Source organism: Pandoraea morbifera, assembly GCF_902459575.1.
Lineage (GTDB): Bacteria > Pseudomonadota > Gammaproteobacteria > Burkholderiales > Burkholderiaceae > Pandoraea > Pandoraea morbifera.
On the sequence record NZ_CABPSD010000020.1, the window covers coordinates 1 to 57,671 of the forward strand.

Sequence of the window (57,671 nt, forward strand, 5' to 3'; positions counted from 1 at the left end):
CGAGAGACGAGATATTAGTGAAAACCCCGAACCCTGGCAAGCCCTTTGTGAAAATATTTTGAAAAGCCATGAAAAAGGGCCCCTCGCGAGCCGGACAAACGCCACGGGACAAGACACACACGGGGGAGGTGCGATCTCTCTGTCCCGGCGTCCCCCAGCGACGCAGCCGGCGAAATCGCATATGCTTCCTGACAGCTTGCCCCTATGGAAAGGCGATATCGACGTCGGCACCGCGCCGCCACGAATCCCCCTCCCCCACTGTCCCTATATATATAGAGCGTCCGAGATGTTTCTTTCGCGCGTCTTCCGCTCGCTCCCGCCGGCTTGCACGAGGCGACTGGCGCCACTGCTGCCGCTCGTGCTCCTCACCGCCGCCTGCAGTACCGTGCGTCCGCCACCTGAGCCCTCTCAGTGGGCGACGCATACCACCGCCGCGACACCTGGCGCGCTCGCCAGCGCATTGGCGCCTGCCGTACGGGCCCATCCTGGCCAGTCTGGCTTCCAATTGCTCGCGACGGGCTCGGCCGCCTTCACCACGCGCCTGGCGCTGGTGCAAGCCGCGCAACACAGTCTCGACGTTCAGTATTACAGCGCCGGGGAAGACATCACCGGCCGGCTATTGCTCCAATCGTTGCTCACCGCGGCCGATCGAGGCGTGCGCGTTCGCATGCTGGTGGATGACATCAATCGCCGCCACACGGACCCTGCCTTCGCCGTCCTGGACCAGCACCGCAACATCGAGATCCGGGTCTTCAATCCGTTCGGCACACGCGACACAACGCTCCTCGAGCGCGCAGGCAACCTGCTGACGCGGTTCGACCAGTTGAATCGCCGCATGCACAACAAGGCGCTGGTGGCAGACAACCAAGTCGCCATCGTCGGCGGACGCAACCTCGGCGACGAATATTTCGACGCCAATCCCGACCTCTCCTTTCGCGACTTCGACCTGCTTTGCGCCGGTCCTGTCGTCGATGCCGTCTCGCGCAGCTTCGACCATTTCTGGACGAGCGCGCAGTCCTACCCGCTAAAGCAGGTACAGTCGAAGATCGATCAGGAGACGCTCGACGCCACACGCGAGGCTCTGGCGCGTCACTGGCACAACGCAGACGCCGTGCCCGCCGGACACCAGGCGCTCCACCAGCCCGCGCTCGCCGATGGCCTGCGCAGTGGCCGCGTGCCACTGTTCTGGGCAAATGCCGAGCTCGCGGCGGACACGCCCGACAAGCTCGACACCCCCGCCGCCGAAACGAAGAGCGCGCCGGGGGCAAGACTCCGCCAGCTCGCAGCCAACGCCCAGCGCGAGGTGCTGATCATCTCCCCGTACTTCGTGCCGATGGACGGCGGCGTCCGTTTTCTGTCGACGCTGTCCGGCCGGGGCGTGAAAGTCCGGGTGCTGACGAACTCGCTCGCGGCGACGGACGTCGTCCCGGTCCATGCCGGATATGCACGCTACCGCCCGGCGCTGCTGCAGGCGGGCATCGAACTGTATGAGTTCAAACCGATCCGCGGAGACGGCGTCGGCGAGCATGCGCCCCGACGCGTGACCTTCGGTGGCTCATCGCGCGCAAGTCTTCATGGCAAGGCCTACGTGATCGACCGGCGCGACGTCGTTCTCGGCTCGTTCAACCTGGACCCGCGCTCGGTCCGCCTGAACACCGAGTTGGCGATCGTGATCCACAGTCCGGAGTTCGCCGAGCGAATGGCAGGCATCTTCGATCAGGCGACGTCGCCGAGCACGAGTTTTCGCGTCGAACTGGCGCCGCCCGACACGACGCCAAAAACGCCCACGCCACCCACCATGCCGGCGCTGCGCTGGGTGGGCGAGGAGAATGGCCGCGCCCGCACGTTCGACGTAGAGCCCTACGCGCCTTTCTGGCGCAATGCGGTGGCCGGCGCCTTCACTCTGCTGCCGAGCGACGATCTGCTCTGACCCTCGCATCGCCGAGCCGATGTCCCCGTGCCCGTCAGAATTCGAAAGCGGCCGAGAGCGTGGCCGAGCGCGCGTCGCCGACCGCAACGAAGTATTGGCTGGCGCTCGACGGGTAATACGTCTTGTTGAACACGTTCTTGACGTTCAACTGATAGTGGACCGGGTGACGCCCGATCTTCGTGTCGTAGGTGGCGAACACGTCGGCCACGAAATACGCGGGCAACGTGAAGCTGTTGGCCGAATCGCCCGGACGCGATCCGACGTAGCGTCCCACGGCACCGAGCCTGAGGTTGCCGCCGCCCTGGCCGAGCACGGCGCCCCAGTCGTACACCGCGGCAAGCGACGCCGTATGACGCGCCGCGTTTGCCAGCGTGTTGCCGGTGTAGAGCGGATCGTCAGTCGTCTTCGCGTCGATGAACGCGTAGCTGGCGATCACGTTCCAGCGCTGCCCGATGCGTCCGGACACATCGAGCTCGACACCGCGCGAGCGCGCCGCCCCCGACGTACGCCAGTCGATACCCTTGGTCGCATCGTTGAACTGCGACACCAGCACGTTGCGCTTGTCGATGTTGAACACGGCCAGCGTGCCGCTCAGCCCGTTGGGGATATCGAGCTTCACCCCGAGTTCGAACGACTTCGCGTGCTCCGGCGCGACGCTCGAGTCGATGACCACGCCCGACGACAACGGCGCGATGGTCGACGTGGGCTTGAGCGACTCCGAATAGCTGCCGTACAACGACACGTCATCGGTCGCCTTGTAGACGACGCCGGCACGCGGCAGCCAGCGGGTATCGGCGATATCCGTGTTCACCCGGAACGGGCGTCCCTTGCCGGCGAGTTGGCTGTAGGTGAGCAGACGCACCCCGCCCACGACGATCCACCGGTCGGTGATGTGGATGGCATCCTGAAAGAACAGCGAGGCGTCGTGCAGTGTGTCGGTCTGGTCGCTGTCGCTGGCCGACACGGTCGTTGGTATGACCTCGCAGCCGTACACCGGATTCAGATACGAGAACGTACACCTGGCCGTCTGACGGATCAGGTCGCGGCGATAGATGCGTCGATACTCCCAATCGCCGCCGAGTTGCAGGTCGTGACGCATGCCGGCCAACCGCACCTTGCCGTCGAGATAGGCAATACCGAAGCTGTCGGTGCTGACCGAGCCGCGTGTGGCGTCGTTGCTGCGGGACACCACCCCGGTGGCCGTATTGATACCGTTCACGCGCAATTGCCCGGCGTCATAGGTTTCCTGGTTGTAGCTGTAGCCGAAGTGGGCTTTCCACTCGGCGTCGAACTGGTGGTCGACGGTGATCTGGGCGAGGTGCGACTGACCGGTCATCTCGTTGTGGACGTCATCCAGCCGTTCGCGTGCGGAGACGGCGAGCGGCTTGTTGGTGGTCGGATCGATGACCGTGCCGCGATCGAAGGGAGTGAGGAAGTTGCGGTACTCGTACGAAAGCACGACCTGCGTGTCGCGCCCGTAGTAGGCGAGCGTCGGCGCGACCAGCGTCTCGCGCTGGGTGCCGAAGGCGCGCCAGTACGACTGGTTGTTCTGCTCGACGACCAGCCGATACGCCAGCCCCGTATCGCCGATGGGACCCGTGGTGTCGAGCGTCTCCTGCGCGCCGAGCCTGCCGTGGCCGAACGTCGTACCCGCCAGGCTCACCGCCGTGAAGGGCTTGAGCAGCGGACGCTTGCTCACCACGTTGATCACGCCGCCCGGGTCCATGATGCCGTAGAGCAGCGACGTGGGCCCCTTGAGCACCTCCACTGAATCGGCGTTGGCATTGAGCCCTCGCCCCTGCACCAGCGGCATGCCGTTGTGCATGATCGAGCCATCCCGGTTGCCTCCGAACCCACGCTTGAGCAACGTGTCCTGCGTGCCGGCCAGCGTATTGCCCTGCACGATGCCGCTCACGTTGACGAGCGCGTCGTCGAGGGTACGCGCACGCTGATCGGCCAGCACTTGCTGCGGCACGACATTGATGGCTTGCGCAATGTCGAGGATGGGGGCGTCGGAGCGCGAGACATTCGCGTCGACGGGCATGCGATACGCGTCCGCCCAGGCCTGCGCCTGCACATGCGTCGCCGGAAGCGCCACGTCCGCCGAGCTGCCGCCCGCGACGATCGCCGCCACAACGGGGGCACCTTGCGGCGTCAGCGCATAGCCCGCACCGTGCGGCGATGCGGTGAGCCCCGTGCCCGCCAGCAGCTGGCCGAACGCACCGGGCACGTCGAAGCGGCCTTGCACGCCGGGACTGTGCCGTCCGGAAGTGAGCGCGGGAGCATACGTGAGGAGAATGCCCGCCTCCCGGCCGAACCGCGCGAGCACGCCGTCGAGGGGGCCGGCCGGGATGGCGTAAGTCCGCGTCTGCGCCGAGGGTGTCGACGCGGCGGCGGGCGCTTGCCCGACCGTCTGTGCGTGCGCGACACCGCTGGCGAGCGTCGTTGCGAAAGTCGCAGCAACGCTTGCGCAACTCACGCGGAGCCGCCATTGCGGGACGCTGACGTCCACGGCAGCTGCGCAACCGCGCGCACCTAGCCGAGAGAGTGCCCGCGTCGCACGTTGGAACCCCGACGGGAACCGGAAGCGCCTAAGGTGGGGGATTTCGGGAGAAGCGACGGCCATGATGAAAAGTCTCGTAGAGGTCTGGTTCAGGCAACGGAGAGAGGGGGTTCACTCCTCTTGTCACGCGAGACCTGCGAAACAGCTCAAACATGTGCCCATTCAGGGAAGAAAAATGCCGAGCGCGCGCGGCGGCATTTCAGCGGCGCGGCCCGACGCTGACCCAATAGCGCGTTACCGACGCCACTGACACGGGTAACGCGTGAGGCAAGACCGCGAGCACGGCGTCGGTATCGCCCAGCGGATAGGTCCCGGACACTCGCAGCGCCGCCACGGCCGGATCGCAGCGCAAGTAGCCACGGCGATAGCGCGACAGTTCGGCGAGGAAGGCATCGAGGCGCATGTCCACGGCGACGAGCATGCCCTCCGTCCACGCACCGTCGCCTGATGTCAGCGGCGTGGCGGGTCTCACGCCGTCGGCGGTGAAGCTCGCCTGTTCGCCCGCACGTACGATGCGTGCGGCGGCGGCACCCGGCGCCCCCGATGGCGCCGACGCTTCCTTGGCCGCCACGCGCACCGCGCCTTCGAACACCTGCACGGTCACGCCGTCGGCCAGCGGCGCTTGTCGCACTGAGAACCGCGTGCCCATCGGCGATAGCGTGCCCAGCGCCGTCGCGACGATGAGCGGGCGCGGCGACACATGAGCGGCGTCCTTGCCGGTGCTCACCATGATTTCACCGTCGACGAGCGTGATGCGCCGCACGCCCCCGGCCATCGTCAGCCGCACGGCGCTGCGGGTATTGAGCACGAGCGTGGTGCCGTCGGCCAGTTGCAGGGTGCGACGCTCGCCCGCTCCGGTACGGACGTCGGCGCGCCACCACTGCACGGCCGGTGGATCGCCGGCGACCCAGGCGCCGGTGCCCACGAACAGCACGCCCACGAGTGCCTTCACCGCCAGGCGGCGACCGCGCGAGCGGGGTGCATTCAACGCTGCCTGCGCCACGGACGCACCGAGCGTGCCGGACATCTGACGCATGCGGCGTTCGGCGTTCTCGATGTGCTGCCAGGCGCGTGCGTGTTCCGGGTGCGCCTCACGCCAGCGCAAGCAGGCCGCGCGAAGCGCGTCGGTGGCGTCGTCGGCATGCAGCGTCACCCACCATTCAACGGCCTGTCGCGCAACCCCGGCATCGAATCCGCCCGCGCGCACCGGCGTCATGAAGCCTCCATCGCAAAGAAGCACTGTGTGCCGGCGCGCACCAGATGACGTTTCACCGTCGCCAGCGAGATGCCGAGTTTGTCGGCGATTTCCCCCTGGGTGAGGCCGTCGAGTTGGGCGAGCAGGAAGGCGCGTTTGACGAGCGGCGGCAGGCCGTCGAGGCACCGATCGATCTCGAGGAGTGTCTCGAGCACCACGGCGCGCTCCTCGGGCGAGGACACGAGCGACTCGGGCTGCTGTGCCAGTGCGTCCAGATACGCGCGCTCGATCTGCTCGCGACGCCAGAAGTTGTAAAGCACCCGCTGGGCTACGGTCGTGATGAATGCGCGCGGCGACGCCAGCCGTCGCGGCGGATCGCGCTCCAGCATGCGCACGAACGTGTCGTGCGCAAGGTCGGCCGCGCGGTGCGAGCAGCCGGTCTTTCGCTGAAGCCAGCCATGCAGCCAGCCGTGATGATCGTTGTAGAGGCCGCGAAGCGTGGTAAGCGTGGTAAGCGTGGTATCGGGCGGCAGCGTGTCGTCGGCGGGCATGCGCCCCTCCTGTCCCGGGCCAGGTGCAGCCGAAAAGGCTCAGGCGGCACAGGCATCGTTTATGCAAATGAGAATCGTTCGCAGTATAGCAAACGACGCTGAGCGAGGCCTGTCGTCTCGCTACCACAGCGATTCGCGTGGCGTAAGCGCGACATAAGGAAGGGCGCCCGCGCGCCGTCCCGCTGGCGACAAGTGCGCAACCATCACCGGATAGAAAGCGCCGGCCGCAACTCGGATGATCGCGCGCGCCATATCATGGAAAACATTTATTGACCGACCGGCCGGTCGGTTTATAATGCGTTCCATATCCCCACATGTCGCGGAGGCCTTCCTTTATGTATACGCAAGCCATCGACCTGGCCGGCAACAGCCCCAAGGGCGTGCGCGCCCTGAGCGAGGCGGAGCAGCAGCAACAAGCCCGCTTCGATGCGCGCATCGCCGCCGATCAGAAGATCGAGCCGCAGGACTACATGCCGGCCGAGTACCGCAAGACGCTCGTGCGCCAGATTTCGCAGCACGCCCATTCGGAAGTCGTCGGCATGCTGCCGGAAGGCAACTGGATCTCGCGCGCGCCGAGCCTGAAGCGCAAGGCCATTCTGCTCGCCAAGGTGCAGGATGAAGCCGGTCACGGTCTGTACCTGTATTCGGCCGCCGAAACGCTCGGCTCGTCGCGCGACGAAATGATCGATGCGCTTCACTCGGGCAAGGCCAAGTACTCCAGCATCTTCAATTACCCGACCCTCACGTGGGCCGATGTCGGCGTGATCGGCTGGCTGGTCGACGGCGCGGCCATCATGAACCAGGTGCCGCTGTGCCGTTGCTCGTACGGCCCCTACGCACGCGCCATGATCCGCGTGTGCAAGGAGGAATCGTTCCACCAGCGCCAGGGCTTCGACGCCCTCCTCGCCATGATGAACGGCACGCAGGCCCAGCGCGACATGGTGCAGGAGGCCGTGAACCGCTGGTGGTGGCCGGTGCTGATGATGTTCGGCCCGAGCGACAAGGACTCGATCCACAGCGCCCAGACCATGAAGTGGGGCATCAAGCGCATCTCGAACGACGATCTGCGCCAGAAATTCGTCGACGCCGCCGTCGAACAGGCCCGTGTGCTCGGCGTGACCTTCCCCGACCCCGATCTGAAGTGGAACGAGGCGCGCAAGGCGCACGACTACGGCGAGATCGACTGGGCCGAATTCTGGCGCGTGGTCGGCGGCGACGGCCCGTGCAACAAGGAACGTGTCGGCACCCGCGTGGCCGCCCACGAAAAAGGCGCCTGGGTACGCGAAGCCGCCCTGGCACACGCCGCAAAGCAGCGCCGCCGCGCCGAGAAGCAGGCCGCGTGAGCGGCTCGCACCCAAGCCACGCAGCCCTCACAAGACATCAGGAACGATCATGACGCAAGCAAGCAACAAGGAATGGCCCCTCTGGGAAGTGTTCGTGCGCAGCAAGATGGGCCTCGAGCACAAGCACAGCGGCAGCCTGCACGCCGCCGACGCCGAGATGGCGCTGCGCATGGCGCGCGACGTCTACACCCGCCGCCAGGAAGGCGTGAGCATCTGGGTCGTGCCGTCGGCCGCCATCACCGCGTCCGCGCCGGAAGACAAGGGCGAGCTGTTCGACCCGGCCGCCGACAAAATCTACCGCCATCCGACCTTCTACCAGCTGCCGGAAGAAGTGAACCACATGTAAGCGGCGGCGCGCCCGCGCGCCCCATGCGAGACCCCAGAACATGAAACCGACGCAGGAACACCTGTCCTACTTGCTGCGCCTCGCCGACAACGCGCTGATCCTCGGTCAGCGCAATGCGGAATGGTGCGGTCACGGCCCCGTGCTGGAAGAAGACATCGCGCTCACCAACCTGAGCCTCGATCTCATCGGTCAGGCACGCATGCTGTATCAGCACGCCGCCAAGATCGAAGCGGAACTCACCGGCATTGCCAAGCAGGAAGACGACTACGCCTTCTGGCGCGACGAGTTCGCCTTCCGCAACTGGACGCTCGTCGAGCTGCCCCATTACGGCCCGACCGCCGGCACCACCGCCGCCGAGCGCGACTACGCCGTGACCATCGTGCGCAACTTCCTCTACTCGGCCCTCATGGTCGAGGTATGGCAGGCGCTGGCCAGCTCGAACGACGCCGAACTCGCCGCCATCGCCGCGAAGTCGGTCAAGGAAGCGCACTACCACCTGCACCACGCGCGCGACTGGCTCGTGCGCTTCGGCGACGGCACAGAGGAATCGCATCGCCGCGCCCAGGCCGCGCTCGATTACCTCGTGCCGTACATGAACGAGATCTTCAAGCGCGACCCGCTCGAGGAAGCCGTGTCCGCCGCCGGTACCGGCGTGGCGATGGCCGAGCTCAAGGACGCCTGGCAAACCACGGTGAACGACGCACTCGCCGAAGCCACGCTCACCGCCCCGGTCGACGGTGCGTTCGAGAGCACGGGCAAGTTCGGCCGTCACTCCGAGCACATGAGCTATCTGCTCGGCGAGATGCAGGGACTGGCACGCCAGCACCCCGGCGCGAACTGGTGAGCCACGCGCGCACATCATGCTGACGGATACGACCATGACCCTGCCACTTACGCCCCCCGTTGCGCCCGACGTGCTGACGCCGGCTTCGGAAGCGTCGCTGGCGCTCGCATGGCAAACGCTCGAATCGGTGCCCGACCCGGAGATCCCGGTCGTCTCGATTCGGGAACTCGGCATTCTGCGCGATGTGCGCGTCGTGACGAACGACACCGGCGACACGGCCTTCGAGATCGTGATCACGCCAACGTACTCGGGCTGCCCGGCGATGCAACAGATCGCCGAGGACATCGAGGCGGCCATGACGCGCGCGGGTCTCGGCCCGTGGCGCATCACGACCGTGCTCGCCCCCGCATGGACGACGGACTGGATCAGCCCCGAAGCGCGCGAAAAACTGCGCGGCTATGGCATCGCCCCCCCCACCGGGGCGCATGCGGTGGCCGCAGACGCCCCGCGCAAGATCACGTTCTACGGCCGTCCGAAAGACGGTGTGCCGTGCCCCCACTGCGGGTCGCACGACACGGAAGTGGTCTCGGCCTTCGGCTCGACCGCCTGCAAGGCACATTACCGTTGTCGCGCTTGCCGAGAGCCGTTCGACTACTTCAAGCCCTACTGATTGACCCGATTGATCCGATTGACCCGACTGATCCCGCTTCGCGCGTAACGATGCCGACACTTCGATTGTCGCCACCCGCACCCGGACGGTAAGGAAGCCCACGATGACGACACCGCAATTCCATTCGCTGACCATTCGCGAAATCCGTCCCGAGACCGCCGACGCCATCTCCATCGCCTTCACGGTGCCCGAGGCGCTGCGCGACGCCTATCGCTTCACGCAAGGCCAATTCCTCACGCTCAAGACCGAGATCGACGGCGAAGAAGCTCGTCGCTCCTACTCTATCTGCGTTGGTGTGCCCGACTATGAGGCCACGGGCGAACTGCGGGTGGGCATCAAACGCGTGCCGGGCGGCAAGTTTTCGAACTTCGCCAACGATCAACTCAAGCCGGGACAGCAAATCGACGTGATGACGCCGGACGGCCGCTTCTTCACGCGTTTGTCCGCCGAGCAGGCCAAGCATTACGTGGGCTTCGCCGGTGGCTCGGGCATCACGCCCATGCTCGCGCTCATCAAGACCACGCTGGCCACCGAGCCGAACAGCCAGTTCACGCTGGTCTACGGCAACCGCTCAGTGCCCGCCATCATGTTCGCCGAAGCCCTCGAGGACCTGAAGAACACGTATCTCGGACGTCTGCGCCTGTATCACGTGCTCTCTGACGAAGCACAGGAGGTCGAGTTGTTCAACGGTCTGCTCGATCAGGAAAAGTGCGCCGCTTTCCTCGAGACACTCATTGCACCGTCGAGCATCGATGAAGCCTTCATCTGCGGTCCCGGCCCGATGATGGATGCGGCCGAGGCCGCGCTGGCCGCCGCGGGCGTTGCCAAGGAAAAGATCCACGTCGAACGCTTCGGCGTGCCCTCGCCCCAAGCCGGCGTGAAGCCGGTCGTGATCACCGACGATACGCCGATGGCCGAGCTGGTCGTGGTGATGGACGGCAAGGAGCGTCGTCTGCGTCAGCCGTACGAGGGTCAGAGCATCCTCGACACCGGCCTGGCCGCCGGCCTGTCGCTGCCGTACGCCTGCAAGGGCGGTGTGTGCTGCACGTGCCGGGCCAAGGTGCTCGAAGGCGAAGTCGCCATGGACAAGAACTACACGCTGGAAGACTACGAAGTTGAGCAAGGCTTCGTGCTGACGTGCCAGGCTCGTCCGCTCACTGAGCGCGTCGTGGTCAGCTACGACGAGCGCTGATCGACGAGGGCGCGGATCGCGGGTGGCCGCGTCCGCGATGCCGCTGTTCCGCGTGACGTGGATTTCCGCGTCGCGCGAACGCGGGGACCCTGCCGGGGCAAGACCTCGGCGACGTCGCAGCTACCGGCGCGAAGTCCGGCCAATGCTCCGGCTCAGCGCGGCGATTGTCTGTTATCGCCTGTCATTGCCTGTTAATGCCGTCATGACGGGCGCGTCAACCCGAGGTTGCGGGAATACCGTAAACTACCGGGCATGAATACCATCCATGTCGTCTGTGGCGATATTGCCGCGCAGCAGTTGCGCGCGGCAATGGCGCTGGCGCACCGCGCCGACCCCGTGCTTGTCCTGCGAGACGACCTGGCCGTCGGTCCGTTGCGCGAGATCGACGAGAACGAGCGTCAGCGCGCGGCGTTTTGGCAGCGGGTGATGCCGACGGCGAACCGGGATTACGCCGGCGAGTTGCGCGAGGAACTGGCGTCGCTGCAGCGCCTGGCCGAAGGCGGCCCCACGGAGAGTGCCGTGGTGTGCTGGCATGGCGACAGTGCGTCGGATCAGCTTGCGCTTCGCCGCGTATCGTTCATGCTGCGAAACACGCCCGCCCGACTCAACGAAATCGTGCTGCGCAGTGCCGATCTGAGCGGCCCGGGCGCGGCGCAAGGCCCTGAGCGGCGCACCAGCGTAGGCATGTACGCCCCGGAAGTGCTCGCCGAACGGTTCGCGCGCATCGCCCCGATCTCGCTGTTGCGCATCGGCCGCCTTTCGCTCGAATGGCGCGCGCTCAAACAAGTGAATACGCAAGTGCGCCGCTGGGTGCACAACACCTTCGAAGGCGCAACGTTCGCGGAGATCGACGACCAGCTCCTTGCCCTGGCGCCCGTTGCCTGGACACCGATGGCGGCCTTTCTCGGCGAGACCATGCCCCGCGTCGAAGGTTTTTTTGCGACCGACAGTTTTCTGCTGTGGCGCTGCCGCGAACTCGGTGCGGCAGGCCGGCTCGCACTGCGCGGCGACACGACAGCCGCCGCCGCGTGCGATCTACGACTGGAGTAACCCCCGTTTATGGCACGTACCAAAGCGCCCGATCACGAATCGCAGCGCGAACAGATTCTCGATGTCGCGGCCGAGGCGTTCGCCCGCGCGAGCTATCCGAGCACCTCGATGTCCGAGCTGGCCGCTGCGTGCGGCACGTCGAAGGCCCGCCTCTATCACTACTACGCGAGCAAGGACGCCATTCTGTTCGATCTGCTCGAGCGCTACACCAAGCGGCTGATGCTGATCGTCACCGAGGTTGAGGCGCTTGGCCAGCGCCGCGGTCTCTCCGAGCGCGACACGTTCCATGAGCTGATTCGCGCCTTCCTCGATGAGTACGAAACGTCGCAGACGCGGCACATCGCGCTGCTCAACGACGTGAAGTTCCTCAACGACGAGCAACGGGAGATCGTGCTGAACCGGCAACGCGATGTGGTGGCCGCCTTCGCGCGTCAGCTCGCGCGCGCCTTCCCCGATCGGGTCGCCAAACACAACCAGACGGCGCTCACGATGATGCTGTTCGGCATGATCAACTGGACGTTCACATGGCTCAAACCGGGTGGACGCATGCGCTACCGCGATTTCGCCAACGAAGTAATCGCCGTGCTCGAACACGGCCTCGCCGCCCCCCTGCCGGATGGCATCGAGGCTGCCATCCCCGCTGCCGTACTGCCCGCGAAAACGTGACGCCGAGGACACACCCGAAATACACCCACACTTAATGTGAGCGCACACTTACAAAAAGGGCGAAAGTTTCGCCCTTTTTTGTTGCCTCGCAACAACCTCTCCTAGGCGAGAGCCACCGCGCAAACCCAGAAAAGACGCCATTCTTCAGCGACTTAGGCATTTCCCTCCAACGGCACCGCACGATTCCTAGGGTTTTTACCTAGCCATTCGGGTATAATTCTTTTGCGTCGCACAATCCAGTCGACGCACGAAAGAATACTCAAGGAATACGCCATGACTGCCCCGAACCACACGCCCGACGTCGCACGCGCGACGGTTGCCGCCAACGAGCGGTCGAGCGTGCTGATTCGTGAGTTGACGTCCGGCGATATCCACCGTCTCCAGCGCCATTTCCTGGCGCTCGGCGAAGAAGACCGCCTGCTGCGCTTCGGCCAGGCCGTCTCCGACGACATCATCACGCGCTACGTTGCCAGCCTCGACTTTGCTCGCGACAGCGTCTTCGGCGTCTACGACGACAATCTGGCGCTCGTCGCCGTCGCCCACGTTGCCCAGTTGCCCGAAGGCAAGAACGGCCGCGTCGCGGAATTCGGTGTCTCGGTACTCGAATCGGCACGCGGACGCGGCATCGGCTCGCGACTTTTCGAGCGGGCGGCCATCCACTGCCGCAACAAGCGCGTCGACACCCTCTACATGCACTGCCTGTCGCGAAACGCCCGCATGATGCGTATCGCAAAGAAGGCTGGCATGCAGATCAATTTCGCGTACGGCGAAGCGGACGGCTATCTGAGCCTGCCTCCGGCCGATACGCAATCGATGCTCTCGGAGATGATGCAGGAACAAGTCGCCGCCTTCGATTACGCGATCAAGCGCCAGCTTCGTAATGCGCGTCGCCTGTTCGGCGCCCTGCTACCGAATCAGCGCGCCGCCTGAACCGCTTATCGCCCGAGTCGACGGCATAAAAAAGAAAACCCGGCCTTATGGCCGGGTTTTTTTGATCGCGTGACAATGACGGGACACGTTTGGTCACGGTAGCGGCAGTGCCGTCGTTTCCTTGAGCTGGTCGAGCACGAAGCTCGTCTTCACATCGACCACGCTCGGGTGCACGAGCAGGTTCGTCTGCATGAAGCGGGAGAAGTGCGCCATGTCCCGCACGTGCACGCGCAGCAGATAATCCATGTCGCCCGCCATCGCGTAACACCCGACGACTTCGGTCCAGGACTCGACCACGTTGCGGAAGTGCTCGATCACCGATCCGCCCTGGCCGTCGCCGGGATGCCGCTTGTCCAGGCGCACGTTCACATACGCGAGTAGCCCGAGGCCGAGACGCGTGGGCTCGAGCAGCGCGACGTACCCGCGAATGACACCGGCTTCCTCGAGCCGGCGGATGCGCCGCAGACACGGGCTCGGCGACAGGCGTACCTGTTCGGCGATCTCGAGATTGGATAGCCGGCCATTGCCTTGCAGCAAGGCCAGAATTCGGCGATCGATCTTGTCGAGTTCCAGTTTTGACACTTCCCCCCCACTATTTTTGTCATATGCGCAATATTATTGCGTAGATTATGAATATTTTGGCAATACCAACCCCCTCACTCCCATTACAAGAGATTACAGAGAAGACGCCGACGCCGGTATCGGGAAAAAAAGAGGAAAAAGAAAGGGCGCCGACCTTGCGAGGCGACGCCCTGATGGGACAGAACGGGCCGCCATGGGCGGCGCGTTCAACGTTGTTCAGGCCGCATCAGCGGCGCTGGAATTCGCGCGGATCGATCGTGCGCTGGTCGAGCGGGCCTTCGTAACGCTGCGGCGTAACGGGGGAACTCACGGTGGAACTCACCGGGGTCGGTTCGGCCGTCTTGTCGCGTGCCAGTTCATCGGCACGGGCGACGCTCACTTCCAGGGTCAGGAACGAAGCGGAAACCAGCAGGAATTTGGCGATGTTTCGTTGATTCACAGTGACTCCTTCTTACGTATCGCTTTATTGCATGCGCACTCGCTGTGCGCGGTGGAACGTACCTGACGGGCTTCGGGACATCGGCAGTGCCGGGATCGAGCGAATCGACAGCGCGTCAGGTAAGGCATTAGGTGGCATTCTGCCTGCTCCGTTCCCCTTCGCCCCGAACCGTTACACGTTGTTACCCATGTGTCGGAAGTCGCTGACAAACGCACGGTTGCCGACATATTCGCGACACATTGGCATCATTTTGAGTGAAATTCCCAAAATCACGAAGCGGTGCAATGCCGCACCTGCCGGTTGTGTGAGGGGGGGCGACGGTCTCGGCCGGCGAGGGTTTACGCCAACCGTATTACGTTTACGTAAACGTCATAATGCGCGTGGTACTGCCCCAAGCGGCAACGTATGCGACGTCACCTTCACCGTCAGGCAATGCCATGACGCCGGTGCTACCATAAGTCCGACTGGCATCAGCATCACGAAAAAAGGCCCCGCCCACCGGGTGGCATCACATGGGTGAGCACTCGGGAAAGCAAAAATACAGAGGCCGGCAATCACCGCTGCCGTCCTGCTTCACGAGAGCGGGGGGGCAAAGAAGTTTTGGCGATCCCAAAATCAGTGAGAGTGAGGAGCACACCCCATGAACGCCCCCGTCAATCCGAGCTTGCTGGCCGCACTGGAATCGGTCACGCTCGACGACAAGTACACGCTCGAGCGCGGTCGCGCTTACATGAGCGGCATTCAGGCCCTGGTTCGACTACCGATGCTGCAGCAGGCGCGCGACGCCGCTGCCGGGCTCAATACCGCAGGTTTCATCTCGGGCTATCGCGGCTCGCCACTGGGCGGTCTGGACCTGTCGCTGTGGAAGGCGAAGCAGCATCTCGCCGGTCATAACATCGTTTTCCAGCCTGGCCTGAACGAAGATCTCGCCGCCACGTCGGTCTGGGGTTCGCAGCAGGTCAATCTGTATCCCGCCAAGTTCGATGGCGTGTTCTCCATGTGGTACGGCAAGGGCCCGGGCGTCGACCGCTCGATGGACGTGTTCAAGCACGGCAACTCGGCCGGCTCGTCCAGGCACGGCGGTGTGCTGGTGCTCGCGGGCGACGACCATGCCGCCAAATCCTCCACCCTCGCCCACCAGTCGGAGCACGTTTTCAAGGCCGCCGGCATCCCCGTGCTGTATCCGTCGAATGTGCAGGAGTATCTCGACTACGGCCTGCACGGCTGGGCGATGAGCCGTTACTCCGGCCTGTGGGTTGCCATGAAATGCGTGACGGACGTGGTCGAATCGTCGGCATCGGTGATGATCGATCCGCACAACGTCGACGTGCGACTGCCTGAAGATTTCATCATGCCGCCCGACGGGCTGAACATCCGCTGGCCCGATCCGCCGCTGGTGCAGGAAGCGCGCATGATCGACTACAAGTGGTACGCCGGCCTGGCCTATGTGCGTGCCAACAAGCTCGACCGCGTGATGATCGACTCGCCCAATGCGCGCTTCGGCATCATGACCGGGGGCAAGGCATACCTCGACGTGTGCCAGGCGCTTGCCGACCTCGGGCTCGACGAAGCCACGTGTCAGCGCATCGGCATTCGTCTTTACAAGGTGGGCTGCGTTTGGCCGCTGGAAGCCCAGGGTGCGCGCGCATTCTCCCAGGGGCTGCAGGAAATCCTGGTGGTCGAGGAGAAGCGTCAGATCCTCGAATACCAGATCAAGGAAGAGTTGTACAACTGGCGCGACGACGTGCGCCCGCGCGTGTACGGCAAGTTCGACGAGAAGGACGGTGCCGGCGGCGAATGGTCGGTGCCGATGGCCAACTGGCTGCTGCCCGCGCACTACGAACTCTCGCCCGCGCTGATCGCCAAGGCCATCGCCACGCGTCTGGAGAAGTTCGAACTGCCGAGCGACGTGCGCGAGCGCATCGCCGCGCGTCTGCGCGTGATCGAAGCCAAGGAACAGGCGCTGGCCAAGCCGCGCGTGGCCGTCGAGCGCAAGCCGTGGTTCTGCTCGGGGTGCCCGCACAACACGTCGACCAACGTGCCCGAGGGTTCGCGTGCGATCGCCGGCATCGGCTGTCATTACATGACCGTGTGGATGGACCGCAAGACCGACACCTTCTCGCAGATGGGTGGCGAGGGCGTGCCCTGGATCGGCCAGGCGCCGTTCTCCTGCGACGAGCACATCTTCGCGAACCTGGGTGACGGCACGTACTTCCACTCCGGCCTGCTGGCAATTCGCGCGGCGATCTCGTCGAAGGTCAACATCACCTACAAGATCCTGTATAACGACGCCGTCGCGATGACTGGCGGGCAGCCGGTCGATGGCACGCTCTCCGTGCCGCAGATCGTGGCACAGGTCGATGCCGAGGGCGCCGCGAAGATCGTGATCGTCACCGACGAGCCCGAGAAGTACGAGGGTGTGAAGCTCGTGGGCGACGTGCCGGTCTATCACCGCAGCGAACTCGACCGCGTGCAGCGCGAGCTGCGCCTGGTCAAGGGCACATCCATCCTGATCTACGATCAGACTTGCGCCACCGAGAAGCGCCGCCGTCGCAAGCGCGGCACGTACCCCGATCCGGCCAAGCGCGTGGTCATCAACGAGGCGGTCTGCGAAGGTTGCGGCGACTGCTCGGTGAAGTCGAACTGCCTGTCGGTCGAACCGCTCGAGACCGAGTTCGGCACCAAACGCCAGATCAACCAGTCGACGTGCAACAAGGACTACTCTTGCGTGAACGGCTTCTGCCCGAGCTTCGTGACGGTCGAGGGCGGTCAGTTGCGCAAGCCCAGGACCGCGCAGGTCGACAGCAGCGGCCTGCCGCCGTTGCCGGAACCGGTGCTGCCGACCATTTCGCGCCCGTACGGCATTCTCGTCACGGGCGTGGGCGGCACGGGCGTGGTCACGATCGGCGGGCTGCTCGGCATGGCCGCGCATCTGGAGAACAAGGGCGTCACCACGCTCGATGTGACCGGTCTCGCGCAAAAGGGCGGCGCCGTGACGAGCCACGTGCAGATCGCGCTGCAACCGGAGGACATTCACGCGACGCGCATTGCCATGGGGGACGCGCGCGTGGTGATCGGGTGCGACGCCATCACCACGGCCAGCGACGACACACTCTCGCGCGTGCAGTACGGCGTGACGAACGTCGTCGTGAACAGCGCGCACACCCCGACCGCGGACTTCATCCGCAACCCCAACTGGCGCTTCCCCGGCTCGAGCACCGAGCACGACATTCGCGCCGCGGCCGGCGACGGCGTGGACTTCGTCGACGCCAATCACCTTGCATTGCGACTGCTCGGCGACACGATCTACACAAACCCGTTCGTACTCGGCTACGCGTGGCAGAAGGGCTGGGTACCGCTGTCCTATGCGGCACTCACGCGCGCCATCGAACTGAACGGCGTGGCCATCGAGAAGAACAAGCAGGCGTTCGAGTGGGGCCGTCGCGCCGCGCATGATCTCGCCGCGGTGCGCAAGCTCGCGCAGCAAGGCGAAACGCCGGAATCGTCGGCAGCCGGCGGCAAGCTGATCACGCTGCACACGCCGCGCGCACTCGACATGCTGATCCAGCGTCGCTACGACCAGCTCGTGGCGTATCAGGATCGCGCCTACGCCGAGCGTTTCAAGCAGATGGTGGACCGTGTTCGCGCGGCGGAGACGCCGCTCACACAGGAGGGCGCGCAGATGCCGCTGACCGAAGCCGTGGCGCGCGGGCTCTACAAGCTCATGGCGTACAAGGACGAGTACGAAGTCGCGCGCCTGTACACCGATCCGGCGTTCATGAAGAAGATCAACGAGCAGTTCGAAGGCGACTTCACGTTGCGCTTCCATCTCGCGCCACCGTCGCTCGCGAAGCACGACGACAAGGGGCACCTCATCAAGCAGACGTATGGCGCCTGGATGATGAAGGCGTTCGGCGTGCTCGCCAAGTTCAAGGGCCTGCGCGGCGGCGCATTCGACATCTTCGGCCGCACCGAGGAACGTCGCATGGAGCGTGCATTGATCGGCGAGTACGAAGCGCTGGTCAATGAACTGGTGTCGCGACTGAACGAGCAGAACCTGACGCTGGCCGTGCAGCTCGCCGAGTTGCCGCAGGAGATTCGCGGGTATGGGCACGTCAAGGCGCAAAACCTTGCCGCCACGCGCATCAAGTGGACGAAGTTGCTCGCGCAGTTCCGCGATGGCGATTCGCATCGCGTGGCCGCATGATGACCGGATTGCGCGACCAGATGTCCTGAGAGGCGCCGGACGCGAATCCGGCAGCCCAATGAAAATCCCGCCGGCGCGCGAGCGTCCGGCGGGATTTTTTTCTGGCGACCGGACGGGGCACCGACACCGGCACTCCGCCCGTCACCCGGCGCAACGCACTCAGCGCGTGACGTTCGCCGCGGCCACGGCCGTCATGTTGATGATGCGACGCACCGTGGCGGCGGGCGTCAGGATGTGAACCGGCTTGGCACAGCCGAGCAGGAACGGACCGACCGTCACGCCTTCACCGCCCGTCATCTTGAGCAGGTTGTACGTGATGTTCGCGGCTTCCACGTTCGGCATGACGAGCAGGTTCGCCTCGCCCGCCAGTCGCGACGCCGGGTAGGCGGCGCGACGCACCGCTTCCGACAGCGCGGCGTCGCCGTGCATTTCGCCATCCACTTCCAGTTGCGGGGCGCGCTCGGCGAGCAGCTCGCAGGCGCGCGCCATGCGCTGTGCCGACGCCGACTTCACACTGCCGAAGTTCGAGTTCGAGAGCAGCGCCACCTTCGGCGCGATGCCGAAGCGCTCGATTTCCTTGGCCGCGAGCACGGTCATCTCGGCAAGCTGTTCCGAGGTCGGCACTTCGTTCACGTACGTATCGCTGATGAACAGGTTGCGCTTCTCGAGCATCAAAAGGTTCATGGCGGCGTAGTTCTCCACGCCGGCCGCGCGGCCGAGCACCTGATCGACCACGTCGAGATGACGGTGGTACGTATCGATCATGCCGCAGATCATGCCGTCGGCTTCGCCCAGACGCACGAGGATCGCGCCGATGAGCGTGTTGTCCTTGCGCATGGCGGCCTTGGCGACCTCTGGCGTCACGCCGTGACGCGCGCCAAGGTTGTGATACTCCTGCCAGCAACGCTGATAGCGCGCATCGTCTTCAGGATTCACGATCTCGAAGTCGATGCCCGGCTTGAGCTTCGAGCCGATCTTCTGCAGCCGCATTTCGACCACGGCCGGGCGACCGATGATGATCGGCCGGGCGATGCGTTCGGTCAGCACGAACTGGGCGGCGCGCAGCACGCGCTCGTCCTCGCCCTCGGCGAACACGATACGCGCGGCGTCGTTGCCGAAGCGTGCGCGCGCGGCGGCGAACACCGGACGCATGATGAAGCCGGTGCGGTACACGGTCGTGCCGAGTTGCTCGCGGTAGGCGTCCATGTCCTCGATCGGACGCGTGGCCACGCCCGAGTCCATGGCGGCTTGCGCGACAGCGGGCGCGATCTTGATGATCAGGCGCGGATCGAACGGCTTCGGAATGATGTATTCCGGGCCGAATTCGAGCGACTGGCCTTCATAGGCGCGCGCCACTTCTTCGCTCTGCTCTTCTTCCTGCGCCAGCTCGGCGATGGCCCGCACCGTGGCGAGCTTCATCTCCTCCGTGATGGTGGTCGCGCCGACGTCGAGCGCGCCGCGGAAGATGAACGGGAAGCACAGCACGTTGTTGACCTGGTTCGGGTAGTCCGAACGGCCGGTCGCCACGATGCAGTCCGGACGCGCCGCCTTGGCGATTTCCGGGCGGATTTCCGGTTCGGGGTTCGCGAGCGCGAGAATCAACGGCTTCGGCCCCATGGTCTTGACCATGTCGGCGGTAAGCACACCGGCCGTCGAGCAACCGAGGAAGACGTCGGCGCCATTGCTGGCGTCGGCAAGCGTGCGGGCGTCGGTCGCCACGGCGTAGCGCGCCTTGCTCTCGTCGAGCTTGTCGCGGCCGGTATGAATCACGCCCTTGGAGTCGAGCACCAGGATGTTCTCTTTCTTCAGACCGAGGTTCACCAGCAGGTCCAGACAGGCGATGGCGGCGGCGCCGGCGCCCGAGCAGACCAGCTTCACCTTGCCGATGTCCTTGCCCACGACCTTCAGGCCATTGAGGATGGCGGCCGAGGCGATGATGGCGGTGCCATGCTGGTCGTCGTGGAAGACGGGGATCTTCATGCGCTCGCGCAGCTTCTTCTCGATGTAGAAGCACTCGGGCGCCTTGATGTCTTCGAGGTTGATGCCGCCGAGCGTGGGCTCGAGCATGGCGATGGCCTCGACGAGCTTGTCCGGGTCGTGCTCCGCGAGTTCGATGTCGAACACATCGATGCCGGCGAACTTCTTGAACAGGCAGCCCTTGCCTTCCATCACCGGCTTGGCCGCGAGCGGACCGATGTTGCCCAGGCCGAGCACGGCCGTGCCGTTGGTGATCACGCCCACGAGGTTGCTGCGCGAGGTGTAGCGGTTCGCGGCCAGGGGGTCTTCCGCGATCGCTTCGCACGCGTAGGCCACGCCCGGAGAATAGGCCAGCGACAGGTCGATCTGGTTCGACAGGGGCTTGGTCGGCGTCACCGAGATCTTGCCCGGACGCGGATTCTCGTGGTACGCCAGGGCGCTTTGTTTCAGTTGTTCATCCATATCTCGATACCTAAAGACTTGCGACGGCCGGGCCTGCGCCGCGCATGGGCAGCGTGCGGACACAGCCGTCTTTTGACGGATCACGGCGGGGGAAGAGCCAACCGGAGGGATTCGGCGATTGTGTCGTCGACGGGGTTCTTCACGGCGCGGTGGCGTGATGACCACCACTTCCCCGATCCGGGATGGCGCGCTCGCGCGCGCATCGGACCGTGGGACTTGCGATGCGCCGGACGCATCGCAGGACGCAAAGTGTACACCTTGCGCCTGAAGCTCGATGCTGCACGCGCAGCATGGCGCGCGTGCGGCATTGCCGCCGCCGCGGGCTTACTGCAGGGCTTCGCCGCGACGTTCGGGAATCAGGAACAGCGTGGCGACGATGTCGAGAACGTAGATGGCGGCCAGGAACACGAGCGCGATCTTGAACGAATAAGCTGCCGCCAGGGCGCCCACGGTGAGCGGGCCGAACCCACCGACCGCGCGGCCGATGTTGAACAGCACGTTTTGCGCGGTGGCGCGCGCAGCCGTCGGATACAGCTCCGAGATCAGCGCGCCGTAGCCGCCGATCATGCCATTCACGAACAGGCCCATCACCGCCCCACCGATCAGCAGTGCGAACTGAGACTGCAACTGCGCGTAGACGAATACCATCACCACGGCGCCGATCTGGTAGCCGATGAACGTCGGCCGGCGCCCCACGCGGTCGGCCAGGCGGCCGAACAACCAGATGCCGAACGCCATGCCGAGCACCGTCACGGCGGTCCACATGGCCGACTTGGTCAGCGAATAGCCGAAGGTCTTCGAGAGGTACGACGGCATCCAGATCATCAGGCCGTAGTAGCCGAAGTTCTGCACCGAGCACAGGATCGCCACGCCGAGGCTGGCGCGGGTCGTGGCACCGTCCTTGACCAGCAGCTTGAGCGGTGCGTGCTCACGCGGCTTTTGCTGCTGCGCGAGGAACATCTCCGGCTCGCCGAGCGTGCGACGCATGATGAACGACACGACCGCCGGCAGCAGGCCGACGGCGAACATGCCGCGCCACCCGATGACAGGCAGCAGTATCGGCGTGAGCAGCGCGGCCGCGAGCACGCCCGCCTGCCAGCCCAGCCCCACGAACGAGGACGCCCTGGCGCGGCGCGCCGGCGGGCATGCTTCCGCCGCGAGCGCCATGCCGATGCCGAACTCCCCGCCCAGGCCGATGCCGGCAATCGTGCGATACGCGAGCAGATCCCAGTACCCCTGCGCGAGAGAGCACAGGCCGGTGAACAACGCGAACAGCAGAATCGTCCACGACAACACGCGCACACGGCCATACCGATCGGAGAGCATGCCGAAGACGATGCCGCCGAAGACCGCACCGACCAGCGTCCAAGTGACGAGCGAGCCCGACTGCGCCGTGGAAAGCGCCAGATCGGCGGCAATCGCCGGCAGGATGAAGCCGAGGATCAGCAAGTCGAAACCGTCCATGGCGTAGCCGATGGCGGAGGCCCAGAGGGCGCGGTTGGCGTAAGAGGCGTCTTGCGGCGCGGCGGGCGCGGCAAGCGAGGGCGAGGAATCGTTGGGCATAGTCACGTCCGGTCTGAATTTTCGGCGTGAGTGTATGCCTGTCATAAAGGCTCGGCAACTGTCTCTTTTTTTGGACTCATCTGTCGGGCATCCATTTTCATATGCGCCGTGCGGGCACACTGCGCGTAGACCACCGATGGAAAATATACGCTCAGTGCATAATTGCCCATGCATTTGCTGAAACTTGTGGCATAATTCGCGTTTAAGCGCCGGTCGTTCGCCGCAAGGCCCGACGACCCGCCGCCTCAGACGGCGTCCTGACGCAGCGCCCCGCGCACTGCGTCACCCTGCTGACCCCTCCACGACTCCTGGCTGCACGCCGCACGGCGGGCAGCCACGCTAAGGAACCGCATCATGATTGGCATCGACCGCCAGGCGATTTCCGACATCACCGCCAAGATCCTGCTCGAAGTGGGCGCGGTGCATTTCAACGCCGAGAAGCCGTATATCTTCACCTCGGGCTGGGCCAGCCCGGTCTACACCGACTGCCGCAAGCTGATCTCGTACCCGCGCGTGCGCCGCACGCTGATGGACTTCGCCGAGGCCGTGATCATTCAGGACGTGGGCTGCGAGCAGTTCGACACGGTCGCCGGCGGCGAAACCGCCGGCATTCCGTTTGCCGCCTGGATCGCCGACAAGCTGATGCTGCCGATGCAGTACGTGCGCAAGAAGCCGAAGGGTTTCGGCCGCAATGCGCAGATCGAGGGCGACCTGCCGGAAGGTTCGCGCGTGCTGCTCGTGGAAGACCTCACGACCGACGGCCGCAGCAAGATCAACTTCTGCAAGGCGCTGCGCGAAGCCGGTGCGAAGGTCAATCACGTGTTCGTGATCTTCCACTACGACATCTTCCCGGAGAGCCGTCAGGTGCTCAAGGACATCGATGTGCAACTGCACTCGCTCGCCACCTGGTGGGACGTGCTGCGTGTGGCCAAGCAACAGAATCACTTCGACACGAAGACGCTCGACGAGGTCGAGAAATTCCTGCACGCGCCGGCCGAGTGGTCGGGCGCGCACGGTGGCGCCACGGCGTTCCCGAAGGACTAAGTCGTTCGCGAAGTCGTCCGGTACGTGTAGTATTCGCTTGAGAGGCGAGAGCGGCCGGCCTGAAAAGGCCGGCCGTTTTGTTATCCGCGCGATCCGTCCGCGCGAATTCCGCACGGGGAGTCACCCATGTTTGCTTCGGTCGTCGCCGTGAGCGTCGGCGCAGCCCTCGGCGCACTACTGCGCTGGACGCTGAGCGCACATCTGAACTACCTCCTGCCCACCCTGCCCCTGGGCACCCTCACTGCCAACCTGGGCGGCGGCTATCTCATCGGCGTGGCGGTCGCCTTCTTCAGCCACGTTCCGTCAGTGCCGGTCGAATGGCGCCTGTTCGTCGTGACCGGGTTTCTCGGCGGCCTGACCACCTTCTCCACCTTTTCCGCCGAAGTCACCACGCTATTGCGCGAAGGCGAGATGGGCTGGGCGTCGATGATCGTGCTCGTTCACGTGGGCGGCTCGCTCATCATGACGCTGCTCGGCATGGCCACCGCCACCCTGCTCGTGCAGTGGTTGCGCTCGGGCACCTAAGCCGGTGCGGCATGGCACTCAGGGCAGCAGCATCACCAGCTTGACGTCGTCATGCCCCGATAGCCGGAACGTCACCTGCGCGAAATCGATGTCGCCTCGCAGCGGGTGATGGAAACCGCGCCGGCCGCCCTCGCGCTCGACGACGTCCTGCTGCGACCAGAGCGCGGCGAATCGCGGGCTCTCTCGCTGCAGGGCATCGGTGAGCGCACGCACGGGCGTGTCGTCGAGATAGGCGCTGCACTCGGCGCGAAACTCCGCCACCACCCGCCGCGCGCGTCGCTCCCAGTCCTGAATCAGCGTGGGCGCCGCGTCGTCGAGAAAGATGTAGCGCAGCAGGTTCTTCGTGCCCGGTGCCCCGCTCGTATCGAGCCATCCGCGAAAGATGTCGGCGGCTGCATCGTTCCACGCGAGCACGTCCCAACACCGGTCAAGCGCGTAGGCGGGGGCCGCCACCGCGCCCACGGCAGCCTGTACCTGCGCCGTAGCATGATGTGGCAATGGCTCGGCGCCGCGCTCCGGATCGCGGCGCCCTGCCAGATCGAACAGATACGCCCGCTCGGCGCGCGACAGCCGTAACGCGCCCGCCACGGCGGCCAGTGCCCCCGCCGAGATCGACACTTCGCGCGCCTGCTCGATCCAGGTGTACCAGGTGGCCGACAGCCCGCATAACTGGGCCACCTCCTCGCGCCGCAGGCCCGGCGTGCGGCGGCGTCCCATCGGCGGCAATCCGACCGCGGCAGGCGTGAGGCGCTCGCGATGCGCGCGCAGGAAGTCGCCGAGCGCGCGACGCGCGCGAGCGGCGTCGGCAGGCCGGCTGGACAGCGGCGCCGACGTATCGGACGATGGCAAAGGCGGGGCGGGAGCGAGGGTATTATTTTTCATACCAGGATAAATGGGCAACTTGTACCGGTATCGACGACCCATTATCGTGACACTCATGGCTGTGGCGCAAGCGCTTGCCGCGACAGTCCGCCAGCCCCCACGATCCAGGAGACGCCCATGAGCGAGACCGCCCGCCCAGCCGACACGGCTTCGGCAACGACACACGATTCCCACAACGCCGTGGTGACCGGCCAGTTCGGCCCGCAGGCGAGTGCGTATCTCACGAGCGCCAACCACGCGCAAGGCGCCGATCTCGAACAGCTTGCCGCGATTGCCCGCGCGCATCCGAACGCCCAGGTGCTCGACCTCGGGTGCGGCGCGGGCCACGTGAGCTTCTTCGCCGCCCCGCACGTGGCGCGCGTGGTGGCCTACGACCTGTCGGCCGACATGCTCGGCGTGGTTGCTGCGGAAGCCACAAAGCGCGGCATGACGAACATCGATACGCAACTCGGCGCTGCCGAATCGCTGCCCTTTCCGGACGCCTCGTTCGATCTCGTGTTCAGTCGGTACAGCGCCCATCACTGGGCGGACGTGGGCGCCGCATTGCGCGAGATGCGCCGCGTGCTCAAACCGGGCGGACGTGTGGTGATCTGCGATGTGGCGTCCACGGGCCAACCGTTGCTCGACACCTATCTGCAGGCCGTCGAGGTCCTGCGCGACACCTCGCACGTGCGCGACTACGCCACGAGCGAATGGCTGGCGATGGCCGCTGGCGCCGGCTTCTCGGTAGCATCGCTCACGCCTCGCACGCTTGACCTCGACTTCACGACGTGGACGACGCGCATGCGCACGCCCGCGCCGATGCAAGAGGCCATCCGTGCGCTCCAGGCGGCAATGGCCGACAATGTGCGCCGCCACTTCCGCATTCAGGACGATGGGTCGTTCACGCTCGACACACTCACGCTCGAGCTGATCGTCGGCTGATGCTCGTCCGGCAAGCGCGCGCCGGACGCCATGAGAAAGGGCGCCCCGAATCACCTTCCGGGGCGCCCTTTCGCCTTGACGGCACGCCAACCACGCTATTGCACGCGCATGGGCCCTTCGTCGTCGTTCGCGCCGCTGATCTGCGCGGCGCCCGCGAGCAACGCCACGTAATGGCGCAACGCCCGCGCCCGGGCCTGCTCGTATAGCTGCGCCGCGATGCGATCGGCCACGCGTTCGAACGGCGGCATGCGTCCCTTGATCCGCCGCTCGATACGCAACACATGAAAGCCGTAACGCGTGTTGACGAGTCTCGGCACCACGCCCAATCGATCGCCGCAGAAAAGCACCAGTTCCAACTCGGGAACGCCGCTGCCCCGCGTGAGCATGCCCAGGCTGCCGCCCTCGCGCGCCGACGGACAATCCGACATACGCTGCGCGACCGACGCGAACGAGGCCGGTTCGGCCAGCACTTCATCGAGTGCCGACTGTGCGCGCTCCAGCGTGCGCGAGAGCGGCACGCCCGCCGACATGGCGAAGAGAATGTGACTCGCCTGGACCTTGTCGCCCACGCGGAACTGTCCGGCGTGCGCGTGAAAATAAGCGCGGCACTCCGCTTCGGTCGGACGCCGCACCTGCACGTCGCGCGTGAAAAGCGCGTCGATCACGGCGTCGTCGCTGACATTGGCCCCGTCGGCCGTGTCCAGCAGCCGCAGATCGCGCGCCCGCTGTCGCAACAGTTCCCGGCTCACGAGCGCGTGGCGCGCGGCCAGTTGCGGATCGGCCGCGTCGCGATGCCGATCGATCTCATCGGCGACGCGGCGCGCGTCGATGACAATCCCGTTGACACACAAAGACATGACGGACTCCCACAAAACGTTGTCTGCCGCCGGGTCGCGAGGTCTTCGGCACGCACGCCCAACCGCGCATGCCATCATGTTCGCGGACGGCGCGTTCGTGCGGCGCCTCGTTGCGCCGATGCCGACGCGGCATCGGTGCGAGGGGTGTCACGCCACTTGGCGCGATCTCCGTGCGAATGCGGCCGCCACGGACCCGGATGACACCAGCCGTTCGCGCGTGCGCCGGGCCGCCGGCGGAATTCGTGCGTCTCGCGCGGTGCCTCGTTGCCTGGGAGGGCCTCGTCGGATGCGCCCAGTGGGCGAGCGGGGGAAAGGGAGCACGGCAGGGCGCCGTGACGCGGAATCTCTCGCCGCCGCGAACGGTATATCGAAGTTTTAGGCGATGCGCGGCAGAAAGGCAAATGCGTGCAAGGACGGGGCACGCGGCCGTTGCGCGCCGCACACAACCGGTGTGCGGCGCCGTGAAAGCTCAGTGGAGCGCGCGCGTGGCGGGCGCTTGCACGTCGTTGGCCGTGCCGGTCGGACGGCCGCGCCAGTAGCCCGCGAGAAGCGACCCCGACAGGTTGTGCCAGACCGAGAACAGCGCGCCGGGCAGCGCCGCGAGGGGCGTGAAGTAAAGCTTGCCGAGCGTGGCCGCGAGACCCGAGTTCTGCATGCCCACTTCGATCGCGAGCGTACGGCAGATCGACTCGTCGAAACCGAGCAGACGGCCGCCCCAGTAGCCGCCAAGCAGGCCCAGTCCGTTATGCAGCACGACACCAAGCATCACCAGCGGCCCCACCGTGGCAATGTTGCCCTGGTTTGCCCCCACCACCGCGCCGATGATCAGTACGATGGCAACCATCGAGACGAGCGGCAGATAGCCCTCGACGGCACGTACCACGCGGCCGCAGTAGCGATTGATGATCAAGCCCGCGCCGATCGGCAGCGCCACGATCTGAAGAATCGACAGCAACATGCCCTCGACGTCCACGGCGATCGACGCATCGACATACAAGCGCGTGAGCAGCGGCGTGGCGAACACGCCCACGAGCGTGGACATGGCGCTGATGGTCACCGACAGTGCCACGTCGCCCCGCGCGAGATAGATCATGACGTTCGAGGCCGTGCCGCTCGCCACGCTGCCCACGAGCACCATGCCGGCCGTCAGATCCGGCGGCATGTGCAGCACGCGTGCGATGATCCATGCGGCCAGCGGCATCACGAGGTAGTGCAGCACCACGCCCGCCACGATCGGCGCGGGTCGCGTGAATACGCGCTTGAAATCGTCGAACGTGAGCGTGACGCCCATCGCGAACATCACCACGGTCAGCAATGCCGTGACGTGCGGCGTGACGCCGGAGAAACTGCCCGGCGAGAGGAAAGCGAAAACAGACAGCAACAGAGCCCAAAGCGGGAACAGCCGGGTGACACGGGCGATCATGAGATCCTCGGAGAACGGGAAGGCGGCGCGGGCGTCGACGAAGGTGCGCCGCCGGTGCTTGCCGCCGCGCTCGTCGCTTGCCCGAGCCGCCGGGCGCAAAAGCTTAATATTTTACTTATTTTGCGCCGTCCGCCTTTCCTGTGTCGTTCGGATGCGACGCCTGGACGCCGTATCCGGTTGACGCGTGCGCGCCGAAGGTGCTCAGTCGCGCTTCGGCTTGCCCATCAGCAGCGCACCGCCTGCGCCGTCGCGGCGCGCGGGACGCGGACCGCGCTGGGCGAAATCACCGCGCTCCGCGCCGCCGCCCTGCCCGCGCACTGCGCCCGTCGCGCCGGGCGTGCCCCGGCCGTGCTGCTGCCGGCCGTCCTGACCTTGTCGCGCGGCGCCGGAACCTTGCGCCACGCCACGTTGAGCGTCGCCCTGACGCTTCGGTGCCTGCTGGCGCTGCGGCGTCGCCTGGCCCACATTGCCGACGTTGATGCTGCTGCCACCGCCGCCGTTGCCGCTTCGACCGCCGCGCTCATTGCGTGCGCCGTCACGGCGCGCCTTCGGCTCACCGCCCTGGCGTGCGCCGCGTGGCGCATCCTTCGGCTCGCGAGGCTCGCGCGCCTCACGCTGACCTCGGCCGTCATCGCCATTGCGAGCACCGCGTCCGCCACCGGCGCCACGTCCACCGTTCTGGTTCTTGCGAATCGGCTGCGCCACGGCGTGCGGATCCGGCTCGAAGCCCGGAATCACCTCGCGCTCGATGGTGCGTTTGATGAGACGCTCGATCTGCGTGAGCAGTTGATGTTCGTCCACGCACACGAGAGACACGGCCTCGCCATTCGCCCCTGCGCGACCGGTGCGGCCGATACGGTGCACATAGTCTTCCGCGACTTCCGGCAAGTCGAAGTTCACCACGTGCGGCAACTGGTCGATGTCGATGCCGCGCGCCGCGATGTCGGTGGCGACCAGCACCTGCAGCGTGCCGCTCTTGAATTCGGCCAGCGCGCGCGTGCGGGCGCCTTGGCTCTTGTTGCCGTGAATCGCCAGCGCAGGAATGCCGCCCTTCGTGAGTTGCTCGGCCAGGCGGTTGGCACCGTGCTTGGTGCGCGTGAACACGAGCACCTGGAACCAGTTGTGCTCGCGCACGAGATGCTCGAGCAGTTCGCGCTTGCGATCGCGATCGACCGGGTGGATTTTCTGCGCGACCGTCTCGGCCGTCGTGTTGCGGCGCGCGACCTCGATCAGCGCGGGCGACTTGAGCAGGCCATCCGCCAGTTGCTTGATCTCGTCGGAGAACGTGGCCGAGAAGAGCAGGTTCTGACGTTGGGCTGGCAGCGCCGCCAGCACGCGCCGGATGTCGCGGATGAAACCCATGTCGAGCATGCGGTCGGCTTCGTCGAGCACGAGAATCTCCACGCCCGACAGGTCCACCGTCTTTTGCTGCATGTGGTCGAGCAGACGTCCCGGCGTGGCGACGAGAATGTCGACGCCACGCGCGAGCTGCTTGACCTGCGGCACCATCGACACGCCGCCGAACACGGTCATCGACGTGAGGCGAAGATACTTGCCGTACTGGGTCACGCTCTCTTCGACCTGCGCGGCCAGCTCGCGCGTGGGGGTCAGCACGAGCGCGCGCACCGGGCGCTTGCCGTTGGCCGCCGCCGGGCGCGAGCGCGCCGAGAGCATTTGCAGGATAGGCAAGGTGAAGCCGGCGGTTTTGCCGGTGCCGGTCTGGGCGCCGGCGAGGAGATCGCCGCCTTGCAGGACGGCCGGAATCGCTTGCAGTTGAATCGGAGTCGGGTGGGTATAGCCGAGGTCGGCGACCGCACGCAGGATGTCGGCCGACAGGCCGAGCTTTTCAAAAGACATATATAGACCAATGCGCGGACTCCACGATGTGTGTCCCCGCGCGTATCGATGTTGTTTGTTCTTGATGGAATGCCCGCGTCGGGCGTGCAACGGGCGTCGCGCTCATATGGGCGACGCGCCTGAAGACGCCGGCAAGACGACCCGCCTGGGAATGAGAAACAAGTGGCTTGGCGGGCGAGGCCGTCGCGGGTACGGCCGTGTCTTGAAAGCGCGTAGTTTACCATGCGGCCATCCGCAAGTCAGTGTGCGCCGGAGAAACGCCTGCCCGCCCCCGGACATGCGCGAGCCGCTACACTCACGTCATTGCCCACCCGCCATTGCTCCAACGCCCAATCCGTGCGATTCGACCTGACCGATTTGCGTTTGTGCCTGCTGGTAGCGGATGCCGGCAGTATCACGGGCGGCGCCGAGCGCGCCCATCTCACGCTTGCGTCCGCCAGCGCTCGCATTCGGGGGTTGGAGGAGACGCTGGGCGTGGCGTTGTTCGTGCGTCATCGCCAGGGGGTGATTCCCTCGCCTGCCGGACGTGCCCTGCTCGCCCACGCGCGCCGGGTGCTTGCGCAGATCGAGCAGATGCGCGGCGAGCTGGGCGAATACGCCGCCGGTCTCAAGGGCAACGTTCGCATCGCCTCCAACACGGTCGCCATGTCCGAATTCCTGCCCGACCTGCTCGGGGCCTTTCTCGCCAACCATCCGAACGTGGAAATCTCGCTGCGCGAGCAGACCAGCCCGGCGGTCGTGCAGGCCGTGCTCGAGGGCGCGGCGGACGTCGGCGTGGTCTCCGACTGGATAGAGCTCACCGGCCTCGAGACCGTGCCATTCCGGCAGGACCGGCTGGTCGTCGTCACACCGCCGGGCCACGCGCTGTCCACACGGCAGGCACTCGACTTCATCGACGTGCTCGACGAGGAATTCATCGGCCTGCCGGAGCAAAGTGCGTTGGCCGAGCATCTCGACGGCCATGCGAAGCAGGCCGGACGCCCCTTGCGCTACCGCCTGCGCCTGCGCGACTTCGACAGCGTGTGCCGCGCCGTGGCGGCCGGCGCCGCGCTGGCCATCGTGCCGCTCAACGCCGCGCGCCGCTGCGCCACGCTGGGCATCGGCATCGTGCCGCTGTGCGACCCGTGGGCGCTGCGCACGCTGGTGCTGTGCGTGCGCGAGCGCGACGCCCTGCCCGTCCACGCACGCCAGTTGCTCGACCATCTTCAGGCGCCAGGCTCGGACACCGGCCACCCCTCCGACACGCCTGACACTCACGAAACTCACGAAACTCACGAAACTCGCGAAACACGCGACCCCCATGAAACGCACGGTGTGCGGGATGCGAAAGTCTCCGGCAACCCGAGCATCGCCATCGGCACAAACAAAAACGGCACGACGTAATCGTCGTGCCGTGGGGGCCGCGTCGCGGGTGCCGCCCGTTACATGGCCGCCGGCGTCGACTTGCCGCGTCCGCGAAGCAGCGCGTACAGGATGATGGCGCCGAACGTGGCGCAGCCAATACCGCCGAGCGAGAACGCCCCGAACTTCAGCGTGAAATCGCCGGCGCCGAGCACCAGCGTGACCGCGGCCACGATCAGGTTGCGGTTGTCCGAAAAGTCGACCTTGTTCTGCACCCAGATGCGTGCACCGGCCACGGTGATCAGACCGAACACGACGATCGACACGCCCCCCAGCACCGGGCCCGGGATCGTCTGAATGACCGCACCGAACTTCGGCGAGAAGCCCAGCACCAGGGCGATTACCGCCGCCACCGCGAACACCAGCGTCGAATAGATCTTCGTGACGGCCATCACGCCGATGTTCTCGGCGTACGTGGTCACGCCCGTGCCGCCCACGCTGCCCGAGACGATCGTCGCGAGCCCGTCGCCGAGGAACGCGCGGCCCATGTAGCGGTCGAGGTTCTGGCCGGTCATGGCGCTCACGGCCTTGATGTGCCCGAGGTTCTCGGCCACGAGAATGATGGCGATGGGTGCGAGCAGGACCATCGCCTCGGGTTTGAACACGGGGGCCGCGAAATGCGGCATGCCGAACCACGCGGCGTTGGCCACGATGGAGAAGTCAATCGGCTTGCCGAGGCCCATGCCATTGGTCAGCACGGCGTAGAGCACGTACGCGAGCAGCAGCCCGACCAGAATCAACAGACGCTGCACCATGCCGCGCGCGAACACGGCCACCAGACCGACGCACAGCACCGTCGCGAGCGCCATCCAGGTATCGAAGTTCGTGGCCGAAACGCCCTTGACCGCCACCGGCGCCAGGTTCAGGCCGATCACCGCCACCACGGCCCCCGTGACGACCGGCGGCATGAGCGCCTCGATCCAGCGGGTGCCCACCGCCATCACGACCAGGCCGATGACCGCATACAGCACGCCGCATGCGATGATGCCGCCGAGCGCCACCGGAATATTCATGTTCGGGCCGCTGCCGGCGTAACCCGTCACCGAGATGACCAGGCCGATGAAGGCGAAGCTCGAACCGAGATAGCTGGGCACGCGCCCGCCCACGAGCACGAAGAACAGCAACGTGCCGATACCCGACATGAAGATCGCGAGGTTCGGGTCGAAGCCCATGAGCAGCGGGGCGAGCACCGTCGATCCGAACATGGCGACGACGTGCTGAACGCCCATGGCGATGGTCTGGGGCCAGGGCAGACGCTCGTCGGGGGCGATCACGCGTCCCGACGCCGTGTCCTGTTGCCGCCACTGCGGGAAGTAACCCTCTGCCATATCGATCCTCTCCTGTGATTGTCGTGTCGTTCGGTGCCGTACGTGTGGCTCGCCCGCCCCGCGCGCGGCCGCGCGACAGGGTGACGGAAAACTGGGCGAAGTGTACGGAGCGCCCGCATGGAAGGCAAGGCGCAAAGCCGCGACGCCGGCGCCCGCGTCAGCGGCGCGCGACGCCCTGGAGAATCTTGTCGGCCAGCGCCGTGTAATTGCCGTCGAAATGGTGTCCGCCCGGCATCTTCACGACCTGAACGCGCCGGGGATCGAGTCCCGGGCAGTTGCTGTCGTCCTCGTCGGCGCCATAGATGCACATCGCCATGCCGTCGGGCAGACGTTCGACCTCGGGCCGGATCGGCAGGCCGTTCTGGCTCGACATGACCCAGTTGGTCATGCGGAATTCGAAGTCGGCTTTCTGCCCGAGCCCCATGAGCACGAGCAGCGCCACGCGCTCACGCGCGCCCGCCGGCAGCCGGTTCACCATGAACGGCAGCACGTCGGCACCCTGCGAATATCCCACGAGGATCACGCGCTTCTTGTTCCAGCGGGTTTGATAGAAGCGCATGAGGCGGTCGATGTCCAGCGCCCCGGATGCGGGAGTGCGCGCCGACCAGAAATAGCGCAATGAATCGACGCCCACCACCGGAATGCCGTGCGCCGAGAGCGCGCCCGCCACGTCGCGATCGAGTCCCGCCCAGCCGCCGTCGCCCGACAGGAGAATGGCGAACGTGTCGGCCAGGTTCGCGTCGGGTTTGCCGGTGGCGGGCACTTCGATCACCGGCAGATCCGCCACGGCCGCAGGCGGACGCGCCGTGCCGGCCACGTGATGCGCGTTCAGTCGACGAAAGGCGTTCTTGTATTGCGTCACCCAGTCGGCGAGCACCGGCGTCGGCGTCGTGCCCGAGGTGTCCATCGCGCCAAGGCTGCCGGCCAGACCGCCCACGAGCCAGTTCGCATTTGGCGTGCGCGCGGCGAATGCCTGCGCCACGTTGTCCGGACACCTCGGCGCGCGCGCGTACGGCCCGCCTGCCGGCCCGCCCATGGCCAGCCACGGCGCGCTCATCACCGGAGCGGGCAGCAGCCTCATGGGCGCGCCTCCGGGCGTGTGCGTGACACCGCGTCCGAAATGCACGCCTTCGCCCTGGCACAGCGGCCGCGACATTGGCAGCACCGGGCAGAAGTCGACGGACAGCGCGCCCGAGAACGTGTCATTGCCCGCCTGAGCGAGCATGGCGTAAGCGAATGTGCCGCCCACGCCGTCGCCAACGAGAATCGGCGGCGTGTAGCCCGGCAGCTTCACGGCCGCCTCGACCCAGCGGCCGAAGTTGTCGAGGTCACCCGCGGCATACACGCAGGCAATATCGTCTTTCGTGTAGTTCGCCATCAGGCGTGCGGTGTCGATGCCCGCCACCAACGCCCCGGTTTCCGCGAGCGCGCGGGCCATGCGTTCGGCGCGCGGCGTCCAGCCGTCATCGTCCGAGAAGAACAGCACGGTGGCATTCGGTTCGCCGTCCGGCCGGAAGATCGGCACGTTCTCGAAACGCCCGTGGGTCATGATTTCCGGCGTGGCATTGCCCGCGCCACGGAAAGCCGCAGCCCCGGCGGCGGCGGCCGCGGCCTGCGGCATCACTGGCGACGGCACGCTCGAAGCCGCCGCTGGCGGCTGCGCGACCGGTCCCGCCTGCGGCGCGGGGCGAAGCAGATTGGGGCGATGCTCCGGCGCCAGGGGCGCCGTCTGGGCCCGCGCGGCAACCGGCGCCAGCACTGCCGACCACCCCAGCACGCCCGCCGCGAGATGCCGCGCCAGACGGGCGACTCCCGTCTTCCCGAAACGATGCCGGCCCGCGTACCTGCTGTCTGCGCTGCCATGCGTCGTCATCGTCTTCCCCGTCATTTGGTAATCATCCCTTTCCAGCCGCCGCCCACGAGCGCCGCCACGTCGGCGAGCGTGAGCATCGGTGCGATGCCGCCCGGCGTCATGAGATAGCGCGCCTCCCACTGCGGATCGAATTTGTCCTTGAAACTGCGCAGCCCACGGAAGTTGTAGAAGCGTGCGCCATGCGCAAACATCATGCGCCCGAAGCGATGCCAGCGGGGCGCGAGTTGATGCGTTTCCATGCCGGACATCGGCGCCATGCCCAGTCCGAAGCGCTGATACCCCTGATCCTTGAAATGCAGCATCAGCTTCGCGAACAGGAAGTCCATGGTGCCCGGCGGCGCATCGGGCACCTGGCGCATCAGGTCGATGCTCGCCTCGATGCGCTGCACATCCGGGCACATCAGCGTGGCGAACGCCACGAGGCGCGACTCCCGCCGCACCAGCGCGACCGGCTGGCGCATCACGTACGCGTCGGTGAACGCCCCAAGCGAGAAGCCCTTTTCGCGGGTGTGCTGGCGCGCGAGCCAGGCATCCGACACTCGTCGCATCTCGTCCAGATGCGGCGCCACGGCTTCCGGCGGCACGATCTCGAGCGTGAGACCTTCGCGCTCGCCGCGCGCGACCCCGTGGCGCAGATTCGCCCGGCGCGAGCCCTGCAGGCCGAACTCCGGCAACGAGACGAACGCCTCTTCCCCAAGCTTGTAAGCGCGCAGGCCTGCGTCGATGTACAGCGGCAGCGCCTGCGGACGCGTCTTGTAGAACGCCGCCCGTCCACCGTGCGCATCGGCCAGTTCGATGAAGCGCCAGATCAGCTCGGGCCACTCCTTCTGATCGCCCACCGGGTCCGAGAGCGAAACCCACGAGCGACGATGCTTCGCGTACATGATGAAGGCGTTGCCCGACGGCGAGAACAGGAAGCTCTTGTCACCCATGAGCGCCAGGCAGGCGTCCGCGGCCGGCTGCTTGCGGATGACGGCACGTGCGCGCGCGAGTTCGTCTTCGCTCGCGGGCACGGTGGCACCGGGCGACTGTCGCAGCAACTGCCACAGCGACAGTCCGAGCCCGATCACGGCCACCACCATCAGCGCACGCATCGAGCGAGGCGCGTCGCCACCGAACGTGAACTGCCACCACAGTTGGTTGGCGTAGCCCACGCGCCGGTAAGACATGAACATCAACCAGGTACACGCGCCCAGCACCGAGAGCACCGCGATGATCCACCCCGGCTCGAACGTCTGCGTGAAGAGCGACGAGCGCCGGTCGAACTGCTTGCGCGAGACGAGCAGCAGCGTGGCCAGCACTGCCAGCACGAAGCACTCCGAGAGCGCAATCCCCTTCGGGATGGCCAGCACGGCGGCGATGACCGTCAGCGCGAGCGACCCCCACCAGGCGGCATCGAGCCGGTGCAACAGTCCGCGCGCGAGAAACAGCATGCACAGCCCCGCCACGCTGCCGAGCAGGTGCGACACCTCGACCAGGAACAGCGGCACGTGCCGGCGCAGGAAGTCTTCCGCCTCGCGCGTGGCCGGCGTCACGCCGGAGATCAGCAGCATGACTCCGGCGACGAGCGTCAGTGCCGCCAGCAGGCCGGGAAAGAGCCGCACGGCGGCGCGGCCGATCGGCGCGGCCGGCCCCCGCCGGAGTTCGAACCCGGCAAGCAGGCATGCCGCCAGCATGAGCGGCAGCAGGTAATAGATGCCCCGATAGAGCACCAGCGCCCCCGCCACCTGACTGATCGGCGCATGGCCATTCGTCGCAAGCAGAATCACGGCCTCGAACACCCCCACGCCGCCGGGCACGTGACTGAGCACCCCCAGGGCCATGGCAATCGCGTAGAAGACGACGAAGGTCGGCAGATCGACCACACCTGCCGGGAGCAGACACCACAATGCGGCGGCGGCCATGCCCAGGTCGGCGGCGGAGATCAGTAACTGGCGCAACGCCAGACGCAGCGGCGGCAGCGGGATGGGCCAGCGGCCAAACAGCGAGACGGTGCGATGGCGTGCGCACATCGCGAGAAACGCGGCGGACCCGGCAAGCAGCAGCGCGGCGGCCAGTTGCAGCAACCCTGCGGGAATCGGCACCAGCGCCGACACGCGCGACGCGCCCCATAGCATGCCAAGCGAGCCGAACACCGTCATGCCCAGGCCGAACGCGCCCGCGTTGAACGCCACCGCCTGCGCCACCTTCGAGGTGTCGACTCCGGCGGCCGCGTACATGCGCATGCGCACCGTACCGCCGGTGAGCACGCCCAGGCCCACGGAGTTCCCCAGGGCATAGGCGATGAACGACGTCAGCACCACCGTCGAGCGCCGCACCTTCGCCCCGGCGAAGCGCAGGCCGGAAATGTCGTAACCGGTGAGCGCGGCATAGCTCGCCAGCGTTGCCAACATGGCGAGCACCAGGCGCGTCACAGGGGTGTCGTGGATGGCGGCAACGATGTCGTCGTAATGCACGTGCCGCAACATGTGATGCAGTGCGTCGAAGACGAACAGTCCGAGCAGCGCCACGCCGGCCACGATCAGCCACGGCCGGGCGGTACTCCATGGAAAGCGCCGCATCCAGCGCAGCGGGACGGGCAAGGCAAGCCAGGTGGCTTCTATCGCCCCCGGCGCGGGGGTAAGCGGTTCGGGCAGGCCGTCGACGGCAATATCGGCCGCGCCGGCGACGCCCATCGAATGGGCCTTGGTGGAAGGCGCCTCGGCGGGCTGACTCGGGCGCGCGTGGGAGGGTTCAGTCATCTATTGGTGGATCCTGCGGCCGGTACGACGTCGTCTTCGGGACGCCGCCCCGGGGGCCTGTCTGGACGATAGCTTACACCGCGATGCGTGTCAGGTCTCGTCGTTGCGCTGCCGACAACGCCGGTCGACCTGCCGCCAGGCCCCGTCACGACTGGGCCGGCGGCGGATCCCGGGCGTTTCGGGGGACGTGTCGTGGCGCCCTGTACCCGGTCGCTCCCGCGACACCGACGCCACACGAAGCCGCGCCGCCGCGATTGCGCCCGACTATGGAATATCTTGTTTGATATACGCAACTTAATGTAAAATGCCGTGCTTTTATTAGCTAGTTAGACGAAGTTTTTCCTAAACTTCGAGTACCGATAACGCCGTGAAGCGGCACATGCGCACACCGAACCATTCTGACTCCGAAGAGAGTCGATTCGCGGTTCGAAGCATCGTGCGCGGGGGGTGAAATAATGTACGTCGAACGGCACAGCCGTCCGGCAGGGGCACGTTTGACCACGCAGCGGACATGGCGCGAGAACACGCGTGCCGCGCTGTGCACCAAAGGACTGTCCGCCGCATCCGTACGCGGGGTCGTCCTGCGTGTCCTGCTGGGCGCCGTCGTCCTGTCGAGCGCGACACAGGCGCTCGCGCAAGGCGCCTCGTCCGCCGCTTCCGCCGCTTCCGCCTCGGCGGCAGGTCAGAACAGTGTGGTCGTGGCGTTGCCGGCATCCGGCCCGGCCACGCCCATCAGACCGGCGGTTCCGATCGGGCAGTCGACCCTCGCGCAGGGCGTCTCGCAACTCAAGGAGCGCTTCAACCTGTCGCACGTGTGGTTGCGTACCGAGTCCGATACCGGCGTCGCGCTCGAAGCCGCCACGGCGGGTGACGACGTGGGCGCTCTCCTGCCGGTCGCCAGCCTGTCCAAGTCGGTCACGGCCATCGGCATCGCCCTGCTCGTCCAGGAGGGCAAGCTCTCGCTCGATGCGAAGCTCGGCGATCTGCTCGACGCGTACTCGAAACAGCACGGCAAGCCGCTCGACCCCTCGCTGCGCGAGCTCACGGTGCGTCGCCTGCTCGCGCATCGCGCCGGCCTGCCGACGAACGGCTTCAACGATCCCGTCAACGGTCTGTTTAGCGGACTGGCAATCCGGCGCGTGGGCGGCAGCGCCGACTTTTTCAAGTATCTCGACGCCGGCGAAGCCGGTCACTCCACGGGCAAATCCGACTTCGTCTACTCCAACGTCTCATACCTGTTGCTCGGCATGGTAATCGAAGCCGTCTCCGGGCAAGCGTACAAGGACTTCTGCGAAACGCGCATCTTCGGGCCGCTGGGCATTACCGACGCGCAGTTGCCCGACAACTGGCGTCTGCTCGCGCCGTTCGCGGGATGGCAAATGTCGACGGGGGCACTGCTCAAGGTGTGGCGCGTGTTCGACGTGCGTCGCCCGAGCCTGCTCACGGAGCAGACGCTGCGCACGTTGCTGCTCGACAGGCAGTCCGGGCCGGTGAACGCCGACCGCGACGTGTATTACACGCTCGGCGTGTTCCTGCTGCCTCGCGCCGGAGAGCGCAGCTATCGCATCAGTCACGATGGCATCGCCGACTTCTTCCGCACACAGGCGACGTATTACACGGTGGTTGAGAAGAACGTGCCTGGGGACAGTTGGGCGCTCGTGGTGTCGCCGATTCCCTCGCGCGGTCAGTTCGGAGCGCTCCAGCGCGACGTTCGCCGCATCATTCGGCAGGCGCGTCTGGTGCCATAAGGTCGGCAGGCGCGCTCGCCGGGGAATCGGCTTCCCCGCCGAAGTCGCACGTGAAAGTGCCGGCGATCAGCCCGCGCTTTTGCGACGCGCTCAATTGCTTCACGCGGTGCTCCGCGCGCGAGGCCGCCGACCGATCGGCAAACGTCAACGACATGAGAATGCGCGAGGGCGGATACGCCCGGGTAAAGCGTGCGCCCTTGCCGGACACGTGCGCCGCATAGCGCGCGTCGACGTCGACGGTAATGCCGGTGTAGATGCGTCCGCCGGCGCATTCCAGCAGGTAGAGAAACCAGGGCTTCGGCACTCCGGGGGTGGCCTCGCTCATAACCTCGCGCGCTCCACCCGCGTAAAGTCGCGCGGCGAGACCCCCAGCGCCCGACGGAACATTGCGGAGAACGCCGCGGGGTTCGCATAGCCCAGACGCGATGCGACCGTCGCCACGGGCACACCTCGCGACATCCAGTCGACCGCGCGCGCGATGCGCACCCGCTGGCGCCACACGCCGAAACTCGTGCCCAGTTCCGTGCTGAAAAGTCGCGCAAGGGTACGCTCCGACGCTCCGACGTCTTCAGCCCATTGGGCGAGCGAACGATCGTCCTCGGGACGCTCCATCAGCCCTTCGCACAACGGTCGCAGGCGCCGGTCATCCGGCATGCGCAGGTCGAGCGATGCCGTGGGCGCCACCCGCAGTTCTTCGAGCAACAGCGATGTGACCAGTCCGTGCCGAGGGTCATCCGACGCCATCCCCCCGGCCATGGCTGCCGCCAGATCGCGCAGCAACGGGGAGACTTCGAGCACGAGACACCGGCCTGCGGGCAACGGCGAGACTTCCGACATCATGTACACCGCGTAGAACTGCGCCTCGCCCAGCACGGCGACTTCGTGCGACATGCCGGCCGGCACCCATGCCGCGCGAAAGACGGGCACGATCAGGCTGGTCTCGCCGGCCGTGATGCGCAGGCCGCCACGCTGGGGACAGATCAATTGCCCCCATTCGTGGCGATGCGGTTCGATGAGCGCGTCGGGCGGCGGTGTGCGCAGGTGAGCGACGACGGGCGTCACGGCGCTCGGCGCCGTACGGGGCATGGGCACGAAGTTGGGGCGCGCGACAGGCGCCGTCGCGGTGCGTGGCATGTTCGCGATGGTATTTGTCCTGATGCAGAATCGGTCAACCGCTAGAGTGGGACGTCGGCTGCCACCCGAGTCATCGAGTGACATTCCCGGCCGGCACTTATTGTAGTCCGGCCGCATTCCGACGACGCACCACGCCGCAGAACGACGTTGCGCGCAAAGCCCGTATCATCGGCAGTGCGTCGGCCGTGCCGACATGTGACACTCGCAGCGCGCGCCCGACGCCGTGACGGCGCGCCATTGGCCCATCATCACAACGACAAGCGCCATGACCGACTCCACCACGCCGGCCTCGCCCGATCCGCTGCCACAGGCGTCTCACGCGGCGCAAACGCTGCGCCGCGAGCGCTTGCGTGCCCGCCTGCGCGCGCTCGGCGGTTACGCCGTCTACGCCCTGCTCGCGCTCGCGCTTTGGGCGGCAAGCCACGGCAGTACGACCCTTGGGCTGTCCCCAACGGCGTCGCAAGCCGCGGTACTGGTACTTTTCACGATTGGCGCATGGGCTTTCGGACTGTTCCCGGAACCCATCACCACACTGACGTTTTTCCTGCTCGCTGTGCTGCTGCATGTCGCCAAGCCGGAAGTCATCTTCGCGGGGTTTCACTCGGCGGCGTGGTGGTTGGTCTTCGGCGGTGCGGTGACGGGACTCGCCGTGCGCACCACCGGCCTGGGGTCCCGGATCGCCGCCACGCTGTTCTCGCTCAGGCGGCCGACGTATGCGCGTTACGTCGCCTCGGTGATGGTGGCGTGTGTCGGCCTGGCGTTCGTGATGCCTTCTACGACCGGACGCATTTTGCTGCTCATCCCCATCGTGCTGGCGCTTGCGGACCGGGTCGGGCTGACGGAGGGGCGCCGCGGGCGCACCGGTCTGGTGATGATGGTGGCCGCCGCGAGCTACATGCCGCCGACGACGATCCTGCCGGCAAACATCCCGAACAGCGTGCTGATGGGCGCTGCGGATTCGTTCTACGGCGTGAAGCTGCATTACGCGCCCTACCTGTTGCTGCACTTCCCGGTGCTGGGCGCACTCAAGGCCGTCATTCTCGTATGGGCCATTTGCCGGCTGTTTCCGGACGACGGGCCGCTCACCAACACGTCGTCCGCCGCGCCCGGACCGCTCACAACGGACGCCCGACGCCTGTCGATGCTTCTGGCGCTTGCGCTGGCGGGCTTCGCGACCGACGCGTGGCACGGCATCTCCCCGGCGTGGATATCGGTCGCCGCCGCGATCATCTGCCTGCTGCCCGCGATTCACATCGTCACGCCGAAGACATTCACCGAGCAGATGCACATCACGCCGCTGATCTATGTGGCGGGCTTTCTCGGCGTCGGCGCGGTCGTCGCGGACACCGGACTGGGCGAGAAGGTCGCGCGCCTGTGTCTCGACGCCGTGGGCATGACGCCTGGCACGCCAGCCATCAATGCCGCCTGGCTGATCGCGATCGGCGCCGCGATCGGTCTGGTCGCCACACTGCCCGGCCTGCCCGCCGTGCTCACGCCGCTCGCGGGACAGCTGTCCACCGCCAGCGGATTACCGCTGTATACCGTGTTGATGTTGCAGGTGCCGGTGTTCTCGACGGTGCTGTTGCCGTATCAGAGTCCGCCGATGATGATCGCGATGCATCTGGGCGGTGTCGGCATGCGCGACGGCACACGGCTGACCGTCGTCATGACGCTCATCACGCTCGTGGTGCTGTTCCCCCTGGACTACCTCTGGTGGCGCGTGCTCGGCATGCTTCCCTGAGCCACTTCCGATCGCCCAGCGCGCGAGGTGGCACGCAGCTTGCATGTCGCAAGACTGCGGCCACCGCATATTCCCCCCTCACGACGCCGTCCAAAAGCCGTCGATGCGGTAGTGCCCGCGTTCGTCTCATGCCGGTTCGCCACGGAACCGGCCCCGGCCGGCCCGATTCGCCCTGGCGACCTTCCTCGATTCGCCAGGCACTCAGCCGGCGCCAACGCAGCGCACGTTTGGGAGATCGACCATGGCAGCACCCGAGAGAATTGTCGAGCTGGCACATTCCGTCAAGCATGTCGCCGACGACAAGATCGCGACCATCGAGCACATCACACGCGAAACGAAGTACCTGGCGCTCAATGCGCTCATCGAAGCCGCTCGCGCGGGCGATGCCGGCCGCGGCTTTGCCGTGGTGGCGAACGAGGTCAAGCATGTCTCGGAACGCATCACGGACATCGCGCAGACACTGACGTCGGAACTGGCGGGGTCGCTTGCCGAACTCTCGGCGCTGGGCGACAGCATGATCGGACAGCTCGAGCAGCATCGCGGGCAGCGCCTGACGGATCTGGCGCATCACATGATCGAAATCATCGATCGCAACCTGTACGAGCGCTCCTGCGACGTGCGCTGGTGGGCCACCGACGCCGCCCTCGTCGACGTGCTCGGCGCGCCGTCGCCGCAGGCCGTGCGCCACGCCTGCCAGCGGCTCGGCGTGATTCTCGACAGCTACACCGTCTACCTCGACCTGTGGGTGGCCGACGCGTCGGGGCGCATCGTCGCGAACGGGCGCCCCGACCGCTACCCCGGCGTCATTGGCGCCGACGCTTCGCGTCACCCGTGGTTCCTCGCCGCGATGCGCACGCCCAGCGGTGCCGATTACGCAGCGTTCGATGTGCGGCGCGCCAAGCTGCTTCACAACGCCGAAGTGGCGACCTATGCGACGGCGATTCGTGAGGATGGCGAAACACATGGCCGCCCCATCGGCGCACTGGGTATCTTCTTCGACTGGGCGCCACAGGCCAGGGCCGTGGTGCAGGGCGTGCCGCTGCTGCCCCATGAGCGGGCCGTCACGCGCTGCCTGTTGCTCGACGCCGAACATCGGGTGCTGGCGTCGTCCGACGGCGAAGGCGTATTGCTCGAGCGCTTCGATCTGCGCCGCCAGAGCGGCACGACCGGAGCGAACGCGGCGTCGAGCGGGTTCTACGATGCAGGCGATGACGGGATGATCGGCTACGCGCTGACGCCGGGCTACGAAACGTATGAGGGGCTGGGATGGTATGGCGTGGTGCAACAACGGCCCGAAGGTACCGCATCGGGCACCGCACGCACCAGCGCGGTGCCGTCAGTCGCCCGAGTCGCGACAGCGAATGCCATTGCCGCGTGATCGCGGGCCAGGGGGCCGGTGCGGCTGTGAGCGTTTGCCGGGAAGCATGGCGGGACGCGCGTCACAAAGCGCGCCGGCCGGCGTCAGCGGCAGAACACTAGCCAGCGGTCGCCGTCTTCCTCGCGCCAGAATGCCCCTTCGCGCTCGAGGACCGCACCGAGGCGCAGCCGTATCGTGCGCAGGCGTGCGTCGCTCACGCCGGGGAAGATCATGCCGCGCACGTAGCAGACGTGCGGCACCGTGCGCAGCAGCGTGCGAATCAATTGGCAGAAGCGGCGTACGGCGTGCTCGCCGGAAGCGGCTCGTTCGTCGAGCCGGAAGTCGGTGATCGTCAGCACGACGCCGGCCGCCACCTTGTCCAGACGGTGACAAAGCGACAGCTCGCCGTTCTCGACGCGGTGCCCGAGCACGATGCGCGTGCGCTCGCAGACCTCCGCGCGCGCCGTGAAACGGTGGGTTCTGAAGAATGCCGCAACGGCGCGCTCGCAGACTGACATGGTGGCAGGAAGAGTGAGGTGGCGTGGGAACCGCGCCAAGGTCACGATCGGGTCGGAACCGGCGTGGCCGACGACAGCCACGCCGGGATCGAAGGCTCGCGGCGAATGCCGAATCAGCGGATGGCTTCGTACAGCTTGCCCAGATGCTGGCCGGCCATACCGAAAAGTTGCCGGGAGACGTCTCGCAACTCGGCGCTTGCCGCCTCGATGCGCTGACGCAGACGGTCGTTGGTACGGCGCGTCTCGTCAGTCAGCGTGGTGGCGAACTCTCCCACCACGTCGTTGTCCCGTCCGCGGTTCGACAGATCGGCCGCGGCGAATTCGAACGCCGGCTTGCCGAACTGCCCCGCGCCGCTCACCACGCTCCCGAAGGCCTGCCCGATTTCCAGCTTGTCGCGCATGCCGTAACGCGCGCCCACCACGCTACCGCCCAACGACAACGCCCCCGAGAACAGCGATCCGCCCGCCGACGTCATGGCCGCGTCGTAGTGCTTTCGGTTGGCGCGGTATTTTTCGTCGCGCGCCGCGACACCGCGCGAGAACGTCAGGACATCGTGGCGCGAGCGGTACGACTGATCGGTGTTGCGCTCGCCCGTGCGGATTTCCATCATCAGTTTCACGAGCCGCATCAGCGTCACCAGACCGTCCGTCGCGTTGCCCCGCAACGCTCCCCCTGCGACCCCCGCGCGCTTCGCGGGCGCCGATGGCGCTCCCACTGCCGCAGTCCATGCATCGGACATGCCAAGCGGATCGCGTGGATCGCGTGGGGCGTGCCAGTCCTGTCGTATCGTCATATCGATCATCTTCCTCTCCCGCGAAGGCGTGACGCGGCGCCGTGCGCGTCACGAATCAAGAAATGCGAACGTCGCATCGCTCAGGCCATCGACGCCGCTATGCGAATGCGCAGCGCGCCGGTGCTCGCGACGGCTTCGTTCGCCGTCTGCGCCACGTCGCCCTGTTGCGCGGACAATGCTTGCATGCGTCGGGCGAGACGTCGCTTGTCGTCGCCGTTCATCTCCATGAGGAACTGGAGCCAGGTCGTCTCGACCTGCAGGTCACGCGCCTCGCGCTGCAACTTCGCGCGCTGGATGCCGATGGCGCCCGCGGTAATGTCGCGTCCGGCCACCATCGCGCCGCGCAGCACCGCCGAAAGCGACCACATGCCGCGCAGGATGGCCCGGCGACCCTGCGACGCTGCCTGACGTCCGAACGCCTTCGTCACGTCGGCAGCCCTTACCGCGACGCCCCTTGCCACCTGCCTGCCCGTCGACCTGACGACGTTGTCGAAGGCGCGCGACACCATCTGCTCGACCATCTGCTGCGTGAACTGCTCGGCCATGCGATTGAAGCCACGCCGCGCCAGGTGCTGCGCGGTGCGTGTGCCACATTGCGCGAGCGACCGACCAACGCGCTTGCCGACTTCCATGCCGACCTGGTACGACACCTCGGAGACGACGCGCGTACGGATTGCGCTCACGACGGCATCGTCGCCGGCCTTGACGGCCTGCGTCAGTGCCTCGCCCGCCCCGCCCTTGAACGCGCGCGTGGCCGCCTTCGTCACGGATCGCGAGGCGAGGAAGCCGCGCACCGACGTCCCGAATCCGACAACCATGCCCAGCGCCTGAAACGCCATCTGCGCATGCCCCCATTTCGCGGCTTCCTGCTCGTAGTATTCCGCGTGCTTCGGATCGATCAATGCCATCGTCTTGCACACGGCCGAGCCAATGCCCGCGATGCCGGCTCCCACGTCGGCGATGCCGCCGGCGATCATCAAAGGATTCATCGTCAATACGCCGGTCACGACCTTGACGACGCCCACGACGAGATCGATCGCTGCCGTGATCCAGTCGAAGATTGCGCCGAACACGCCGCCCTTGCGCGCCTTGTCGGCGTCCGCGGTCATGGCGTCCATCTGTTCGCGAAACTTCTGGATGTCCTCCTGACGCAGCTTCTCCTGACGTTCGGCTAGCAGCGCCAGCGCCGTCTGCGTCGACTTCGCGGTGTCGCCCAGGGCTTGCATGGAGATCATCGACGCGACCATCACGAGCGTCGACGGCTCCAGCGACTCCACGCTCGCCAGGTCGGTCACGCCGAACTGCCCGTCGGGACGAGCGCCGTTGGCCGCCAACACCCCGCTCGCCAGATGCAGGCGTTGCAGCACGCGGGCGAATGCGTCTTCGGCGTCATGCCAGTCGACGCCCGCGGGCGCGTCGGGCAGGAAATCTTCGGGCCCGAGCCAGTCGCCGCGGCCTTGCGGGCGGCGCGAGATCCCGCCGGTATCGGGCATCGAGCCGGGCACCAGGCGGGTCGTCAGGCCGGGCTGCAACGCGGGAGGTGAAGCGCAACCCGGTGTGTCGGCGAGCCATGTCTTTCGGGAGTTCGCGACTGCGGCACCTATCGTGATCATGGGTTTCCTTTGGATGAAGCGTTGGACAGGGCATCGCACCGGGCGCTCGCCGAGCGCGCGAGCTCCCGGTGCTGCGGAAGGTCGCCACACAGACGTTGCGTCGCACGATACGCCCTCAAAGCGAAATCGATATTGCCCGCGCCTTCGTAGCTCACGCCGGCGAGATACGGGGCACGCGGATCGGCGGCACGGATCACGCCGGCCTTGGCGAAGCACGGCAGCGCCTGCTCGTGATGGCCCAGGCGCTGATAGCAGAGGCCGAGGCCGAACCAGTCGTCGAACGACCACTGGTCGAGCGTGGCGAGCAGGAAATACACGCGCTGGGCCGCGGCGATGTGGCCTTGCGAGAAGCGATGGCGCGCATGCGCACGCAAGCGCAACAGATCGGATTCGTCGATGTCGGCGAGCATGCGCAGCGCCCCGCCTCGCGAAAAGAAGCGGGAGAAGATCGCCTCGATCTCGGCGGACAGATGCGTCGACATCCCGGACGCGGTCTGCAAAGGCGTGGCCGACGTTCCCGACTTCGCGCTCATGAACGCATCGATCCGTTGATCTGGTTGAGCTGCTGGCCTCGCGAGCTGATGATCGTGTTGGCGAGCGTGGAAACGCCGTTGTATTCCTGCAGGAACTTGTTGATCTCGATCTGCTCGATCGTGCGGCTGTCAGTCGCCTCCTCGCTGCGACTCTCGGCTGCGGCCTTCAACGCGCGCAGATGGTCGGCACGGTAGTCGCCCGAGGCCCCTGCGGGACCGGCGTAGCCGGCTTCGCCAAACTTCTTCGCACGCGACTCCCAGGCCTGCAACGTCTTCTTGGTGCCGCTGTCGTCCACCGTGATCAACAGATCGTGCGTGTCGAAGAATTCGCGAATGCCGTCGCCGACCTTCGTGGTCTTCGATGTATCGGTGCCGAGCTGGTTGATGAGCGTTTCGATCTGGTTCGCGACGTCCCGCGCCTGACGGCCGTGGGACTGGCGCGAGCGCATGAGGTCGATCTTTTCCTTGGCGTCGCTGCCGCTGGCCTGCATCAGCGTGGCCGCATGCGCGAGCAGCAGGGAATGGATGTCGATGGCTCGGCCGGCGGAGAACGACGGGGTGGCGGACGATGGGAGCGATGCCGCAGCACCGTGAGCTCGACGGGTCGGTTCGATATTGATCATGAGGAAATGCCTGGCGTAAGAAAAATTCGGAATGGGTGATGCATTGCGCTCGCGCACCCCGACACCCGGTGTCAGAGACTGGCGACGATCTTGCTCATGATGTCGCGCAGTTTCGCGATCACGGCGTTGTTCAGTGTCAACGCGTTTTCGTAGCTCGACAGGAACTGCCGGAGCTCGATCTGCTCGACAGTGCTCGATTCGCTCGCACCGGCCACCATGGACGCCAACGAGGTTTTCAGGGAATGCACAGCGGTGGCGTCGAAGGCGCGCGATGCCTGCGACGACGGCAGCAACCCGCGGCGCACGGCGAAATCCCGCAGGGCTTCGGGGAGCGGTTCGACCGCGCCATCGCGAACCAGCCGTCGATGCGTCTGTTCGAGCGTCGCGATCCACTGTCGCGCCTGGCTGGCATCGGCCATGCGGGTACGGTTCGACGCCATCCACTGATCCACCTGGACACGAAGACGCTCCATCTGGTCGCTCGCGCGCGCCATGGTTTGCAGCAACGGGTTGTCGCTTGGGGAGACAGGCGGCGCGAACGCACCGGAGTTGACGCCGCCTGGCGCGGCAGCGGTGCCGACGATGCGATAGATCATGAGCTCGCTCCTCAGGCGCATGCGCGATACCTGGCCGCCGGATGGCCGGGGGCGAGATCCGCGGACGCTTTCACCGACGGCGGCACCTGGGCGCGCAAACGTTCGATGGCATTCGCGAGCGAGGCGGCCATCCGGCCGATCTCGCGCTCCTCGCGTTGGAATGACTCGCTGTCGAGCAAGGCGTCCAGTCGCGCGAGCTTCGCGCGTGCCCGCGGCGAGCCGTCTTGCTCGAGCTCGCGTATCTCGGCGAGCGCGGCCTGATAGTCCTGCATCTGACGTTGCAGACGGCGCCCGGCCATCTGCATCTCGCCGCACAAACGCTCGTACTGGATGCGCAACGCGTCTTGCGCCGACGGGGTCGATGCCCCGGCCGAGGCCGAGGCCGAGGACGAGGGCGAAGACGGGGAAGCTACGAAAGATGCGCTGTCGGAAAGCGGCGACGATGCGGCGGCGGCCTGCCCGCGCATGACGCCAGGGACAACGGCAGGCGAGGAATCGGAGCGCGGCGGGATGCGCGATCCGGCATGGGAGTGCTGCGACGATGCGGACATTGAGGAAACCTCCGTGCGTAACTGTCGTCATTCACGACAGCGGCATCGTACGGAGGCCCCTCACGGGCGCCTTTGCAAAGCCCGTCAATCCTTCCGGGAACCGGCCACGCTTCATCCGTTTCCCATGGCTTCCGGATTTTCCGGCGTCGCCGGGATCGCGCGCATCGCGTTGCACGATGCGCACCATCTACCGCGCTTGCGCCGGCGCGCTCACGCCTCCCCGAAGCCGCCGCCGCCCGGCGTTTCGACGACGAAGATATCGCCGGGCTGCATCTGCGTACGCCCGATGTGCGCCAACGGCTCGCGCGTCCCGTCTACGCGTTCGACGTAGTTCGCACCCAGCGCTCCCACCGCGCCGCCCTGCGCACCGAACGGCGCATGCACCCGGTTGTTCGAGAGAATCGACGCCGTCATCGGTGTGAGGAACCGGATACGGCGTACGGCGCCGTTGCCGCCGTGCCAGCGGCCCTTGCCGCCCGACCCCACCCGAATCCTGTGGCTCTCCAGACGCACGGGATAGCGCCATTCCAGCACCTCCGGGTCCGTCAGTCGCGAATTCGTCATGTGGGTCTGCACGGCGTCGGCGCCGTGGAAGCCGTCACCGGCCCCACTTCCGCCCGCGATGGTTTCGTAATACTGGTATGTCTCGTTGCCGAACGTGAAGTTGTTCATCGTTCCCTGACTCGACGCGACCCGCCCGAGCGCACCGTAGAGTGCGTTGGTGATCGCCGATGACGTTTCCACGTTGCCCGACACCACCGCCGCCGGATAGACGGGATTGAGCATGGACCCCTGCGGCACGATCACCGTCAGTGGCTTCAGGCAACCGGCGTTCAGAGGAATGTCGTCGTCGACCAGCGTGCGGAAGACGTACAGCACGGCGGCCATGCAAACGGCGCGCGGCGCGTTGAAATTGTTCGGCAATTGTGCCGAGGTGCCCGTGAAGTCGATCGTCGCGCTCTGCGTTGCCCGGTCCACGCGAATCGCCACGTGGATCTCGGCGCCGTTGTCGAGCGCATATCGGTATTGCCCGTCGGAGAGCGCACCGATCACGCGTCGCACGGCGGCCTCCGCGTTGTCCTGCACGTGTCCCATGTAGGCAAGCACGACGTCGCGTCCGAACTCGCCCACCATGCGGCGCAGCTCGTCCACGCCCTTCTGGTTGGCCGCCACCTGTGCGCGCAGGTCCGCCATGTTCTGATCGATGTTGCGAGCCGGGTAGCGAGCGCCGGCGAGCAGCGCGCGCGTCTCCCGGTCGCGCAGTTCGCCCGCGGCAACCAGTTGCCAGTTGTCGATCAGCACGCCCTCTTCCTCGACGTGCGTCGAATCGGGTGGCATCGACCCCGGGGTAATGCCGCCGATGTCGGCGTGATGCCCCCGCGAGCCTACGTAGAACAGCGGTTCGGCGGAACCCTGTGCGTCGTCGTTCACGAACACGGGCGTGATCACGGTGACGTCCGGCAGGTGCGTGCCGCCGTGATACGGATCGTTGAGCATGAAGACGTCGCCGTCGCGCATTTTGCCGCGATTGCCTTCGATGACCGTCTTGATGCTCTCGCCCATCGACCCGAGATGGACCGGCATGTGCGGTGCATTGGCGATCAGGTTGCCGTGCCGGTCGAACAGCGCGCACGAGAAGTCCAGGCGCTCCTTGATGTTGACCGAATACGCCGTGTTCTGCAGACGCAGCCCCATCTGCTCGGCGATCGACATGAACAGGTTGTTGAATATCTCGAGACGCACGGGGTCGGCCTGCGTGCCCAGACCCCGTTGCGATGCGCGCGGCACCACGCGCGTGAGCACGAGGTTGCCCTGTGAGGTCATTTGCGCCTGCCAGCCGGGCTCGACCACGGTCGTGCCGCTCTTCTCCGCCACGATGGCGGGCCCGTCGACGATATCGCCCGCCAGCAGCGTGTCGCGGGCATACAGCGCCGCCTCGCGCCACTCGCCGCCCGCATAGAGCCGGACATGATCCACCGGCTGCGGTGCGCCCGACGAACGGGTGTCGAGCGGTGCAATGTCGACAGGGGCGTCCGAGCGTCCGATGGCCTCTACCGAGGCCACTTCGACGATCAGTGCCGCACCGTCCATCAGGAATGAGTAGCGCTGACGATAAGCCGCCTCGAATGCCGAGCGCATCTGCGCAACGCTGCCGAACGGCACGGCAATCGCCGAGTCGGTGCCCGCGTAGCGCACATGCACGCGGCGCACCGTCTCGATACGCGAGGCCGGCACGCCCTGCGAGAGCAACGCGTTCACCGCGTCGTCGGCGAGCGCGCCGAGCGCGTCCTCGAGCGCCGTCATGCCGTCGTCCGAGAGTGGCGCCTCGATCATGCGCTCGCGCATCGCTGTCTGGTCGGCGAGCCCCATGCCATAGGCCGAGAGCACACCGGCGAGCGGGTGCGCGAAAACCTTCGTCATGCCGAGGGCGTCGGCGACGCCGCAGGCGTGCTGACCGCCCGCGCCGCCAAACGTCGTCAGCACGTATCGGCTCACATCGTGACCGCGTTGCACCGAGATTTTCTTGATGGCGTTCGCCATGCTGCCGATCGCGATTTCGAGGAAGCCTTCGGCGAGGGCCTCCGGCGTCTGGCGGCGCCCGGTGGCCTGCTCGATCTCGGCGGCCAGGGCGGTGAACTTCGCCACGACGACGTCGCGATCCAGCGCCTCGTCGGCGCGCGGACCGAACACCTTCGGGAAATGCGCGGGCTGAATCTTGCCGAGCATGACGTTGCAGTCGGTCACCGTGAGCGGACCGCCGCGACGGTAGGCCGCCGGCCCCGGATTCGCTCCGGCCGAGTCGGGCCCCACGCGCAAACGCGTGCCGTCGAACGACAGCACGGAACCGCCGCCCGCGGCCACCGTATGGATGCTCATCATCGGCGCGCGCATGCGCACGCCTGCGACCTGCGTCTCGAAAACACGTTCGAATTCGCCGTTGTAGTGCGAGACATCGGTGGACGTGCCCCCCATGTCGAAGCCGATCACCCGCTCGAACCCGGCCGCGCTCGATGCGCGCACCATGCCGACGATGCCGCCCGCCGGGCCGGACAGGATGGCGTCCTTGCCCTGGAAGTTGTCGGCGCGTGTAAGCCCGCCGCTGCTCTGCATGAACTGGAGGTTCACGCCCGGCATTTCCCGCGCGACCTGTTCCACGTAGCGTCGCAGAATGGGCGAGAGATAGGCATCGACCACTGTCGTGTCGCCGCGCGAGACGAGTTTCATGAGCGGCGACACCTCATGCGAAACGGAGACCTGGGTGAAGCCGATGTCGCGCGCCAGCGCGGCGAGCGCCTTCTCGTGCGCCGTGTAACGGTAGCCGTGCATCAACACGATGGCGAGCGCGCGAATGCCCTGCGCATGCACGCGCTGCAGCGCTACGCGTGCCGATGCGAGATCCAGTTCGCGCACGACCTCGCCATGGGCGCCCACGCGCTCGTCGACCTCCACGACCTCGGCGTATAGCGCCTCGGGCAGTGCGATGTCGAGGTCGAACAGGCGCGGCCGGTTCTGATACGCGATGCGAAGCGCATCACGAAAGCCCTGCGTGGTCACCAGCGCGAGCGGCTCGCCTTTGCGTTCGAGCAGCGCATTGGTCGCCACGGTCGTGCCCATCTTCACCATGTCGACGCGCTCGGGCGTGATCGGCTCGCCGGGGGCCAGGCCCAGCAGATGACGAATGCCCGCGACGGCGGCGTCGCGATACTGCTCGGGGTTTTCCGACAACAGCTTGTGCGTGACGAGCGTGCCGTCCGGGCGCCGGGCCACGATGTCGGTGAAGGTACCGCCCCGATCGATCCAGAACTGCCAGCGCGAGGCGGTTTGATGCGCGGGCGCGCGGTTTTGGGCGGAGGGCGTGAGAACGTTCGTCATGGGGTCACTCGCAATTCAAAACAAAGGGCAACGGTCAATCGAATGCGTGCAGGGCGCACGTCTCCCGGGGCGGGCGGATCCGGCATTGCCGGACGCGGCCGCGCATCCATCACGCGATCGGGAGGTCATGGGTTGAGAGAGGCGCGGCAGCGAAGGCTGCCGCGGTGAATCATGCTCGCTTGCCGGGCGGTGGCCGCGGCATGACGGCATTACAGCTGGCTTGCCTCGACCGATTCGAGTTCGCGTCCACGCGTCTCCGGCAGCGTAAGCGCCGCAAGAATCAGCACACCGTAGGCGACGCCGGCGAAGATGCCGATCGTCGTGCCCAGGCCGTACTGCTTCGAGAGCATGCCGATGAGGAACGGAAACAAGGCGCCGACGGCACGGCCGACGTTGTAGCAGAAGCCTTGGCCGGAGCCGCGCACTCGCGTCGGGAACAGTTCCGTGAGGAATGCGCCCATGCCGCTGAAGATGCCCGAGGCAAAGAAGCCCAACGGGAAGCCTAGCCAGAACATGGCGCTGTCGGTGAGCGGCAGCGACGTGTATGAAAACGCGATCACCATCGAACCCACGGCGAACAGAATGAAGTTCGGCTTGCGCCCCAGTCGGTCGGTCAGATACGAGCTCGCCAGGTAGCCGACCCAGGACCCGAAGATGATCATCGCCAGGTAGCCGCCGGTACCCATGACCGTGAGATGGCGCTCTGTCTTCAGGTACGTGGGCAGCCACGTGGTGATGGCGTAGTAGCCGCCCTGCGCGCCGGTCGTGAGCAATGCGGCGCGGATCGTCGTCGAGAGCAGTGCCGGGCTGAAGATCGCGGCCAGACCGGGGCCGGCATCGGACGCCGACTGCTTGGCCTTCTCCTTCTGGTAGACCTCGGGCTCCTGCACGTAACGACGGATGAAGAGCACGAGCAACGCCGGCAGCAGGCCGATCAGGAACAGCGCGCGCCAGGCGAGTTCCGCGGGCATGAGCGAGAACAACACCGAATAGAGAATGGCCGTCAGGCCCCAGCCGATGGCCCAGCCCGATTGCACCAGCCCCACGGCCTTGCCCCGATCGCGCGCGCGAATGACTTCGCCGATCAGCACGGCGCCCGCCGTCCACTCCCCGCCGAAGCCGAAGCCCATCAATGCGCGGGCGGCGAGCAGCTGGTGGTAGCTCTGCGCGAGACCGCACAGGCCGGTGAACACCGCGAACCACAGCACCGTGAGCTGCAACGTGCGCACGCGGCCGATGCGATCCGACAGAATGCCGGCGACCCAGCCGCCGAGCGCGGACGCGAGCAGCGTGAGCGTACCGATGAAGCCCGCGTCGGCAAGGCTGATGCCCCACGTCGCCACGAGCGTCGGAATCACGAAGCTCAGCATCTGGGTATCCATGCCGTCGAGCATGTAGCCGACCTTGCAACTCCAGAACGCGCGCTTTTCACGCGGCGTGGCGTCGCCATACCAGCCGAACAGGCTGCCGCCCGTTTCCGACGATGTCGCGGGGGCCGCGGAAGCGGGAGGCGCGAGAGGGGTTTTGCTTTCCATGAGATTGAGACTCCGGTGATGTCCTGACTTGCCGTGTGATGCCCTTGGGCCGCGCTTGGGTCGCCTGATGTCCCCCGGTCGCCGTGTCTTGCGGGAGTCGACAGGCGTGCGAGGTCACCGGCGGGCGACGACTCGCCCGCCGCTGGCCGTCGTGGCGCGGTTCTGTTGTGGTGCGTGCTGCGTAATGCGTAATGCGTGCTGCGAAATGCTTGCTGCGAAATGCTTGCTGCGTAATGCGCGATGCTTGTTGCGTGGTGCCTGAAGCCTATGCCCGAGGCCGGGTAACGTTTACGGCATGCCGACGCGCCGGGATCAAGCGACGGTCGCTGCGGCGCACCTGTCGCACCGTGCGGGCGGTCGGGTCAGAAGACCGCCAGCGATGCGTTCGGGATGTCCGTCATCAGCATGTAGCCCGGACGGTGCGCGATCGCGAGCGGCAATTTCGCTCCCATAAGCGCGGTTTGCGGCGTGACGCCGCACGCCCAGTACACGGGCAGCTCGCCGTCGCGAATCGTCACTGCATCGCCGAATTCGGGCTTGTCGAGATCGGCAATGCCCAGCTCGCGTGGGTCGCCGATATGGATCGGCGCCCCGTGCACCGCCGGGAAACGGCTCGTGATCTGCACGGCCCGAATCGCATCCGCGCCCTTCATCGGGCGCATCGACACGACCAGTTCGCCCCCGAACTTCCCGGCGCGCTGATTCGCGATCGTCGTGCGATACATCGGCACGTTGCACCCCTCTTCCACGTGACGCAGCGGTATGCCGGCCTTGGCGAGCATGTCCTCGAACGAGAACGAACACCCGATCGCGAACACCACGAAGTCGCTCTGCCAGTACTCGGCCAGATTGTCGACCTGCTCGGCGAGCTTGCCGTCACGGTAGATGTTGTAGCCCGGCACGTCGGTGCGGATGTCCACTTCGCGTCCCAGCGACGGCACATGCCATTGCCCCGGCTCTCCCACGCCGAGCAGCGGACATGCCTTCGGATTGCTCTGGCAAAAACGCAGGAAATCATGGGCATGCGCCACCGGCAGGATAGCCAGATTGGCTTGCGCGAAGTCGCCGCAGTAACCAGCCGTCGGTCCACGAAACTGGGCGCTGCGCACGGCCTGACGGAATTCGAAAGGTGTGAGGGTTTCGCGTTGCGCAAGAAGGTCGTTCGGCATGGCTGGGTGGTTCATGGCGGTTCCGGCGGGAAGGAAAGACACCGTGACGGCATCGGATGGCTGAAGCATAGAAAGAAAAAAAAGTTGTCGCTAACGAGTTTTTCTACGCGTCGTTGTATAGAATTTCTTAACGAATTCGCGGGTTTTCCCGAGGTTCGTTGCATTTATTTTCATCGTCTCATTGCCGGTTTTGGGCACCCTCCCGGTCGGCCGAGTCTCATGAACACACGATTTCTCGAAACGTTCGTCACGCTGGCCAAACTGCGCAACTTCCGCGCCACGGCCGCGGCGCTGCATGCCACGCCCGCGGCGATATCACAGCGTCTCAAGGCGCTGGAAGAGGAGCTGAAGACAGCGCTCGTCGATCGCGACAGCCGCGAGTTCCGTCTCACGCCGAACGGCGAGTACCTGCTCGGCTATGCGCGGGCCGTGGTCGAAGCGGCGCGGCGCCTGCAGGCGGCGGCGTCCGGCGAGAGTACGTTGCGCGGCCGGCTGAGGCTGGGCGTGATCGAGACGGTCGTCCATAGCTGGCTGCCCAACTACATGCGACGTCTCGCGGCCGACTATCCCGCGCTGGAAGTCGAGCTGACCGTCGACGTCTCGGTGCAATTGCAGCGCCGACTGATCGCCGACGAACTCGATCTCATCATTCGGGTGGAGGGTAGCGACGACAGCAGCGTGGTATGCGACGCCCTGGCCAACTTCCCGGTGCACTGGATCGCGCGCACGGGCATGTTCCCGAATGTACGCAGTGGTCTGGCCAAGCAGGTGTTGCAGCACCCGATCCTGACCTACGGCCGCGGCACCGCGCCGCACCGGGCGCTGGAGGACATCGTGGCGAAACTGGCGGGCGTGCATGGCATCCCGCTCTCCGAGACGCGCATCACCGGCTCGCCGTCGATCGCCGTGATCGTGCAATTGGTGAAGGACGGATTTGGCGTCGCGGCGATTCCGCGGCTATTCGTCGACGACCTGATCACGCGCGGCGAGGTCGTGGAACTGCCCTTGCAGCCGGCGCCGCCCTCCATCGTCGTGTCGATGTCGCGCCGCGCCGACGCGCCGCTGTTCGTGCACGGGGCGGCAACGGCCGCACGCACGGCCTGCGCGGAATACTGCGCCCGCAGCGACCGGCGCCTCGTGGAATTGCTGTGATGCCTAGCGGAAGTGGGCGAGTCGCGTGAGGAACGTGTAGTCGGCCTCCGCCGCCATCAGACTCATCAGCACCAACAGCGCCAGCGGCGGAATGAGGATCGCGTAGATGAGCGCGAGGCGCTCCCAGCGCATGTGCATGAACACCGCCACGATCAGTCCGGCCTTCGCGACCATGAGCGCGAGAATCAGTCCCCAGCGCAGATAGCCTTGCAGATTGGCGTAGTCCACCAGATACGAAAACGTGGAGAGCACGAACAGCAGCCCCCACACCTTGAGATAGATGCCGACCGGGTGTTGCTGCGCGCCGTGATCGCCGGAGGGCGTCGCCGCGTGAGGCGCGGCGGAAGTCGATGTCGCAGAGGTTTGCATCGCTCCTCCTACCAGAGATAGAACAACGCGAAGATGAACACCCAGACCAGATCCACGAAGTGCCAGTAGAGGCCGGCGATCTCGACGAGTTGATAATTGCCGCGGCGCTCCAGTGTGCCGTTGAGCACCTTGCGCATCACGGTGAGCAGGTAGACGACGCCCGCGCTCACGTGCAGCCCGTGAAAGCCCGTGATCATGAAGAAGCATGCGCCGAACTGCGCCGCGCCCATCGCGTTGCCCCAAGGGCGGACGCCTTCATGCACGATCAGGTTCGTCCACTCGAAGGCCTGCATGCCGACGAACGCGACGCCCATGTACGCCGTGGCCAGCATGCAGGCGGCCGTCTTGTCGCGGTCGCGCCGGTACGCGTAATTGACCGCCATCGCCATCGTGCCGCTGCTGGTGATGAGCGTGAAGGTCATGATGGCGATCAGCAGCAGCGGCACGGGGTGGCCGTTCACGTCGAGCGCGAAGATCTCCGCCGGGTTCGGCCATTGGGCGGTGGTCGACATGCGCACCGTCATGTAGCCGATCAGGAAGCTGCTGAACACGAACGTGTCCGAGAGCAGGAAGATCCACATCATCGCCTTGCCCCACGGCACGCGGAACGTCGCGCGATCCGACGACCAGTCGGTAACGACGCCGCGCCAGCCGCCGGGCGGCTCGGCTGCGGAGGATGCGACGGACGATGGCGTGTTCACGATCGGACTCCTTGCCTGTGGACAATTGCGCCGGCGACGACGGATCGGTGCTTCACGGGCTCACGCCCCCGGTGCCGCACAGGCGCTGCGCGATCTCCGGCGTGAGGTTGACCACGGCCGCGAAAAGCGCCACCCACAGCACGAATAGGAAGTGCCAGTACTGCGCCGTCAACGACAGTCGGCGCGCGCGCGTCGCGTGCGCGAGCCGGTGCGGCAGCAGGCACGCCCAGGCCGCCAGCCCCCCCAGCAGGTGCAACGCGTGCAAGCCGGTGAGCAGGAAGAAGAAACTGTTCGCGGGATTGCCCGCCACACCGAGCTGGCGCACGGTCAGGTCGCGCCAGACCCAGAGCTGTCCGGCA

46 protein-coding genes and 1 pseudogene (1 of these 47 running past the window's edge) are annotated in these 57,671 nt (G+C 66.3%); 18 read left to right on the forward strand and 29 right to left on the reverse strand.

Annotated elements, in window-relative coordinates; translation table 11 throughout:
- The first annotated feature begins 286 nt into the window (after positions 1 to 286).
- The gene (locus PMO31116_RS21785; RefSeq protein WP_150568575.1) at positions 287 to 1,930 is read left to right on the forward strand and encodes a phospholipase D family protein; all 1,644 of its coding nucleotides are present in this window, start codon (positions 287 to 289) and stop codon (positions 1,928 to 1,930) included.
- Positions 1,931 to 1,964: 34 nt separating this feature from the next.
- Here the strand turns inward: PMO31116_RS21785 and PMO31116_RS21790 are convergent, their stop codons facing one another.
- The 3 genes from PMO31116_RS21790 to PMO31116_RS21800 all read right to left on the reverse strand — a co-directional run bounded on the left by PMO31116_RS21790 (position 1,965) and on the right by PMO31116_RS21800 (position 6,239).
- Positions 1,965 to 4,556 carry a TonB-dependent siderophore receptor gene (locus PMO31116_RS21790; protein ID WP_150568532.1) on the reverse strand — a complete coding sequence of 864 codons (2,592 nt, stop codon included), beginning with the start codon at positions 4,554 to 4,556 and terminating at the stop codon, positions 1,965 to 1,967.
- A 136-nt stretch (positions 4,557 to 4,692) separates the two neighbouring features.
- On the reverse strand, positions 4,693 to 5,709 hold the full coding sequence (locus PMO31116_RS21795; protein WP_150568533.1) for a FecR domain-containing protein: 1,017 nt from the start codon (positions 5,707 to 5,709) through the stop codon (positions 4,693 to 4,695).
- Positions 5,706 to 6,239, reverse strand: coding sequence for a sigma-70 family RNA polymerase sigma factor (locus PMO31116_RS21800; RefSeq protein ID WP_150568534.1), 534 nt, complete (start codon positions 6,237 to 6,239; stop codon positions 5,706 to 5,708). Before PMO31116_RS21800 ends, PMO31116_RS21795 begins: the two co-directional genes overlap by 4 nt.
- Before the next feature lie 335 nt (positions 6,240 to 6,574).
- On the opposite strand from PMO31116_RS21800, the gene paaA reads away from it, so the two are divergent.
- The 8 genes from paaA (at position 6,575) to PMO31116_RS21840 (ending at position 13,220) form a co-directional block, all read left to right on the forward strand.
- Positions 6,575 to 7,582 carry a 1,2-phenylacetyl-CoA epoxidase subunit PaaA gene (gene paaA / locus PMO31116_RS21805; RefSeq protein WP_145864717.1) on the forward strand — a complete coding sequence of 336 codons (1,008 nt, stop codon included), beginning with the start codon at positions 6,575 to 6,577 and terminating at the stop codon, positions 7,580 to 7,582.
- Between the two features lie 49 nt (positions 7,583 to 7,631).
- Complete coding sequence (paaB, locus tag PMO31116_RS21810) at positions 7,632 to 7,928, forward strand: 1,2-phenylacetyl-CoA epoxidase subunit PaaB (RefSeq protein WP_023598510.1); 297 nt, start codon at positions 7,632 to 7,634, stop codon at positions 7,926 to 7,928.
- Between the two features lie 40 nt (positions 7,929 to 7,968).
- Positions 7,969 to 8,772, forward strand: a complete 804-nt coding sequence (paaC, locus tag PMO31116_RS21815) for a 1,2-phenylacetyl-CoA epoxidase subunit PaaC (RefSeq protein WP_150568535.1) — start codon at positions 7,969 to 7,971, stop codon at positions 8,770 to 8,772.
- Positions 8,773 to 8,806: 34 nt separating this feature from the next.
- A complete protein-coding gene (gene paaD / locus PMO31116_RS21820; protein WP_174971684.1) occupies positions 8,807 to 9,382 on the forward strand; it encodes a 1,2-phenylacetyl-CoA epoxidase subunit PaaD in 576 nt (191 codons plus the stop codon).
- Between the two features lie 103 nt (positions 9,383 to 9,485).
- Positions 9,486 to 10,574 (forward strand): 1,2-phenylacetyl-CoA epoxidase subunit PaaE, encoded by a 1,089-nt coding sequence (gene paaE, locus PMO31116_RS21825; RefSeq protein WP_150568537.1) that lies wholly within the window; start codon positions 9,486 to 9,488, stop codon positions 10,572 to 10,574.
- A 252-nt stretch (positions 10,575 to 10,826) separates the two neighbouring features.
- Positions 10,827 to 11,624: a DUF1835 domain-containing protein gene (locus PMO31116_RS21830; RefSeq protein WP_150568538.1), complete on the forward strand. Its 798-nt coding sequence runs from the start codon at positions 10,827 to 10,829 to the stop codon at positions 11,622 to 11,624.
- A 9-nt stretch (positions 11,625 to 11,633) separates the two neighbouring features.
- Positions 11,634 to 12,290: a TetR/AcrR family transcriptional regulator gene (locus tag PMO31116_RS21835; RefSeq protein WP_150568539.1), complete on the forward strand. Its 657-nt coding sequence runs from the start codon at positions 11,634 to 11,636 to the stop codon at positions 12,288 to 12,290.
- 273 nt (positions 12,291 to 12,563) lie between these two features.
- Complete coding sequence (locus PMO31116_RS21840) at positions 12,564 to 13,220, forward strand: GNAT family N-acetyltransferase (RefSeq protein WP_150568540.1); 657 nt, start codon at positions 12,564 to 12,566, stop codon at positions 13,218 to 13,220.
- A 93-nt stretch (positions 13,221 to 13,313) separates the two neighbouring features.
- On the opposite strand, the gene PMO31116_RS21845 is transcribed toward PMO31116_RS21840, so the two are convergent.
- Positions 13,314 to 13,802 (reverse strand): Lrp/AsnC family transcriptional regulator, encoded by a 489-nt coding sequence (locus PMO31116_RS21845; protein WP_150568541.1) that lies wholly within the window; start codon positions 13,800 to 13,802, stop codon positions 13,314 to 13,316.
- Positions 13,803 to 14,028: 226 nt separating this feature from the next.
- Positions 14,029 to 14,241 carry a hypothetical protein gene (locus PMO31116_RS21850; RefSeq protein ID WP_023872528.1) on the reverse strand — a complete coding sequence of 71 codons (213 nt, stop codon included), beginning with the start codon at positions 14,239 to 14,241 and terminating at the stop codon, positions 14,029 to 14,031.
- Positions 14,242 to 14,881: 640 nt separating this feature from the next.
- Here PMO31116_RS21850 and PMO31116_RS21855 point away from each other — a divergent pair.
- Entirely contained in the window at positions 14,882 to 18,448 is a 3,567-nt protein-coding gene (locus PMO31116_RS21855; protein WP_150568542.1) for an indolepyruvate ferredoxin oxidoreductase family protein, read from the forward strand.
- Positions 18,449 to 18,607: 159 nt separating this feature from the next.
- Here PMO31116_RS21855 and PMO31116_RS21860 read toward each other — a convergent pair whose 3' ends face one another.
- Together PMO31116_RS21860 and PMO31116_RS21865 are read right to left on the reverse strand one after the other, a co-directional pair.
- A complete protein-coding gene (locus PMO31116_RS21860) occupies positions 18,608 to 20,887 on the reverse strand; it encodes an NADP-dependent malic enzyme (RefSeq protein WP_150568543.1) in 2,280 nt (759 codons plus the stop codon).
- A 324-nt stretch (positions 20,888 to 21,211) separates the two neighbouring features.
- On the reverse strand, positions 21,212 to 22,450 hold the full coding sequence (locus PMO31116_RS21865; RefSeq protein WP_150568544.1) for an MFS transporter: 1,239 nt from the start codon (positions 22,448 to 22,450) through the stop codon (positions 21,212 to 21,214).
- A 354-nt stretch (positions 22,451 to 22,804) separates the two neighbouring features.
- On the opposite strand from PMO31116_RS21865, the gene PMO31116_RS21870 reads away from it, so the two are divergent.
- A complete protein-coding gene (locus PMO31116_RS21870) occupies positions 22,805 to 23,494 on the forward strand; it encodes an orotate phosphoribosyltransferase (protein WP_145864722.1) in 690 nt (229 codons plus the stop codon).
- A 126-nt stretch (positions 23,495 to 23,620) separates the two neighbouring features.
- On the forward strand, positions 23,621 to 24,019 hold the full coding sequence (gene crcB / locus PMO31116_RS21875; protein WP_145864723.1) for a fluoride efflux transporter CrcB: 399 nt from the start codon (positions 23,621 to 23,623) through the stop codon (positions 24,017 to 24,019).
- 18 nt (positions 24,020 to 24,037) lie between these two features.
- On the opposite strand, the gene PMO31116_RS21880 is transcribed toward crcB, so the two are convergent.
- Positions 24,038 to 24,901 (reverse strand): helix-turn-helix transcriptional regulator, encoded by an 864-nt coding sequence (locus PMO31116_RS21880; protein WP_246185429.1) that lies wholly within the window; start codon positions 24,899 to 24,901, stop codon positions 24,038 to 24,040.
- A 117-nt stretch (positions 24,902 to 25,018) separates the two neighbouring features.
- Here PMO31116_RS21880 and PMO31116_RS21885 point away from each other — a divergent pair, with 117 nt between their 5' ends.
- Positions 25,019 to 25,825 carry a class I SAM-dependent methyltransferase gene (locus PMO31116_RS21885; RefSeq protein ID WP_150568545.1) on the forward strand — a complete coding sequence of 269 codons (807 nt, stop codon included), beginning with the start codon at positions 25,019 to 25,021 and terminating at the stop codon, positions 25,823 to 25,825.
- Between the two features lie 95 nt (positions 25,826 to 25,920).
- Here the strand turns inward: PMO31116_RS21885 and PMO31116_RS21890 are convergent, their stop codons facing one another.
- The 3 genes from PMO31116_RS21890 to PMO31116_RS21900 all read right to left on the reverse strand — a co-directional run bounded on the left by PMO31116_RS21890 (position 25,921) and on the right by PMO31116_RS21900 (position 29,962).
- A complete protein-coding gene (locus PMO31116_RS21890; protein WP_246185430.1) occupies positions 25,921 to 26,682 on the reverse strand; it encodes a peptidylprolyl isomerase in 762 nt (253 codons plus the stop codon).
- A gap of 469 nt (positions 26,683 to 27,151) precedes the next feature.
- Positions 27,152 to 28,105, reverse strand: coding sequence for a ketopantoate/pantoate/pantothenate transporter PanS (panS, locus tag PMO31116_RS21895; RefSeq protein ID WP_150568546.1), 954 nt, complete (start codon positions 28,103 to 28,105; stop codon positions 27,152 to 27,154).
- A gap of 201 nt (positions 28,106 to 28,306) precedes the next feature.
- Positions 28,307 to 29,962, reverse strand: a complete 1,656-nt coding sequence (locus PMO31116_RS21900; RefSeq protein WP_150568547.1) for a DEAD/DEAH box helicase — start codon at positions 29,960 to 29,962, stop codon at positions 28,307 to 28,309.
- Positions 29,963 to 30,298: 336 nt separating this feature from the next.
- Here PMO31116_RS21900 and PMO31116_RS21905 point away from each other — a divergent pair.
- Positions 30,299 to 31,171: pseudogene (locus tag PMO31116_RS21905) on the forward strand (LysR substrate-binding domain-containing protein); the annotation flags it as partial.
- 212 nt (positions 31,172 to 31,383) lie between these two features.
- Here the strand turns inward: PMO31116_RS21905 and PMO31116_RS21910 are convergent.
- The 3 genes from PMO31116_RS21910 to mprF form a co-directional block, all read right to left on the reverse strand.
- Positions 31,384 to 32,691: a solute carrier family 23 protein gene (locus PMO31116_RS21910; protein ID WP_150568549.1), complete on the reverse strand. Its 1,308-nt coding sequence runs from the start codon at positions 32,689 to 32,691 to the stop codon at positions 31,384 to 31,386.
- Positions 32,692 to 32,848: 157 nt separating this feature from the next.
- A complete protein-coding gene (locus tag PMO31116_RS21915) occupies positions 32,849 to 34,579 on the reverse strand; it encodes a virulence factor family protein (protein WP_150568550.1) in 1,731 nt (576 codons plus the stop codon).
- Complete coding sequence (gene mprF, locus PMO31116_RS21920) at positions 34,576 to 37,125, reverse strand: bifunctional lysylphosphatidylglycerol flippase/synthetase MprF (protein WP_150568578.1); 2,550 nt, start codon at positions 37,123 to 37,125, stop codon at positions 34,576 to 34,578. The genes PMO31116_RS21915 and mprF overlap by 4 nt, the downstream gene beginning before the upstream one ends.
- Positions 37,126 to 37,760: 635 nt before the next feature.
- Here mprF and PMO31116_RS21925 point away from each other — a divergent pair.
- A complete protein-coding gene (locus PMO31116_RS21925) occupies positions 37,761 to 39,053 on the forward strand; it encodes a serine hydrolase domain-containing protein (protein ID WP_150568551.1) in 1,293 nt (430 codons plus the stop codon).
- Here PMO31116_RS21925 and PMO31116_RS21930 read toward each other — a convergent pair.
- Both PMO31116_RS21930 and PMO31116_RS21935 read right to left on the reverse strand, forming a co-directional pair.
- Complete coding sequence (locus tag PMO31116_RS21930) at positions 39,025 to 39,378, reverse strand: GIY-YIG nuclease family protein (RefSeq protein ID WP_246185431.1); 354 nt, start codon at positions 39,376 to 39,378, stop codon at positions 39,025 to 39,027. The genes PMO31116_RS21925 and PMO31116_RS21930 overlap by 29 nt on opposite strands.
- Positions 39,375 to 40,187 (reverse strand): AraC family transcriptional regulator, encoded by an 813-nt coding sequence (locus tag PMO31116_RS21935; protein ID WP_150568552.1) that lies wholly within the window; start codon positions 40,185 to 40,187, stop codon positions 39,375 to 39,377. Before PMO31116_RS21935 ends, PMO31116_RS21930 begins: the two co-directional genes overlap by 4 nt.
- A gap of 265 nt (positions 40,188 to 40,452) precedes the next feature.
- Here PMO31116_RS21935 and PMO31116_RS21940 point away from each other — a divergent pair, with 265 nt between their 5' ends.
- Complete coding sequence (locus PMO31116_RS21940; RefSeq protein ID WP_150568553.1) at positions 40,453 to 41,928, forward strand: SLC13 family permease; 1,476 nt, start codon at positions 40,453 to 40,455, stop codon at positions 41,926 to 41,928.
- Between the two features lie 241 nt (positions 41,929 to 42,169).
- A complete protein-coding gene (locus PMO31116_RS24310; protein WP_150568554.1) occupies positions 42,170 to 43,306 on the forward strand; it encodes a methyl-accepting chemotaxis protein in 1,137 nt (378 codons plus the stop codon).
- 83 nt (positions 43,307 to 43,389) lie between these two features.
- Here the strand turns inward: PMO31116_RS24310 and PMO31116_RS21950 are convergent, their stop codons facing one another.
- From PMO31116_RS21950 to PMO31116_RS21995, 10 genes are all read right to left on the reverse strand, one after another.
- The gene (locus PMO31116_RS21950; protein ID WP_150568555.1) at positions 43,390 to 43,803 is read right to left on the reverse strand and encodes a hypothetical protein; all 414 of its coding nucleotides are present in this window, start codon (positions 43,801 to 43,803) and stop codon (positions 43,390 to 43,392) included.
- A 113-nt stretch (positions 43,804 to 43,916) separates the two neighbouring features.
- On the reverse strand, positions 43,917 to 44,606 hold the full coding sequence (locus PMO31116_RS21955; RefSeq protein ID WP_150568556.1) for a hypothetical protein: 690 nt from the start codon (positions 44,604 to 44,606) through the stop codon (positions 43,917 to 43,919).
- A gap of 71 nt (positions 44,607 to 44,677) precedes the next feature.
- Positions 44,678 to 46,210, reverse strand: a complete 1,533-nt coding sequence (sctE, locus tag PMO31116_RS21960; protein ID WP_150568557.1) for a type III secretion system translocon subunit SseC family protein — start codon at positions 46,208 to 46,210, stop codon at positions 44,678 to 44,680.
- Positions 46,207 to 46,743: a CesD/SycD/LcrH family type III secretion system chaperone gene (locus PMO31116_RS21965; protein WP_246185432.1), complete on the reverse strand. Its 537-nt coding sequence runs from the start codon at positions 46,741 to 46,743 to the stop codon at positions 46,207 to 46,209. The genes sctE and PMO31116_RS21965 overlap by 4 nt, the downstream gene beginning before the upstream one ends.
- Entirely contained in the window at positions 46,740 to 47,366 is a 627-nt protein-coding gene (locus PMO31116_RS21970; protein WP_150568558.1) for a hypothetical protein, read from the reverse strand. The genes PMO31116_RS21965 and PMO31116_RS21970 overlap by 4 nt, the downstream gene beginning before the upstream one ends.
- A gap of 71 nt (positions 47,367 to 47,437) precedes the next feature.
- On the reverse strand, positions 47,438 to 47,962 hold the full coding sequence (locus PMO31116_RS21975; protein ID WP_174971690.1) for a hypothetical protein: 525 nt from the start codon (positions 47,960 to 47,962) through the stop codon (positions 47,438 to 47,440).
- Between the two features lie 11 nt (positions 47,963 to 47,973).
- Entirely contained in the window at positions 47,974 to 48,513 is a 540-nt protein-coding gene (locus PMO31116_RS21980) for a hypothetical protein (protein WP_150568560.1), read from the reverse strand.
- Between the two features lie 210 nt (positions 48,514 to 48,723).
- Positions 48,724 to 52,386, reverse strand: a complete 3,663-nt coding sequence (locus PMO31116_RS21985; RefSeq protein ID WP_150568561.1) for a hydantoinase B/oxoprolinase family protein — start codon at positions 52,384 to 52,386, stop codon at positions 48,724 to 48,726.
- Between the two features lie 209 nt (positions 52,387 to 52,595).
- The gene (locus PMO31116_RS21990; protein ID WP_150568562.1) at positions 52,596 to 53,921 is read right to left on the reverse strand and encodes an MFS transporter; all 1,326 of its coding nucleotides are present in this window, start codon (positions 53,919 to 53,921) and stop codon (positions 52,596 to 52,598) included.
- A 362-nt stretch (positions 53,922 to 54,283) separates the two neighbouring features.
- Positions 54,284 to 55,090, reverse strand: coding sequence for a putative hydro-lyase (locus PMO31116_RS21995; protein WP_150568580.1), 807 nt, complete (start codon positions 55,088 to 55,090; stop codon positions 54,284 to 54,286).
- 219 nt (positions 55,091 to 55,309) lie between these two features.
- Between PMO31116_RS21995 and PMO31116_RS22000 the strand changes: the two genes are divergently transcribed.
- Positions 55,310 to 56,242: a LysR family transcriptional regulator gene (locus tag PMO31116_RS22000; protein WP_150568563.1), complete on the forward strand. Its 933-nt coding sequence runs from the start codon at positions 55,310 to 55,312 to the stop codon at positions 56,240 to 56,242.
- A gap of 3 nt (positions 56,243 to 56,245) precedes the next feature.
- Here PMO31116_RS22000 and PMO31116_RS22005 read toward each other — a convergent pair whose 3' ends face one another.
- The 3 genes in view from PMO31116_RS22005 to PMO31116_RS22015 are tightly spaced (at most 52 nt apart) and all read right to left on the reverse strand, a layout consistent with a single transcriptional unit that may run on beyond the window.
- Positions 56,246 to 56,611 (reverse strand): cytochrome C oxidase subunit IV family protein, encoded by a 366-nt coding sequence (locus PMO31116_RS22005; RefSeq protein WP_150568564.1) that lies wholly within the window; start codon positions 56,609 to 56,611, stop codon positions 56,246 to 56,248.
- Between the two features lie 8 nt (positions 56,612 to 56,619).
- Entirely contained in the window at positions 56,620 to 57,312 is a 693-nt protein-coding gene (locus PMO31116_RS22010) for a heme-copper oxidase subunit III family protein (protein ID WP_150568565.1), read from the reverse strand.
- Between the two features lie 52 nt (positions 57,313 to 57,364).
- Positions 57,365 to 57,671, reverse strand: the final stretch of a protein-coding gene (locus tag PMO31116_RS22015) for a cytochrome c oxidase subunit 3 (RefSeq protein WP_150568566.1). 329 nt of this gene lie beyond the right edge of the window; only the last 307 of its 636 coding nucleotides appear in the window; its start codon lies off the right edge, out of view; the stop codon is at positions 57,365 to 57,367.

What these genes read in the sequence shown, in the direction of transcription:
- PMO31116_RS21785 (WP_150568575.1), top strand. Translation starts at nt 287, where the DNA reads ATGTTTCTTTCGCGCGTCTTCCGCTCGCTCCCGCCGGCTTGCACGAGG.
- PMO31116_RS21790 (WP_150568532.1), bottom strand. Translation starts at nt 4,556, where the DNA reads ATGGCCGTCGCTTCTCCCGAAATCCCCCACCTTAGGCGCTTCCGGTTC.
- PMO31116_RS21795 (WP_150568533.1), bottom strand. Translation starts at nt 5,709, where the DNA reads ATGACGCCGGTGCGCGCGGGCGGATTCGATGCCGGGGTTGCGCGACAG.
- PMO31116_RS21800 (WP_150568534.1), bottom strand. Translation starts at nt 6,239, where the DNA reads ATGCCCGCCGACGACACGCTGCCGCCCGATACCACGCTTACCACGCTT.
- paaA (WP_145864717.1), top strand. Translation starts at nt 6,575, where the DNA reads ATGTATACGCAAGCCATCGACCTGGCCGGCAACAGCCCCAAGGGCGTG.
- paaB (WP_023598510.1), top strand. Translation starts at nt 7,632, where the DNA reads ATGACGCAAGCAAGCAACAAGGAATGGCCCCTCTGGGAAGTGTTCGTG.
- paaC (WP_150568535.1), top strand. Translation starts at nt 7,969, where the DNA reads ATGAAACCGACGCAGGAACACCTGTCCTACTTGCTGCGCCTCGCCGAC.
- paaD (WP_174971684.1), top strand. Translation starts at nt 8,807, where the DNA reads ATGACCCTGCCACTTACGCCCCCCGTTGCGCCCGACGTGCTGACGCCG.
- paaE (WP_150568537.1), top strand. Translation starts at nt 9,486, where the DNA reads ATGACGACACCGCAATTCCATTCGCTGACCATTCGCGAAATCCGTCCC.
- PMO31116_RS21830 (WP_150568538.1), top strand. Translation starts at nt 10,827, where the DNA reads ATGAATACCATCCATGTCGTCTGTGGCGATATTGCCGCGCAGCAGTTG.
- PMO31116_RS21835 (WP_150568539.1), top strand. Translation starts at nt 11,634, where the DNA reads ATGGCACGTACCAAAGCGCCCGATCACGAATCGCAGCGCGAACAGATT.
- PMO31116_RS21840 (WP_150568540.1), top strand. Translation starts at nt 12,564, where the DNA reads ATGACTGCCCCGAACCACACGCCCGACGTCGCACGCGCGACGGTTGCC.
- PMO31116_RS21855 (WP_150568542.1), top strand. Translation starts at nt 14,882, where the DNA reads ATGAACGCCCCCGTCAATCCGAGCTTGCTGGCCGCACTGGAATCGGTC.
- PMO31116_RS21860 (WP_150568543.1), bottom strand. Translation starts at nt 20,887, where the DNA reads ATGGATGAACAACTGAAACAAAGCGCCCTGGCGTACCACGAGAATCCG.
- PMO31116_RS21865 (WP_150568544.1), bottom strand. Translation starts at nt 22,450, where the DNA reads ATGCCCAACGATTCCTCGCCCTCGCTTGCCGCGCCCGCCGCGCCGCAA.
- PMO31116_RS21870 (WP_145864722.1), top strand. Translation starts at nt 22,805, where the DNA reads ATGATTGGCATCGACCGCCAGGCGATTTCCGACATCACCGCCAAGATC.
- crcB (WP_145864723.1), top strand. Translation starts at nt 23,621, where the DNA reads ATGTTTGCTTCGGTCGTCGCCGTGAGCGTCGGCGCAGCCCTCGGCGCA.
- PMO31116_RS21880 (WP_246185429.1), bottom strand. Translation starts at nt 24,901, where the DNA reads ATGAAAAATAATACCCTCGCTCCCGCCCCGCCTTTGCCATCGTCCGAT.
- PMO31116_RS21885 (WP_150568545.1), top strand. Translation starts at nt 25,019, where the DNA reads ATGAGCGAGACCGCCCGCCCAGCCGACACGGCTTCGGCAACGACACAC.
- PMO31116_RS21890 (WP_246185430.1), bottom strand. Translation starts at nt 26,682, where the DNA reads ATGTCTTTGTGTGTCAACGGGATTGTCATCGACGCGCGCCGCGTCGCC.
- panS (WP_150568546.1), bottom strand. Translation starts at nt 28,105, where the DNA reads ATGATCGCCCGTGTCACCCGGCTGTTCCCGCTTTGGGCTCTGTTGCTG.
- PMO31116_RS21900 (WP_150568547.1), bottom strand. Translation starts at nt 29,962, where the DNA reads ATGTCTTTTGAAAAGCTCGGCCTGTCGGCCGACATCCTGCGTGCGGTC.
- PMO31116_RS21910 (WP_150568549.1), bottom strand. Translation starts at nt 32,691, where the DNA reads ATGGCAGAGGGTTACTTCCCGCAGTGGCGGCAACAGGACACGGCGTCG.
- PMO31116_RS21915 (WP_150568550.1), bottom strand. Translation starts at nt 34,579, where the DNA reads ATGACGGGGAAGACGATGACGACGCATGGCAGCGCAGACAGCAGGTAC.
- mprF (WP_150568578.1), bottom strand. Translation starts at nt 37,125, where the DNA reads ATGCGGCGCTTTCCATGGAGTACCGCCCGGCCGTGGCTGATCGTGGCC.
- PMO31116_RS21925 (WP_150568551.1), top strand. Translation starts at nt 37,761, where the DNA reads ATGTACGTCGAACGGCACAGCCGTCCGGCAGGGGCACGTTTGACCACG.
- PMO31116_RS21930 (WP_246185431.1), bottom strand. Translation starts at nt 39,378, where the DNA reads ATGAGCGAGGCCACCCCCGGAGTGCCGAAGCCCTGGTTTCTCTACCTG.
- PMO31116_RS21935 (WP_150568552.1), bottom strand. Translation starts at nt 40,187, where the DNA reads ATGCCACGCACCGCGACGGCGCCTGTCGCGCGCCCCAACTTCGTGCCC.
- PMO31116_RS21940 (WP_150568553.1), top strand. Translation starts at nt 40,453, where the DNA reads ATGACCGACTCCACCACGCCGGCCTCGCCCGATCCGCTGCCACAGGCG.
- PMO31116_RS24310 (WP_150568554.1), top strand. Translation starts at nt 42,170, where the DNA reads ATGGCAGCACCCGAGAGAATTGTCGAGCTGGCACATTCCGTCAAGCAT.
- PMO31116_RS21950 (WP_150568555.1), bottom strand. Translation starts at nt 43,803, where the DNA reads ATGTCAGTCTGCGAGCGCGCCGTTGCGGCATTCTTCAGAACCCACCGT.
- PMO31116_RS21955 (WP_150568556.1), bottom strand. Translation starts at nt 44,606, where the DNA reads ATGATCGATATGACGATACGACAGGACTGGCACGCCCCACGCGATCCA.
- sctE (WP_150568557.1), bottom strand. Translation starts at nt 46,210, where the DNA reads ATGATCACGATAGGTGCCGCAGTCGCGAACTCCCGAAAGACATGGCTC.
- PMO31116_RS21965 (WP_246185432.1), bottom strand. Translation starts at nt 46,743, where the DNA reads ATGAGCGCGAAGTCGGGAACGTCGGCCACGCCTTTGCAGACCGCGTCC.
- PMO31116_RS21970 (WP_150568558.1), bottom strand. Translation starts at nt 47,366, where the DNA reads ATGATCAATATCGAACCGACCCGTCGAGCTCACGGTGCTGCGGCATCG.
- PMO31116_RS21975 (WP_174971690.1), bottom strand. Translation starts at nt 47,962, where the DNA reads ATGATCTATCGCATCGTCGGCACCGCTGCCGCGCCAGGCGGCGTCAAC.
- PMO31116_RS21980 (WP_150568560.1), bottom strand. Translation starts at nt 48,513, where the DNA reads ATGTCCGCATCGTCGCAGCACTCCCATGCCGGATCGCGCATCCCGCCG.
- PMO31116_RS21985 (WP_150568561.1), bottom strand. Translation starts at nt 52,386, where the DNA reads ATGACGAACGTTCTCACGCCCTCCGCCCAAAACCGCGCGCCCGCGCAT.
- PMO31116_RS21990 (WP_150568562.1), bottom strand. Translation starts at nt 53,921, where the DNA reads ATGGAAAGCAAAACCCCTCTCGCGCCTCCCGCTTCCGCGGCCCCCGCG.
- PMO31116_RS21995 (WP_150568580.1), bottom strand. Translation starts at nt 55,090, where the DNA reads ATGCCGAACGACCTTCTTGCGCAACGCGAAACCCTCACACCTTTCGAA.
- PMO31116_RS22000 (WP_150568563.1), top strand. Translation starts at nt 55,310, where the DNA reads ATGAACACACGATTTCTCGAAACGTTCGTCACGCTGGCCAAACTGCGC.
- PMO31116_RS22005 (WP_150568564.1), bottom strand. Translation starts at nt 56,611, where the DNA reads ATGCAAACCTCTGCGACATCGACTTCCGCCGCGCCTCACGCGGCGACG.